The organism is Tenacibaculum sp. MAR_2010_89, from assembly GCF_900105985.1.
Lineage (GTDB): Bacteria > Bacteroidota > Bacteroidia > Flavobacteriales > Flavobacteriaceae > Polaribacter > Polaribacter halocynthiae.
Window position 1 is genome coordinate 1 of record NZ_FNUB01000005.1, and the last position, 57,671, is coordinate 57,671.

General features: G+C 29.6%; 62 protein-coding genes and 1 pseudogene (1 of these 63 running past the window's edge). 31 read left to right on the plus strand and 32 right to left on the minus strand.

What is annotated here, in order from left to right; all coding sequences use genetic code 11:
* The 4 genes and pseudogenes from BLV71_RS18800 to BLV71_RS03640 all read left to right on the plus strand — a co-directional run.
* A pseudogene (locus BLV71_RS18800) lies at positions 1–140 on the plus strand (porin); the annotation flags it as partial.
* Positions 141–323: 183 nt separating this feature from the next.
* Positions 324–1,835 (plus strand): F0F1 ATP synthase subunit beta, encoded by a 1,512-nt coding sequence (gene atpD, locus BLV71_RS03630; protein ID WP_093869233.1) that lies wholly within the window; start codon positions 324–326, stop codon positions 1,833–1,835.
* Positions 1,836–1,909: 74 nt separating this feature from the next.
* Complete coding sequence (locus BLV71_RS03635) at positions 1,910–2,203, plus strand: F0F1 ATP synthase subunit delta/epsilon (protein ID WP_093869234.1); 294 nt, start codon at positions 1,910–1,912, stop codon at positions 2,201–2,203.
* A 92-nt stretch (positions 2,204–2,295) separates the two neighbouring features.
* On the plus strand, positions 2,296–2,577 hold the full coding sequence (locus tag BLV71_RS03640) for a Sec-independent protein translocase subunit TatA/TatB (RefSeq protein ID WP_093869235.1): 282 nt from the start codon (positions 2,296–2,298) through the stop codon (positions 2,575–2,577).
* 6 nt (positions 2,578–2,583) lie between these two features.
* Here BLV71_RS03640 and BLV71_RS03645 read toward each other — a convergent pair whose 3' ends face one another.
* The 5 genes from BLV71_RS03645 to BLV71_RS03665 form a co-directional block, all read right to left on the minus strand.
* Positions 2,584–3,225, minus strand: a complete 642-nt coding sequence (locus BLV71_RS03645; RefSeq protein WP_093869236.1) for an O-methyltransferase — start codon at positions 3,223–3,225, stop codon at positions 2,584–2,586.
* Positions 3,226–3,338: 113 nt separating this feature from the next.
* Positions 3,339–3,599, minus strand: a complete 261-nt coding sequence (locus tag BLV71_RS03650; protein WP_093869237.1) for a hypothetical protein — start codon at positions 3,597–3,599, stop codon at positions 3,339–3,341.
* A 4-nt stretch (positions 3,600–3,603) separates the two neighbouring features.
* Complete coding sequence (locus tag BLV71_RS03655; RefSeq protein ID WP_093869238.1) at positions 3,604–4,176, minus strand: sigma-70 family RNA polymerase sigma factor; 573 nt, start codon at positions 4,174–4,176, stop codon at positions 3,604–3,606.
* Between the two features lie 15 nt (positions 4,177–4,191).
* Positions 4,192–5,109, minus strand: a complete 918-nt coding sequence (locus BLV71_RS03660; protein ID WP_093869239.1) for a TolB family protein — start codon at positions 5,107–5,109, stop codon at positions 4,192–4,194.
* Positions 5,110–5,111: 2 nt separating this feature from the next.
* The gene (locus tag BLV71_RS03665) at positions 5,112–5,585 is read right to left on the minus strand and encodes a nuclear transport factor 2 family protein (protein WP_093869240.1); all 474 of its coding nucleotides are present in this window, start codon (positions 5,583–5,585) and stop codon (positions 5,112–5,114) included.
* 125 nt (positions 5,586–5,710) lie between these two features.
* Here BLV71_RS03665 and panB point away from each other — a divergent pair, with 125 nt between their 5' ends.
* Genes panB through BLV71_RS03695 form a run of 6 tightly spaced genes read left to right on the plus strand, consistent with a single transcriptional unit; the run spans position 5,711 to position 9,233 of the window.
* Positions 5,711–6,529 (plus strand): 3-methyl-2-oxobutanoate hydroxymethyltransferase, encoded by an 819-nt coding sequence (gene panB / locus BLV71_RS03670; RefSeq protein WP_093869241.1) that lies wholly within the window; start codon positions 5,711–5,713, stop codon positions 6,527–6,529.
* A 12-nt stretch (positions 6,530–6,541) separates the two neighbouring features.
* A complete protein-coding gene (locus BLV71_RS03675) occupies positions 6,542–7,477 on the plus strand; it encodes a 2-hydroxyacid dehydrogenase (RefSeq protein ID WP_093869242.1) in 936 nt (311 codons plus the stop codon).
* Positions 7,478–7,504: 27 nt separating this feature from the next.
* Positions 7,505–7,978 carry a DUF1801 domain-containing protein gene (locus tag BLV71_RS03680; protein ID WP_093869243.1) on the plus strand — a complete coding sequence of 158 codons (474 nt, stop codon included), beginning with the start codon at positions 7,505–7,507 and terminating at the stop codon, positions 7,976–7,978.
* Positions 7,965–8,354, plus strand: coding sequence for a VOC family protein (locus BLV71_RS03685; protein ID WP_093869244.1), 390 nt, complete (start codon positions 7,965–7,967; stop codon positions 8,352–8,354). The genes BLV71_RS03680 and BLV71_RS03685 overlap by 14 nt, the downstream gene beginning before the upstream one ends.
* Before the next feature lie 24 nt (positions 8,355–8,378).
* Positions 8,379–8,678 carry a TM2 domain-containing protein gene (locus tag BLV71_RS03690; protein ID WP_093869245.1) on the plus strand — a complete coding sequence of 100 codons (300 nt, stop codon included), beginning with the start codon at positions 8,379–8,381 and terminating at the stop codon, positions 8,676–8,678.
* A gap of 42 nt (positions 8,679–8,720) precedes the next feature.
* Positions 8,721–9,233: a YtxH domain-containing protein gene (locus tag BLV71_RS03695; RefSeq protein WP_093869246.1), complete on the plus strand. Its 513-nt coding sequence runs from the start codon at positions 8,721–8,723 to the stop codon at positions 9,231–9,233.
* Positions 9,234–9,282: 49 nt separating this feature from the next.
* Here BLV71_RS03695 and BLV71_RS03700 read toward each other — a convergent pair whose 3' ends face one another.
* The 3 genes from BLV71_RS03700 to BLV71_RS03710 form a co-directional block, all read right to left on the minus strand.
* The gene (locus tag BLV71_RS03700) at positions 9,283–10,320 is read right to left on the minus strand and encodes a glycosyltransferase family 9 protein (protein ID WP_255405104.1); all 1,038 of its coding nucleotides are present in this window, start codon (positions 10,318–10,320) and stop codon (positions 9,283–9,285) included.
* 7 nt (positions 10,321–10,327) lie between these two features.
* On the minus strand, positions 10,328–10,936 hold the full coding sequence (locus BLV71_RS03705; RefSeq protein WP_093869248.1) for a DUF4254 domain-containing protein: 609 nt from the start codon (positions 10,934–10,936) through the stop codon (positions 10,328–10,330).
* Between the two features lie 76 nt (positions 10,937–11,012).
* Positions 11,013–12,005 carry a hypothetical protein gene (locus BLV71_RS03710; protein ID WP_093869249.1) on the minus strand — a complete coding sequence of 331 codons (993 nt, stop codon included), beginning with the start codon at positions 12,003–12,005 and terminating at the stop codon, positions 11,013–11,015.
* A 102-nt stretch (positions 12,006–12,107) separates the two neighbouring features.
* Here BLV71_RS03710 and BLV71_RS03715 point away from each other — a divergent pair, with 102 nt between their 5' ends.
* From BLV71_RS03715 to mscL, 3 genes are read left to right on the plus strand one after another with little or no spacing between them, the layout of a single operon-like run.
* Positions 12,108–12,716, plus strand: a complete 609-nt coding sequence (locus BLV71_RS03715) for a thymidine kinase (protein WP_093869250.1) — start codon at positions 12,108–12,110, stop codon at positions 12,714–12,716.
* The gene (gene alr / locus BLV71_RS03720) at positions 12,709–13,812 is read left to right on the plus strand and encodes an alanine racemase (RefSeq protein WP_093869251.1); all 1,104 of its coding nucleotides are present in this window, start codon (positions 12,709–12,711) and stop codon (positions 13,810–13,812) included. Before BLV71_RS03715 ends, alr begins: the two co-directional genes overlap by 8 nt.
* A 54-nt stretch (positions 13,813–13,866) precedes the next feature.
* Positions 13,867–14,268, plus strand: coding sequence for a large-conductance mechanosensitive channel protein MscL (gene mscL / locus BLV71_RS03725; protein WP_199488197.1), 402 nt, complete (start codon positions 13,867–13,869; stop codon positions 14,266–14,268).
* A 37-nt stretch (positions 14,269–14,305) separates the two neighbouring features.
* Here mscL and BLV71_RS03730 read toward each other — a convergent pair whose 3' ends face one another.
* From BLV71_RS03730 to BLV71_RS03740, 3 genes are all read right to left on the minus strand, one after another.
* Entirely contained in the window at positions 14,306–14,494 is a 189-nt protein-coding gene (locus BLV71_RS03730; protein WP_093869253.1) for a hypothetical protein, read from the minus strand.
* 49 nt (positions 14,495–14,543) lie between these two features.
* Entirely contained in the window at positions 14,544–15,305 is a 762-nt protein-coding gene (locus BLV71_RS03735) for a helix-turn-helix domain-containing protein (protein ID WP_093869254.1), read from the minus strand.
* A 217-nt stretch (positions 15,306–15,522) separates the two neighbouring features.
* Positions 15,523–16,113: a carboxymuconolactone decarboxylase family protein gene (locus BLV71_RS03740; RefSeq protein ID WP_093869255.1), complete on the minus strand. Its 591-nt coding sequence runs from the start codon at positions 16,111–16,113 to the stop codon at positions 15,523–15,525.
* Between the two features lie 103 nt (positions 16,114–16,216).
* Between BLV71_RS03740 and BLV71_RS03745 the strand changes: the two genes are divergently transcribed.
* The 3 genes from BLV71_RS03745 to BLV71_RS03755 are packed head-to-tail and all read left to right on the plus strand — an operon-like array spanning position 16,217 to position 18,730.
* Positions 16,217–16,642, plus strand: a complete 426-nt coding sequence (locus tag BLV71_RS03745; protein WP_093869256.1) for an OsmC family protein — start codon at positions 16,217–16,219, stop codon at positions 16,640–16,642.
* A gap of 5 nt (positions 16,643–16,647) precedes the next feature.
* A complete protein-coding gene (gene recJ, locus BLV71_RS03750) occupies positions 16,648–18,333 on the plus strand; it encodes a single-stranded-DNA-specific exonuclease RecJ (protein WP_093869257.1) in 1,686 nt (561 codons plus the stop codon).
* A 52-nt stretch (positions 18,334–18,385) separates the two neighbouring features.
* The gene (locus BLV71_RS03755; RefSeq protein ID WP_093869258.1) at positions 18,386–18,730 is read left to right on the plus strand and encodes a hypothetical protein; all 345 of its coding nucleotides are present in this window, start codon (positions 18,386–18,388) and stop codon (positions 18,728–18,730) included.
* A 20-nt stretch (positions 18,731–18,750) separates the two neighbouring features.
* On the opposite strand, the gene BLV71_RS03760 is transcribed toward BLV71_RS03755, so the two are convergent.
* Positions 18,751–19,803 carry an endonuclease/exonuclease/phosphatase family protein gene (locus BLV71_RS03760; protein WP_093869259.1) on the minus strand — a complete coding sequence of 351 codons (1,053 nt, stop codon included), beginning with the start codon at positions 19,801–19,803 and terminating at the stop codon, positions 18,751–18,753.
* A 126-nt stretch (positions 19,804–19,929) separates the two neighbouring features.
* On the opposite strand from BLV71_RS03760, the gene BLV71_RS03765 reads away from it, so the two are divergent.
* The 6 genes from BLV71_RS03765 (at position 19,930) to BLV71_RS03790 (ending at position 31,294) form a co-directional block, all read left to right on the plus strand.
* Entirely contained in the window at positions 19,930–22,713 is a 2,784-nt protein-coding gene (locus BLV71_RS03765) for a carboxypeptidase-like regulatory domain-containing protein (RefSeq protein WP_255405105.1), read from the plus strand.
* 4 nt (positions 22,714–22,717) lie between these two features.
* A complete protein-coding gene (locus BLV71_RS03770) occupies positions 22,718–24,673 on the plus strand; it encodes a DUF5689 domain-containing protein (protein ID WP_093869261.1) in 1,956 nt (651 codons plus the stop codon).
* Positions 24,674–24,754: 81 nt separating this feature from the next.
* Positions 24,755–25,639 (plus strand): metallophosphoesterase, encoded by an 885-nt coding sequence (locus tag BLV71_RS03775; protein WP_093869262.1) that lies wholly within the window; start codon positions 24,755–24,757, stop codon positions 25,637–25,639.
* Positions 25,640–25,740: 101 nt separating this feature from the next.
* Entirely contained in the window at positions 25,741–26,943 is a 1,203-nt protein-coding gene (locus BLV71_RS03780; RefSeq protein ID WP_093869263.1) for a porin, read from the plus strand.
* Between the two features lie 73 nt (positions 26,944–27,016).
* Positions 27,017–29,269, plus strand: coding sequence for an inorganic phosphate transporter (locus BLV71_RS03785; RefSeq protein ID WP_093869264.1), 2,253 nt, complete (start codon positions 27,017–27,019; stop codon positions 29,267–29,269).
* A gap of 78 nt (positions 29,270–29,347) precedes the next feature.
* A complete protein-coding gene (locus BLV71_RS03790; RefSeq protein WP_093869265.1) occupies positions 29,348–31,294 on the plus strand; it encodes a DUF3857 domain-containing protein in 1,947 nt (648 codons plus the stop codon).
* An 81-nt stretch (positions 31,295–31,375) separates the two neighbouring features.
* Here the strand turns inward: BLV71_RS03790 and BLV71_RS03795 are convergent, their stop codons facing one another.
* From BLV71_RS03795 to rplU, 5 genes are all read right to left on the minus strand, one after another.
* Complete coding sequence (locus BLV71_RS03795) at positions 31,376–31,858, minus strand: acyl-CoA thioesterase (RefSeq protein ID WP_093869266.1); 483 nt, start codon at positions 31,856–31,858, stop codon at positions 31,376–31,378.
* 51 nt (positions 31,859–31,909) lie between these two features.
* Positions 31,910–32,503, minus strand: coding sequence for a TetR/AcrR family transcriptional regulator (locus BLV71_RS03800; protein WP_233487133.1), 594 nt, complete (start codon positions 32,501–32,503; stop codon positions 31,910–31,912).
* Between the two features lie 71 nt (positions 32,504–32,574).
* Positions 32,575–32,946 carry a Fur family transcriptional regulator gene (locus tag BLV71_RS03805; protein ID WP_093869267.1) on the minus strand — a complete coding sequence of 124 codons (372 nt, stop codon included), beginning with the start codon at positions 32,944–32,946 and terminating at the stop codon, positions 32,575–32,577.
* A gap of 368 nt (positions 32,947–33,314) precedes the next feature.
* Positions 33,315–33,575, minus strand: a complete 261-nt coding sequence (gene rpmA / locus BLV71_RS03810; protein ID WP_093869268.1) for a 50S ribosomal protein L27 — start codon at positions 33,573–33,575, stop codon at positions 33,315–33,317.
* Between the two features lie 21 nt (positions 33,576–33,596).
* Positions 33,597–34,082 carry a 50S ribosomal protein L21 gene (gene rplU, locus BLV71_RS03815; RefSeq protein WP_093871948.1) on the minus strand — a complete coding sequence of 162 codons (486 nt, stop codon included), beginning with the start codon at positions 34,080–34,082 and terminating at the stop codon, positions 33,597–33,599.
* Positions 34,083–34,290: 208 nt separating this feature from the next.
* Between rplU and BLV71_RS03820 the strand changes: the two genes are divergently transcribed.
* Both BLV71_RS03820 and BLV71_RS03825 read left to right on the plus strand, forming a co-directional pair.
* Positions 34,291–35,613 carry a M16 family metallopeptidase gene (locus BLV71_RS03820; RefSeq protein ID WP_093869269.1) on the plus strand — a complete coding sequence of 441 codons (1,323 nt, stop codon included), beginning with the start codon at positions 34,291–34,293 and terminating at the stop codon, positions 35,611–35,613.
* A gap of 19 nt (positions 35,614–35,632) precedes the next feature.
* Positions 35,633–37,678 (plus strand): insulinase family protein, encoded by a 2,046-nt coding sequence (locus BLV71_RS03825; RefSeq protein ID WP_093871949.1) that lies wholly within the window; start codon positions 35,633–35,635, stop codon positions 37,676–37,678.
* Positions 37,679–37,734: 56 nt separating this feature from the next.
* Here BLV71_RS03825 and BLV71_RS03830 read toward each other — a convergent pair whose 3' ends face one another.
* Entirely contained in the window at positions 37,735–38,607 is an 873-nt protein-coding gene (locus BLV71_RS03830; RefSeq protein WP_093869270.1) for a DMT family transporter, read from the minus strand.
* 91 nt (positions 38,608–38,698) lie between these two features.
* On the opposite strand from BLV71_RS03830, the gene BLV71_RS03835 reads away from it, so the two are divergent.
* The gene (locus BLV71_RS03835) at positions 38,699–39,151 is read left to right on the plus strand and encodes a cation transporter (RefSeq protein ID WP_093869271.1); all 453 of its coding nucleotides are present in this window, start codon (positions 38,699–38,701) and stop codon (positions 39,149–39,151) included.
* Between the two features lie 89 nt (positions 39,152–39,240).
* On the opposite strand, the gene BLV71_RS03840 is transcribed toward BLV71_RS03835, so the two are convergent.
* Genes BLV71_RS03840 through BLV71_RS03850 form a run of 3 tightly spaced genes read right to left on the minus strand, consistent with a single transcriptional unit; the run spans position 39,241 to position 42,839 of the window.
* A complete protein-coding gene (locus tag BLV71_RS03840; protein ID WP_093869272.1) occupies positions 39,241–41,055 on the minus strand; it encodes a GNAT family N-acyltransferase in 1,815 nt (604 codons plus the stop codon).
* A gap of 55 nt (positions 41,056–41,110) precedes the next feature.
* Entirely contained in the window at positions 41,111–42,358 is a 1,248-nt protein-coding gene (locus BLV71_RS03845) for an aspartate kinase (protein ID WP_093869273.1), read from the minus strand.
* A complete protein-coding gene (locus BLV71_RS03850; protein ID WP_093869274.1) occupies positions 42,345–42,839 on the minus strand; it encodes a GNAT family N-acetyltransferase in 495 nt (164 codons plus the stop codon). Before BLV71_RS03850 ends, BLV71_RS03845 begins: the two co-directional genes overlap by 14 nt.
* 160 nt (positions 42,840–42,999) lie before the next feature.
* Here BLV71_RS03850 and fbp point away from each other — a divergent pair, with 160 nt between their 5' ends.
* Both fbp and BLV71_RS03860 read left to right on the plus strand, forming a co-directional pair.
* On the plus strand, positions 43,000–44,034 hold the full coding sequence (fbp, locus tag BLV71_RS03855) for a class 1 fructose-bisphosphatase (RefSeq protein ID WP_093869275.1): 1,035 nt from the start codon (positions 43,000–43,002) through the stop codon (positions 44,032–44,034).
* Between the two features lie 122 nt (positions 44,035–44,156).
* Positions 44,157–44,765 (plus strand): superoxide dismutase, encoded by a 609-nt coding sequence (locus tag BLV71_RS03860; RefSeq protein ID WP_093869276.1) that lies wholly within the window; start codon positions 44,157–44,159, stop codon positions 44,763–44,765.
* Between the two features lie 75 nt (positions 44,766–44,840).
* Here BLV71_RS03860 and BLV71_RS03865 read toward each other — a convergent pair whose 3' ends face one another.
* The 3 genes from BLV71_RS03865 to BLV71_RS03875 all read right to left on the minus strand — a co-directional run bounded on the left by BLV71_RS03865 (position 44,841) and on the right by BLV71_RS03875 (position 48,273).
* A complete protein-coding gene (locus BLV71_RS03865; RefSeq protein ID WP_093869277.1) occupies positions 44,841–45,701 on the minus strand; it encodes a cupin-like domain-containing protein in 861 nt (286 codons plus the stop codon).
* A 123-nt stretch (positions 45,702–45,824) separates the two neighbouring features.
* Positions 45,825–46,925, minus strand: coding sequence for a biotin synthase BioB (gene bioB / locus BLV71_RS03870; RefSeq protein WP_093869278.1), 1,101 nt, complete (start codon positions 46,923–46,925; stop codon positions 45,825–45,827).
* 193 nt (positions 46,926–47,118) lie between these two features.
* The gene (locus BLV71_RS03875; protein ID WP_093869279.1) at positions 47,119–48,273 is read right to left on the minus strand and encodes a beta-ketoacyl synthase N-terminal-like domain-containing protein; all 1,155 of its coding nucleotides are present in this window, start codon (positions 48,271–48,273) and stop codon (positions 47,119–47,121) included.
* A gap of 118 nt (positions 48,274–48,391) precedes the next feature.
* On the opposite strand from BLV71_RS03875, the gene BLV71_RS03880 reads away from it, so the two are divergent.
* Complete coding sequence (locus BLV71_RS03880) at positions 48,392–48,823, plus strand: cytochrome c oxidase assembly factor Coa1 family protein (protein ID WP_093869280.1); 432 nt, start codon at positions 48,392–48,394, stop codon at positions 48,821–48,823.
* On the opposite strand, the gene bioA is transcribed toward BLV71_RS03880, so the two are convergent.
* Genes bioA through nhaC form a run of 6 tightly spaced genes read right to left on the minus strand, consistent with a single transcriptional unit; the run spans position 48,809 to position 54,204 of the window.
* Positions 48,809–50,074: an adenosylmethionine--8-amino-7-oxononanoate transaminase gene (gene bioA / locus BLV71_RS03885; RefSeq protein ID WP_093869281.1), complete on the minus strand. Its 1,266-nt coding sequence runs from the start codon at positions 50,072–50,074 to the stop codon at positions 48,809–48,811. The two genes, BLV71_RS03880 and bioA, sit on opposite strands and share 15 nt — an antisense overlap.
* Positions 50,071–50,682, minus strand: coding sequence for a dethiobiotin synthase (bioD, locus tag BLV71_RS03890; RefSeq protein WP_093869282.1), 612 nt, complete (start codon positions 50,680–50,682; stop codon positions 50,071–50,073). The genes bioA and bioD overlap by 4 nt, the downstream gene beginning before the upstream one ends.
* Positions 50,682–51,059 carry a putative signal transducing protein gene (locus BLV71_RS03895; RefSeq protein WP_093869283.1) on the minus strand — a complete coding sequence of 126 codons (378 nt, stop codon included), beginning with the start codon at positions 51,057–51,059 and terminating at the stop codon, positions 50,682–50,684. The genes bioD and BLV71_RS03895 overlap by 1 nt, the downstream gene beginning before the upstream one ends.
* 10 nt (positions 51,060–51,069) lie before the next feature.
* A complete protein-coding gene (locus BLV71_RS03900; protein ID WP_093869284.1) occupies positions 51,070–52,224 on the minus strand; it encodes an aminotransferase class I/II-fold pyridoxal phosphate-dependent enzyme in 1,155 nt (384 codons plus the stop codon).
* 23 nt (positions 52,225–52,247) lie between these two features.
* Positions 52,248–52,703: a GNAT family N-acetyltransferase gene (locus tag BLV71_RS03905; protein WP_093869285.1), complete on the minus strand. Its 456-nt coding sequence runs from the start codon at positions 52,701–52,703 to the stop codon at positions 52,248–52,250.
* 34 nt (positions 52,704–52,737) lie between these two features.
* Positions 52,738–54,204, minus strand: a complete 1,467-nt coding sequence (gene nhaC / locus BLV71_RS03910) for a Na+/H+ antiporter NhaC (protein ID WP_093869286.1) — start codon at positions 54,202–54,204, stop codon at positions 52,738–52,740.
* A gap of 82 nt (positions 54,205–54,286) precedes the next feature.
* Between nhaC and BLV71_RS03915 the strand changes: the two genes are divergently transcribed.
* Together BLV71_RS03915 and BLV71_RS03920 are read left to right on the plus strand one after the other, a co-directional pair.
* Positions 54,287–55,309 (plus strand): metal-dependent hydrolase, encoded by a 1,023-nt coding sequence (locus BLV71_RS03915; RefSeq protein WP_093869287.1) that lies wholly within the window; start codon positions 54,287–54,289, stop codon positions 55,307–55,309.
* 67 nt (positions 55,310–55,376) lie between these two features.
* Positions 55,377–55,601, plus strand: coding sequence for a hypothetical protein (locus BLV71_RS03920; RefSeq protein ID WP_093869288.1), 225 nt, complete (start codon positions 55,377–55,379; stop codon positions 55,599–55,601).
* Positions 55,602–55,645: 44 nt separating this feature from the next.
* Here BLV71_RS03920 and BLV71_RS03925 read toward each other — a convergent pair whose 3' ends face one another.
* Both BLV71_RS03925 and trpS read right to left on the minus strand, forming a co-directional pair.
* Positions 55,646–55,951, minus strand: a complete 306-nt coding sequence (locus BLV71_RS03925; RefSeq protein ID WP_093869289.1) for a DUF6370 family protein — start codon at positions 55,949–55,951, stop codon at positions 55,646–55,648.
* Positions 55,952–55,967: 16 nt separating this feature from the next.
* Positions 55,968–56,936 carry a tryptophan--tRNA ligase gene (gene trpS / locus BLV71_RS03930; protein WP_093869290.1) on the minus strand — a complete coding sequence of 323 codons (969 nt, stop codon included), beginning with the start codon at positions 56,934–56,936 and terminating at the stop codon, positions 55,968–55,970.
* A gap of 55 nt (positions 56,937–56,991) precedes the next feature.
* Here trpS and BLV71_RS03935 point away from each other — a divergent pair, with 55 nt between their 5' ends.
* Positions 56,992–57,671: the 5' portion of a lysophospholipid acyltransferase family protein gene (locus tag BLV71_RS03935; protein ID WP_255405109.1), read on the plus strand. 148 nt of this gene lie beyond the right edge of the window; the window shows 680 of its 828 coding nt (coding positions 1–680); its start codon is at positions 56,992–56,994; its stop codon lies off the right edge, out of view.

Genomic DNA, 57,671 nt, shown 5'->3' on the forward strand with positions numbered 1-57,671 from the left:
ATTACTTAATCAACAAAGCTGGAATCCCTGCTAACAGATTAACTTCTGCTGGTTTTGGAGAAGATTACCCAATTGCTGATAACAAAACAAGAGCTGGTAGAGCTCAAAACAGACGTGTAGAAATTAAATTAGTAAAATAATTTAAACTCTTACATAATATAAAAAGGCCTCACTATAAGTGAGGCCTTTTTTTTATGTAGAAAAAATGCGTAAAAATATCTTCAAACATTTTTAAATTCGCTATTAAAAATTTACCTTTGCACCTTGAAAAAATGAGTTAATTCTCACTTAACAAAATAAATAACTTTAATTACATATAAGTAATGTCTACAATAACAGGTAAAGTTTCTCAAATAATTGGTCCAGTTATCGATGTTGAGTTTAATACAGAAAATGCTGAATTACCAAAAATTTATGATTCATTAGAAATTAAAAAAGCTGATGGTTCAACTTTGGTTTTAGAAGTTCAACAACATATTGGTGAAGATACAGTTCGTACTATTTCTATGGATGCAACTGATGGTTTAAGTAGAGGTGCAGAAGTTGTAGCTACTGGTAACCCTATTCAAATGCCAATAGGTAATGACATTTATGGTCGTTTATTTAATGTAACAGGTGATGCTATTGATGGTTTAGGTAACTTACCTAAAACAGGTGAAACTGGTTTACCAATACACCGTTTAGCTCCTAAATTTGATGAACTATCTACTTCTACTGAAGTATTATTTACAGGTATTAAAGTAATTGATTTAATTGAGCCTTACGCTAAAGGAGGGAAAATTGGATTATTTGGTGGTGCTGGAGTTGGTAAAACTGTATTAATTCAAGAGTTAATTAACAATATAGCAAAAGGACACGGAGGTTTATCTGTATTTGCTGGTGTTGGTGAAAGAACTCGTGAAGGAAATGATTTATTAAGAGAGATGTTAGAATCTGGAATTATCAAATATGGTGATGATTTTATGCACTCTATGGAAGAAGGTGGATGGGATTTGTCTAAAGTTGACAAACCTGGAATGAGAGACTCTAAAGCAACGTTTGTTTTTGGACAAATGAATGAACCACCTGGTGCACGTGCACGTGTTGCATTATCAGGATTAACAATCGCTGAGTATTTCCGTGATGGAGCTGGTGAAGCTCAAGGTAAAGATGTATTATTTTTCGTAGATAACATATTCCGTTTTACTCAAGCAGGATCTGAAGTATCAGCCTTACTAGGACGTATGCCTTCTGCCGTAGGTTACCAACCAACCTTAGCTACAGAAATGGGAGCTATGCAAGAACGTATTACTTCTACTAAAAAAGGATCTATTACATCTGTACAAGCAGTTTATGTACCTGCAGATGATTTAACAGATCCAGCACCAGCTACAACATTTGCTCACTTAGATGCTACTACTGTATTATCTCGTAAAATTGCTGAATTAGGTATTTATCCTGCGGTTGACCCGTTAGATTCTACTTCAAGAATTTTAACAGCTGATATATTAGGAGATGAACATTATAATACTGCTCAAAGAGTAAAAGAAATTTTACAACGATATAAAGAATTACAAGATATTATTGCCATCTTAGGTATGGAAGAATTATCTGAAGAAGATAAATTAGTAGTTCACAGAGCACGTCGTGTACAACGTTTCTTATCTCAACCATTTCACGTAGCTGAGCAATTTACAGGTATACCTGGTTGTTTAGTTGATATTAAAGACACTATTAAAGGATTTAATATGATTATGGATGGTGAATTAGACAAGTATCCAGAAGCAGCTTTTAACTTAAGAGGTTCTATTCAAGAAGCAATTGATGCTGGAGAAAAAATGTTAGCAGAAGCGTAAACCAGTTTTAAGTTTTAAGTTTTGAGTTATGTGATAACTAAAGACTAAAACTAAAAGCTAAAAACTTTAAAATTATGTTTTTAGAAATCGTAACTCCAGAAGCTATTTTATTTTCATCGAAAGTAGATTCTGTTACAGTACCTGGTATAGATGGTGAATTTCAAATGCTAAATAACCATGCTCCTATAGTATCTATTTTAGATAAAGGGAGTGTTAAGATCCATGTTCATACGCAAAGTAATTTATCTTTTGATGATTTACATGGTAGCATTGAGAGATTACCTGCCGATAATAAAGTTTTAACTTTAAATATCAAGTCTGGTACGTTAGAAATGAAAGATAATAAAGTAATTATCCTTGCAGATTAATTATTTTTAAATAATAAAAAAAGCCAAACTCAAATTGAGTTTGGCTTTTTTTATTTATAGTAATTACCTCGATTTTATTTATCTTTGTAACCATGAATACAACTTTCTTATTTATTGGTGGTCCTGAAATATTTATTATACTTTTAATAGTTGTAATGCTTTTTGGAGCAGATAAAATTCCTGAAATAGCTAGAGGGTTAGGAAAAGGTATGCGTCAAATAAAAGATGCTACTAATGATATTAAAAAAGAAATTAATGATAGCGCTAAAAATCAAGGTATAGACACTGATTTTGTTCGTGATATAAACAAAGAAGTTAATGATGTTAAAGATAACATCGATGATTTCACTGGACCAATAAAACGTAAGCTATAACAACTTCTACTTAACTCGAGTTATTGTTAACCCATCTCTTATTGGTAAAAGAACCGTTTCTAAACGTGTATCTTCTTTTAATAACTTATTATACTCTAAAAGTATTTTTGTATCAATATCTTTCGGGTTTAAAGGTTCTACAACCTTACCACTCCACAATACATTATCTGATAATATAACTCCACCTTTATTCATCTTATCAACTATCAATTCAAAATAATTTAAATAATTTGACTTATCTGCATCAATAAATACTAAATCAAATGTTGAATTTATAGATGGAATAATTTCTATAGCATTTCCTATATATTGCTTAATTTGGTTTTGAAAACCAGATTTTTGAAAATATTTAAACTGTAATTCTTCTAACTCCTCATTCTTATCAATAGTATGTAGAACTCCATCTTCACTTAACCCTTCAGCTAAACATAAAGCTGAATACCCAGTATAAGTTCCTATTTCTAAAATTGACTTTGGTTTGATTAATTTTGAAATCATTGACAAAACTCTACCTTGAAAAGCACCACTTAACATTCTAGGATTCAAAACCTTTTGCCATGTTTCTCTATTTAATTCTTTTAACAATTCAGGTTCATTTTGAGAATGCTTAACAGCATAATCGTCAATTAAATCAGGTAAAAAATTCATATTTATTGTACTTAGAATGACAAAATTAAAAAAACGGAATTTATCTTTACAACAAATTCCGTTTCAATCTAACAAAAAATCAAAAATTGGTTTTTATAAAAAACCAAAAAAAATTAACTTATCTCTTTTATCTTTTGTTTTAAAGCAACCTTTGCTTCATCAGATAAAGAGAATTTTTTCGCTTTACATTCAGCAGCATTTCTCTTATATACTCTTGTCAAAATATTATTTTGTTTAGAGTAAAGCTTACAAATTTTACATATCAAAACATGTAGGTTAAGCTGAATCTTTTCAAATAAAGAAGCTTCTCCGTATTGTGCCTTATCACAAATAGCAGTAGCCTCATCACAAGTTATTTTAAACTTTTTAAACATAAAATTAATTATTAAACCAGTTCTTTTCCATACAATTTCTTAGTTGGGTTCGTGCTCTATGAATAATAACCCATAGATTCGACGGCGTAATATCTAGTTCCTTACAAATTTCTTCAGTTTCAAATTCTTGAATTGTTTTCATTCTAAAAACCATCGCATATTTTTCAGGCAAACTATCAATACATTTATCTATTTGAGTTTTAAGCTCATTATTTTCAATTGTATGATCTGCTTCATTTCTCCATGACTGGGGAACACGTTCTTCAATCCAACTACCTTCATTTTCTCCTCCCTCATAAAAATTCATTCTTACCTCAGCCTTCCCTTTTTTTGAGTTGATTTTTCGATAATAATCAATGACTTTTCGTTTCAAAATAGAAACAAGCCAAGTTCTTTCTGTAGATTTACCTTCAAAATTCTTTGCTGATTTTAAACCAGCAAAAAAAGTTTCTTGAACTAAATCTTTTGCTATTGCTTCATTGTTGACACGAACTACTGCAAAATTATATAAATAATCTGCATACGCATCAACCCATTTATCAGGGGATAATGTATTGTTGTTTTCCTTCGGGTTCATTAGGTCAAATATACATTATTTTTTATTTAAAGAAGTACTATAAATTCTACTTAAACCATTAGGTAAACTATTAATATTATCTATAATTTCTTTCAAACTTTTTTTACTCTTCATTTTCTTAGGAACACTACTCCTACTTGATGTAAAGTATAAAATATTAGTATCAACATCTATGAATGGGCAATAATCTAAGTCTTTTGAATTTATTCTGCCTCCAAGATTTTTAGCAGGCAACCAATTACCTTTTCCATCTTTATAGCTTAAATACAAATCACCTCTACCCAAATCGTCTTTTCTTCCGTAAGAAGTAAAAACAATAAACTTTTCATCAGGAGAAACATAAGCATTAAACTCATATTTTTCAGTATTAATTGCTGAACTCAACGCTACAGGCTTAGTATATTTATTATTTATGAATCTACTTACATAAATATCTTCTTTTCCTTTTGAGTCTGAATATTCTGCTGTAAAAAACAAATCTCCGTTATTAGTTACAGATGGATAAAATTCATTTTTATTAGTATTAATTGTTAACCCTACATTAATTGGGTCAGACCATTCGTCATTTAATGTACTTCTTTTCACGTACCATATATCAATATCATTTTTAACATCAGTTGAAGTAACATTTCTATTAGAAGCAAAAAACAACTTGAGTCCGTCAGGAGATAGAAAAGGCTCTAGATCTTTAAACACACCAGAAAAACTAACTACTTTCGGCTTGCTCCATGTATTACCTAACCTTTTAATATAAGCAATAAAAGAATATTCCTTTCGATAACTTTCAATGCTAAAATAAATCTCATTTTTATCTCTACTCATTGAAAAATCACGGACATTTGGCAAGCTTTTAAAAATTTCTGGAGAGAAAAGATTAACTTCTTGTGAAAAACAATTATGAGTTAACAGAAAAAATAAGATCAATTTTTTCATTCTTATTTTTTTAAAGCTTTACAATTACTTCTCCTTCTCATATCAACTAAATAAATAATTTCCCATTTTCCATTGTTATTAAAAAGCTGAAAAGAATTTGCTCCACAATGACTAAACTTACCGCTGTAATAAAACTCATAAGGTGTCCAAACAGATGCTAAGTTACCATCCACTTTAATAGTATATGATAATAATTTTTCAAAATAAATATCAGAAACTTTTTTACTGGCTATAGCTCTTAAGAGTTGATTTTTAGTTTCTGTTTTTAGTATTTTTTTTCCTTCTTTATTAACTGAAGTTGTTTGAATTTTTATGGAAGTATGTAATGTTGATTTTATAACTGTGCTATCACCGTTGTGTAAACCTTTAAAAAAGGTGTTAATAGTTTCTTTTATTTCTTTTTCTTCCAATGAAGTTTGACCATATACTACCGTAGTAACTACAAAAAAAACAAGAATAGTAATTATTTTATGCATATAAAACCTGTTTGAAAGTTTAAAACTATTAAAAATTAAGCATAGAAAAATATAATTAACAGAAGATTAACGAGATAGTAATCTATTGAAAAATGCCTATTTTTACCAGACTAAACATAAAAACAATGTCTACAGCAAAAAAACAATATAAAAGAGTTACCGTAAAATCGTTGATTGAAATGAAAGCAAACAACGAAAAAATATCCATGTTAACTGCTTACGACTATACAATGGCTAAAATTGTAGATGGTGCTGGAATTGATGTCATTTTAGTTGGTGATTCTGCATCCAATGTTATGGCTGGTCATGAAACTACTTTACCTATTACACTTGATCAAATGATTTATCATGCAAGTTCTGTAATACGAGCAATTGAAAGATGTTTAGTCATCGTAGATTTACCTTTTGGAACGTACCAAGGAAATTCAAAAAATGCTTTAGATTCTGCAATTAGAATTATGAAAGAATCAGGTGGGCATGCAGTGAAACTTGAAGGAGGAAGTGAAATTTCTGAATCTATATCACGAATTTTAACTGCTGGAATACCAGTTATGGGGCACTTAGGTTTAACCCCTCAATCAATATATAAATTTGGTACTTACACTGTAAGAGCTAAAGAAGAAGAAGAAGCTAGAAAATTAAAAGAAGATGCTAAACTTCTAGAACAACTAGGTTGTTTTGCTTTAGTTTTAGAAAAAGTACCTGCTAAATTAGCAGAAGAAGTTGCAAAAAGCTTAACAATTCCTGTAATAGGAATAGGAGCTGGAGGTGGTGTAGACGGTCAAGTATTAGTTACACATGATATGATTGGAATGACTCACGAGTTTAGCCCAAGATTTCTACGTAGATACCTAGATTTATATGCTGAAATGACAGATGCATTTCAACAATATATTACTGATGTAAAATCACAGGATTTTCCTAGTGACAAAGAACAATATTAGTTTAAATAATTCATGAAAATATTACATTTAGACACTAATCACCCACTTTTAATAAATCAATTAAATAACTTTGGTTTTATTAATGATGAAGATTATGATTCTTCGAAGCATGAAATAGAGTCTAAAATCTCAACATATGATGGGATTATTATTCGAAGTAGATTTAGTATAGATAAACAATTTTTAGACAAGGCTTCTAACTTAAAGTTTATTGGGCGAGTTGGTGCTGGATTAGAAAATATTGAGTGTGAATATGCTTTAACTAAAGGAGTTCATTTAATATCAGCTCCTGAAGGTAATAGAAATGCTGTTGGTGAACATTCTTTAGGAATGCTTCTTTCCTTATTCAATAAACTAAATAAAGCTGATAAAGAAGTTAGGAAAGGAAAATGGCTTCGTGAAGATAATAGAGGAATTGAATTAGATGGCAAAACAGTAGGTCTTATTGGTTATGGAAACATGGGAAAAGCTTTTGCAAAAAAACTTCGCGGATTTGATGTAAAGGTTCTGTGTTATGACATTAAAGATAATGTTGGTGATGGAAACTGCAAACAAGTATCTTTACAAAAACTACAAGAAGAAGTTGATGTATTAAGTTTGCACACTCCACAAACTGACCTTACTATTAATATGATTAATACAGAATTTATTAACCAGTTTAAAAAAAACTTTTGGTTGATAAATACTGCCAGAGGGAAATCTGTAGTTACCTCCGACTTGGTTGATTCATTGAAATCTGGAAAAATTCTAGGTGCAGGTTTAGACGTTTTAGAATATGAAAAAAAATCATTTGAAAATTTATTTACCGATTCTCTTATGCCTGATGCTTTTCAGTATTTAATAAAATCAAATCAGGTTATTTTATCACCCCATGTCGCTGGATGGACTATTGAGAGTAAAGAGAAATTAGCACAAACCATCGTAAATAAAATCAAAGAAAAATTTTAGTAACTTGTAGCTTCAAATTCATAAAATATGAAATACGAAGCTACATCTCCTAACGACTATATATCTCAAACTCCTGAAGATAGGCAAGAAGCTTTAAAAAAACTACGAAATATAATCTCCAGAAATCTTCCAAAAGGATTTGAAGAAGGTATGCAATATGGTATGATAGGTTATTTTGTGCCACTATCAACATACCCTAATGGATACCACTGTTCTCCTAGTGAACCATTACCCTTTATGAGTTTTGCTTCTCAAAAGAACTCAATAAATCTTTATCATAGCGGTATATATGCTATTCCTGAACTACACAAATGGTTTATTAACGAGTATCCTAAACATTGTAAACGTAAACTAGACATGGGGAAAAGTTGTATTAGATTTAAAAAAATTGAAGAAATACCCTATGATTTAATTACCGAATTAGTTCAAAAAATTTCAGTGGACAAATGGATTGCTGTTTACGAACAAAATATAAAAAACGTAAAAAATGAAAAAAGGTAAAGTAACAGGTATTGGAGGCGTTTTTTTTAAAACAGAAAACCCTAAAGAAACCAAAGATTGGTATAAAAAACATTTAAGTTTTAATACTGATGATTGGGGTTGTACTTTTTGGTGGAAAGATAAAGATGGAAATAAGGCTTCAACACAATGGAGTCCTTTTGATAAGAAAACTGATTATTTTTCTCCATCAAAAAAAGATTTTATGTTTAACTATCGTGTTGAAAATTTAGTAGAATTATTAGAAGAATTAAAACAGGATGGTGTTACAGTTATTGACAAAGTTGAGGAATATGACTATGGTAAGTTCGGTTGGATTATTGATTTAGATGGAAACAAAATTGAACTCTGGGAGCCAATAGACGAAGCTTTTTTATAAATTTAATAAAACATTAATTACAAAATGGAAATAGTTGATCAAAACGGAAATCCTATACCTCAACATCAAAAAGAAAACAAAAGAGTTTTAGCTGGTATACTTGCCATTATACTAGGTGGATTTGGAGTACATAAATTTATATTAGGTTATACTAAAGAAGGAATAACTACCTTATTTCTTACTATAGTTTTAACAATAATATCCTGTGGTATTTTTTCAGGTGTAATGTGGTTAATTACATTTATAGAAGGAATTATTTATTTAACCAAATCAGATGAAGAGTTCTTTGAAATATATCAGCAAAACCGAAAAGAGTGGTTTTAATGTTATTATTTAACCTATGCTAATAAAATAAATCAATACAAAATGTCAGAAGAAAACAAAAAGCCAAGTGAAAATTTAAATGAAAAAAATGACTCTTTTAAAGAAACTATAAATGATGCTTCAGAGAAAGCAAATGAATTTGTTAAAAAAGCAGAGGAAAAAGTTTCTGAATTCCTAGAAAGTGAAAGTGTTAAAAATGTAAAAGATAAAGCTAGTGAATTTGCAGAAGAAGCAAAAGAAACATTCGAAAATGTATCAGGAAAAGCTTCAGAAATTGCAGGTGAAGCAAGTGAAAAAATAGTTGATTTTGCTGAAGAGGCTAAAGAGAAAATCACTGAAATATTAGAAAGTGAACAAGCTCAAAAAGTAAAAGAAAAAGCTAGTGAATTTGCTGAAGATGCTAAACAAGCATTTGAAGATGTATCTGAAAAGGCTTCAGAAATAGTTGGTGAAGCAAGTGAACACATAGCGGATTTTGCTGAAGAGGCTGAAGAAGAAATTAAGGAAGCCACTAAAAAAACGAAAAGTTTTTTTCAACGTTTATTTGGAAAGTAAGCACTTACAAAACATAAAACCTTCATCTTAATATGAAGGTTTTATGTTTTTATTTAGTGTAAGTATTCACAACCTTTATAATATCTGAAATTAAAATTGTTTCAAAACAATTTAAATATTCTTTAGGGTACTCTTTCCCATAAGTTGAAGTAGGTATTAAAGGATATTCTTTCAAATCAGGAAGTATTTGATTCTCTATAGATTGATTAAATGGTGTAAACCCTAAACAAGGATGGGTAACTCCCCAAATTGTAATTACAGGTACATTATACATAGCAGCAATATGCCCATTCCCAGAATCCATGGAAATCATTACATCTAAATTTGATATAATATTTAATTCTTCTTCAAAAGTTCCTTTTTTCACCATTGAAAAAACATTCGTATAATCTTTAGCAAGATCTTCTAAAAGTTTTTTTTCAACATCGCCTCCGCCAAATAACAAAACTTTACAATAATTTTTATCACTAAGTTCTTTAACTAACGATTTAATCTTTTTAATCGGAAATGCTTTTCCTTTATAAGCTGCAAAAGGAGCAATCCCTATAAGTTTTGAATCATTAAATTCTTTTTGAAAATGATAAGGAATTTCTTTTTTAACTAGATTGTAAATACTACTCAAATTCATTGAAAAACCTAACCTTTTAAAAACATCTGCATACCTTTCATGCATTGTTTTTAATGAGAACAAAATTTTGTTTTCATTTAACTCTGTTAGCTTTTTTTTATCTTTTCTCCCTTTTTTTAATTGCACACATTTTATACCTCTTAACCTAAAAAAAGAAACTAAGATATTTGATCTAATCACATTATGTAAATCGGCAACTACGTCAATATTTAACTTTATTAACTCTTTAAAAAGCTTAAACAACCCTATAATACCTTTATGCTTCCCTTTTAATTCAGGAGTATAAACGGTTACATTATCAAACTCTGTAAAAAAAGGAGTAAAAAAAGCACGAGTTAGAATCGTTATTTTTACTCCTTTATTCTGTTTAATCAAATTTCGTATAACTGGTACAGTCATAGCAACATCTCCCATAGCAGAGAGACGTATAATTAAAATATGCTTATTTTTTAAACTCAATTAAATTTTACTTTTGCGAACGTAAAACAGGGTTTAACTCATCATCATTATACATTTTCATTTGCTTGTATACTTTCATATACTTGTCTCCTTCTTTAATATCATTAAGTAAAGTATCGATAGCCAATGATAAATCAACTCGTTGTTCTAATAAAACATCTAACTTTTTCTGACAATTTTTTTGATGGTTCTCAGAAGCATTCTCTCTTGTAGCTTCCTCATTCATATGGTAAACTTTCAATGCTAAAATTGACAATCTATCAATACCCCAAGCTGGGCTTTCAGTATTTATTGTTGCATTTTTTTTAGATGTAACATTCTTAAATTCTTCTAAAAAATAAGCATCAATATACTCAACCATATCTGTTCTATCCTGGTTTGATGCATCAATTTTTCTTTTTAGCACCAAAGCGTCTACAGGATTAATATTTGGATCTCTAATAATGTCTTCATAATGCCACTGAACAGTATCAATCCAACATTTTCTATAAAGTAAATGAGCAATTAAATCTTCTTCTTTATCATATTTATTTACAAAATCTTGGTAAACATCATCTTTAATATGATAATCATTTATTACTTCTTGAAAAATTTTATTTGCTTTAGCTGTAAACATATTTATTGTAACTTTTTAAAAGATCAAAGGTACTATATAATTATAAATAGAAACTATATTAAAAGCCTTGTTTCTTTTAAGCAAAACGTCTTTCAATAATTTCTAATAACCTGGTTTCATATTCTTCTTTATCAGACCAATTATAGTCAGGCTTCACTAATTTATTTATAAACTTCTTAGCTTCTTTTTCTGTTTTACAAGTATTTAATTGAGAAATAACTCTATTAAAATCATTTTGATTCCCTTCAAAAAGATGTTTAACAAAAGCAATTCTATCATTCAATCCTATTTGAATCGTATTTTGTAAATGATCATTCAACGATTTTTTGGGATCTACTTTTTCAAATAAATTAGCCATTACATCTACAGGTAATGTATCTTGTAATTCTTCCTCTAAAGTTGGGGTTTTTCGTTCTCCAACATCTTTAACATCTTTTTTAGTAGTATCTATATCATTAAACAATAGGTTTTCTATCTCATCAAAAGGTTGTTCAATAATTTCTTCAACAACTTCTTTTTCTTTAGTTTCAACTTTTACAATTGTTTCTTCTGTATTCTTTACCGCTTCTATTTTATTTTCTTCTGCCTCTTTAATATCAGGAACTAATTGATTTTCTTTAACTTCAACACTTACAATATTTTCCTTGTTTTGAGTTACATCCTCAATAATTTCTGGAGTTTTAACCTCATCATTAGCTACAATTACCTTTTTTTCCTCATCTATTAAGTTTACAACAGCATCTTCTTTCTTATCATTTGAAGACTCCAGGTTATCTTCTATAATTTCATTTTCAACTTCTAGTTTTTCTTCCTCTATAAAACTAGCTTTCTTATTACTACTTAATTCTTTTCTTTTATTTTCAACTCCTTCAATTTTTGCTAATAAATCATCTTTTGTTTCTTCTGCATTTGGAGTTGTATTAATATATTCATCTACATATGCTAAAACTGAAAGTTTTTCATAAACTTCGTATGCTTTTTCCTTTAACAGTAACACATCTTCTTTATTTTTCATTTGTAAAATGCTGTGTGCTAAACTGGTTAAATCTGATGCTAATTTTTTGTGCATAAGTTGTTATGGGTTTTTAAGTTTTGCTCTTAAATTTTAATAAATTTGTTCCTTTGTTCGAAAGTAACACAAATATTAATAAACAGGGCTTAAAATTACAAAATGTTTCTTGAAAATACAGTAAATCATACAGAACAATTTGGGTGGATCGAGGTTATTTGCGGATCGATGTTTTCAGGAAAAACAGAAGAATTGATAAGACGTTTAAAACGAGCTCAATTTGCCAAACAACGTGTAGAGATATTTAAACCATCAGTAGATACACGTTATGATGATGAGGAAGTAGTTTCTCACAATGAAAACAGAATTAGATCTACGCCAGTACCGGCGTCATCTAACATACGACTTTTAGCAAATAATGTTGATGTAGTTGGCATTGATGAAGCTCAATTTTTTGATGATGAAATAGTAGCCGTATGCAATGATTTAGCTAATAGAGGTGTTAGAGTTATTGTTGCAGGATTAGATATGGATTTTAAAGGAAATCCTTTTGGTCCGATGCCAGCGCTTATGGCAACTGCAGAGTATGTTACAAAGGTGCATGCTGTTTGTACGCGTACTGGTAACTTAGCCCATTACAGCTATAGAAAAACTCAAAATGAAGATTTAGTTTTACTTGGTGAAACCCAAGAATATGAACCTTTAAGTAGAGCTGCATATTATAGAGCTATAGAAAACTCTAATAAAGAAAAAGAAATTACAGATGAATAATACTCATGTAACCATTTTAGAAATAGATGCAAATGCAGTTTTGCATAACCTAACTTATTTTAAACAAAAGCTTAAGCCAGAAACAAAAGTTTTAGTAGTTGTTAAAGCTTTTGGTTACGGAAGTGAGTCTGTTGAAATTGCAAAAATTGTAGAGGATAAGGTAGATTATTTTGCTGTAGCATACACAAATGAAGGAATAACTTTAAGAGAAAGCGGAATTAAAAAACCTATTTTAGTATTACATCCTCAAATACAAAACTTAGAGTTAGTAGTTAAATATAACCTAGAACCAAGTCTTTATAACTTTAAAATTTTCGATGCTTTTCTAAGTTTAGCTGACAAGAAGCCTCTTATGAATTATCCGGTACACATTAAGTTTAATACTGGATTGAACAGATTAGGGTTTTGGCATACAGATGTTCCTACTATAATTAGTGAGTTAAAAAAATCTAACAATATTAAAATTCAATCATTTTTTTCTCACTTAGCTGCAAGTGAAGACATTAACGAGCAAGAGTTTACTGTAGGACAAATAAATAATTTTGCATACATCGTAAAGCAACTTTATGATCATTTAGGATATGAACCTATGATTCATATTTTAAATACCTCTGGGATTATCAATTACCCTAAAGCTCAATTCGACATGGTACGCTTAGGAATTGGTTTATATGGTTTTGGAAATAATCCTGAAGAAACAAAACAATTAAAAAACACACATACATTAAAATCAATTATATCTCAAATACATATAATTCAACCAGGAGAAACTGTAGGATATAATAGAGCGTTTGTAGCAAATCAACCTACAAGAAGCGCAACAATACCAATAGGACATGCTGATGGTATATCTAGAAAACTTGGTAATAAAAACGGGTTTGTAATTATTAATAATCAGCCCGCACCGATGATTGGGAATGTTTCTATGGATATGATTATGGTTGATGTTACTAAAATTGACTGTAAAGAAGGTGATGAAGTAATTCTATTTAACCATCAACAACACATAGATTACATGGCTCACAAATGTGAAACTATACCTTATGAAATATTAACTGCTATATCTCAAAGGGTTAAAAGATTAGTTAAAAAGTAATTTTTATTCTATTTTAGAGGTCAATTTAACTATTAAAATCAAAAAACAATGGGAATGATCAAAGAGTTCAAGGACTTTGCAATGAAAGGCAATTTAGTCGATATTGCAGTAGGTTTTGTTATGGGTGCTGCTTTTAAACAAGTAGTAACTTCTTTTACAGGAGGTATAGTATCTCCTTTAATCGGTTTAATTTTTAACGCAGATTTTAAAGACTTAAAATATGTTCTTAAAGAAGGAGTTGCCGATGCTACAGGTAAAGTTACAGGTGAAACTGCCATTATGTATGGTGAGTTTCTAACCCATGTAATTGACTTTATTATTGTGGCCTTTGTAATGTTTATGGTAGTAAAAGCTATCAATGCAATGAAGAAAAAAGAAGAGCCTGCACCAGAAGCTCCTAAAGGACCTACCCAAGAAGAATTATTAGTAGAGATTAGAGATTTACTAAAAAAATAATTAAAAAATCCCTTGAGAGTTTCTCAAGGGATTTTTTTTACATAAAAGACATTAACATTCTTGATTCTATTTCAGCTTTTAGCTGATCTATTTTTTCATACATCGTTGTCACAAAAACTCTCCTATCAACTTCTTCTGAATCACCTGAAATTTTCTTTGCAAACTGCATTTGTTTTTTTAGATGTATATCTATTTCATTACAAATACTTTCATTTTCAATTTTCATATGTGAAAGTGAGCTATAAGGTACCAATACACTCTTTCTACCTTCTGTTTTAAAAAAAAATAGTATGATTTAAATTCAAAAGTTTGCTATAATATAAATTAAACTTTTTTTCTTTATTGGAATTTAAAAAACCTTGTGCGGCGGCTTTCTCTATTCCTTTTATCATAAGAGTTATTTCATCACACAAAAGTAACGCCTCGTCTTTTTCTATTAGTTTTATTTTAAAAAAATAAAATATTTGATACAAAGAACTATTAATTGTTGTGTCCTCCCATATATCTGTTATGTTTGCTTTTTCAAAATTGCTTCTAAACTTATTAACTTCTTCTATAATTAAAGAACTTGGCTTAAAATTTTTAAACTCTGTTTTATTATTAGCATCGCTATATAAAAAATTCAAATGAACGTAAATTCTAAATTTCCAATATAAATTATTAGTTTTAAAATGATATAAAGGAATATCTTTCGCAGAATAAATTATAGTAGTATCATGATTTTTAGTAAAATACTGAGTGTAACAAGAATATTCTTTATAAAATTTAATTAAACTTTCAAAAGTATTATCATAACTTCTTTTATCTATAAACAAAGAATTATCAGATTGTAAATTATAAAGTTCATTCAAAGATATTTTATAATGTTTTGCTAACGCAACAGTTTCTTCAAGAGTTAAAGATGTTCTCCCCTTAATTCTTCTATAAGACGCATCGTAACTTATATCTAAAACATCTGCAATTTCCTCAGTAAACAATACATTTTGAGGTAATTTCTTTCTTATAATACTAAAAAGTTTGTTTTTTTCTATACTCATAATGTTCACCAAATAAGACGCATTCAACTCAAAAAGTGCAAAAAACAAAATGACATTTTGTATTTTCCACAACTATACTTTCCTTAAAACTTACTTTCTTTGTTTTGGGACTATAAGTTAGATGAACCGTGGGGGGACATCTATTTTCTACATTAAAACAAAGTCTTCTCTATTTTTCATAGGGAAGACTTTTATTTATTACAATATATAAAAAAAATTATAAATGCTTGCCTTTATTCCAGCCATGCTTACCTAAATACTGTTCTCCACTTTCAACAGCCCCATCTTCAATACTTGTTCCCATAGAGTCATTCCACCTATTTAAGTATCCAAATAAAGAGATAACTCCTAGCATTTCTACAATTTCTCCTTCATTCCAATATTTATATAGATTCTCTTTTATTTTCTCATCAACCATATTTGGCACTAAACTAGCTGCTAATGAAAAATCTAAAGCTGCTCTTTCTCCTTCATTAAATGCAGGGTGCGTTTTGTATTCCCAAATATTATCTAATTGCTCTTGTTCAGCTCCATAACGCTCAGCTGCTCTTATTGCATGTGCTTGACAATATCTACAACCAGTTGCATTACTTGAAACCCAAGCTATCATTCTTTTAAGTGCTGATGTAACTCTTCCTTCGTTAGCCATTACTGCTTTATTTAAATTAATAAAAGCTTTTGAAATAGCTGGTCTATGTTGCATTGTTAAAACTGAATTAGGGCAAAAACCTAATGTTTCATTAAAAAATTCAGCTAGTTTTTTTGTGTCTGCATCATGATTTGCAGATAAAGGTGTTACTAATGGCATTGTTGATTGTTTTAATTTTTATTAATCTTTTTTTGGTGTAAGTTTGTTTTAGGAATCAAAAAATTGATCACAGACTTACTTAAGTAACAAAAATAGATAAATTATGGCACAACACACAGTAACCACCATTTGGAAAGAAAACATGCAGTTTGAAACCGACAACCCTAGTGGACATAAGGTTTTAATTGATACATCTAAAGATAACGGAGGTAACAATTCTGGTTTAGCTCCTAAAGCAATGATGCTATCTTCACTTGCTGGATGTTCAGGTTTAGATGTGGTTTCTTTATTAAAAAAGATGAGAATAATTGTTGATGATTTTAAAATGGATGCTACTGGAGAACTTACTGAGGAACACCCAAAATATTACCATACTGTTACATTAAACTATCATTTTACTGGTACTAACTTAGATGAAGATAAAATTACTAAAGCGGTTAATTTATCTGTTGAAAAATATTGCGGGGTAATGGAAATGTTTAGAAAATTCGCTAAAATTAATATATCTATTCATTTTCATAAAAAATAAAACAAATGCGTTGGACTTTAAAATCAAAACCAAATATTGAAGTTATTCATAAACTATCCTTAGACCTAGGTATTGATAAAGTTTTATCTAAATTATTAGTTCAACGAGGTGTTACTACTTTTGATGAAGCTAAGTGTTTTTTTAGGCCTTCGTTAGATAATTTACACAATCCATATCTTATGAAGGATATGGATTTAGCAGTTGCAAGGATAAAGAAAGCTATTGAAAATAACGAGAATATTTTGGTTTATGGAGATTATGATGTTGATGGTACAACAGCAGTTTCACTCATGTCATCATATTTAAAAGAAGAATATGAAAATGTAGCAACCTATATTCCGGATAGATACAAAGAAGGTTATGGTGTTTCATTTCAAGGAATTGATTTTGCACACGATAACGGGTTTTCTTTAATTATTGCATTAGATTGTGGTATCAAGGCCATAGATAAAGTAGCTTATGCTTCAACAAAAGAAATTGATTTTATTATCTGTGACCATCACAAACCGGGAAAAGAAATTCCTAAGGCTACTGCAATTCTTAACCCAAAAAGAGAAGACTGTAAATATCCTTATAAAGAACTATGTGGATGTGGAGTTGGCTTCAAGTTAATTCAAGCGCTTGGAGAAAAAAACAACAAAACTATAGAAGATTTTATTCCTTATTTAGATTTGGTAGCTACTGCCATAGCCGCCGACATAGTTCCTATTACTGGTGAGAATAGAATACTTACTTATTTTGGATTAGAAGTAATTAATACGAGTCCAAGAAATGGAATTAAAGCTATTATTCATCAAACGAATAAAAAGGAACTCACCATAACAGATGTTGTTTTTACAATAGCGCCAAGAATTAATGCCGCTGGCAGAATGAAACATGGTAATTTTGCTGTAGATTTATTAACCCAATTTGATTTTGATTCTGCAATTAAAGTAGCTTCTACTATTGAAAAATTTAATGCTGACAGAAAAGAATTAGATGCTAAAATAACTCAAGAAGCTCTTTTACAAATTGAAGAAAATAACGAACAAGATAAATTCACATCAGTTGTTTATAACGAAACATGGCATAAAGGTGTTATAGGTATTGTTGCTTCAAGGCTAATTGAAACTTATTATAGACCAACTTTGGTTTTTACAAAAAGTGGAGATAAACTAGCCGCCTCTGCAAGATCTGTAAAAGGTTTTGACGTTTATAATGCTTTAGAAGAATGTTCAGAATTTATTGAACAGTTTGGGGGACATAAGTATGCTGCCGGATTAACTTTACTTCCTGAACAATATGAGAATTTTAAAAATAAATTTGAAGATGTAGTTTCTAGAACGATACAAAAAGAATTATTAACTCCTGAAATTAGTATTGATGCTGAATTGGAATTATCAGAAATTACAACGAAGTTTTATCGCGTTTTAAAACAAATGGGACCTTTCGGGCCACAAAACATGAAACCTGTATTCTTATCACCTAGTGTTAGAGACAATGGTTATGGTAAACAAGTTGGAGCGGATAAAAGTCATTTAAAACTTAATATCATATACGGAGCAGACAAGAAAACATATGGGGCTATTGGTTTTGGTCTTGGCAATAAGATAGAAAAAGTGAAAAATAACTTCGATATCGTCTATAATTTAGATGAAAATACTTGGAATGGTAATACTTCAATTCAATTAGTTTTAAAAGATTTAAAATAATTTATTTAGAATAGTTCTAAATTACATATATTTGCTTCATATAAATTTGATTATGGAAAGCATTTATAGAATATATGATAATAAAATAGGTATCTCTTTTAGATGGAAGAATGTAAAATCAAATCTTACTCAAATAATTTTCAGAGATACCGGTTTTCATTTAACTACGAAAGAAATTGAGTTTTTTTTAGATAAATTATGTGAAGCAAAAATGCAAGGTACTTGCGAAAATTGCGAAATGGCAGGTGGATGCAAATCTCTTTTACTACAAACACCATCAAACAAAGTAAGCATGGCTGTATCATTATTAGAACTTGCCGAAATTGAAGATTTATTAAGAGGCACTTTATTTCAAATACAAATGGATAATTATTTGAAAAATCTTTGTAAAAACTAAAACAACTTCAATAAAACAGGTTATTTGTTTTCTTTAATTAAATATAGATAAACAGGATAATGGTCACTATATCCTCCTGTATATTTTCCATAAGAAAAACTTCTAAAAGGATACCCTTTATACCTTCCTTTTTTCTCTGTTAAAAAACGTTTATTAAAGATTGCTGATTTAAACATTTTGTATGAAGAATAGTCATTACTATCCTTATTTAATAAGGGAAATGTTATCATAATTTGGTCAAATAAATTAATATTATCTCTATAACCTAGCGTACTAAAGCCTCTTCGAAACATTTCTTCAAAAGGATTATAAATTTCCCCTTCAGAAACATTTGACTTTCTTGACTTCGTTTTTAAAACATTCTTAAAACTAGAATTTATAGGATCATCATTAAAATCTCCCATTATCAAAATTTTAGGGTTTTTCTCAGTTTCTTTAATTTTATTAATAATTTGTGATACTTTATACGCTGCTTTTTCCCTCTTAACACTACTTTTCGCTTCACCTCCTCTTCTTGAAGGCCAATGATTAACTATTAGATGAATTAATTCATCATCTAAATAACCAGAAACTAATAAAATATCTCTAGTATAAACCTTCCTATTATTTACATATATATTAGGGTTGAAAACCTCAAAATGAATTGGTTTAAAAAAACGTTGTTGGTATAACAATGCCACATCAATCCCTCTTTTATCTGGTGAATCAAAATGTATAATACTATATTTCCTCTTTTTAAGCGACTTCCCATTAACTAAATCTTCTAAAACTTTTCTGTTTTCAACCTCGGAAACACCTAGAATTACAGGACTTGTATTTGTTTTTTCTTTTCCTATTTGACTAATAACTTTTCCTAACTTATCTATTTTATCCCAATACACTTTTTCACGATTACCTCTAAGTTCCATAATAGGACTAGCCTCATCATTTTTTTCTACATCATTTATTGTATCGAACAGGTTTTCTAAATTATAAAACCCCACTGTTCGTATTTTAAACTCTCTATGTCTTTTCTGTGAAAAACAATGTACTAAAGTGAATATTAGCACAAAAGCTAAAGCTTTTTTTTTCATCTTTTTTTTCAACAAATCTAGCAAAACAATTCAAAAACAACACCTTACAAACCCAAGTAATATTTTTTTTGTACTTTCACTTCACTTTTTATTGCTGAAAAGAATTAATTAAATTGTTAAAATTGTATGAAAAAGAATAAAGCCACCATTTATATGGTGATGTTGCTTTGCATTAATATGGGTGCACAAAATATTTTAAAAGGTACTATTATTAATGGAGACACAGAAAAACCACTTCAAAACGTTTTTATTAGTATAAAGCAGATAGGTGTAAATACACTTACTGATATAAACGGAAATTTTAAAATTCACAACATAGCCAATGGAAAACACTTCCTTGCAATTTCTTTAAAAGGATATGAATCTCAAAATTTCCCTATTCAACTATCAGGTAAAACAATAAACCTAGGCATAATTATGATGTATGAAGATATAACAGAAAACATAGGTTTTAGTACTATTACAATTACAGATGATGAATTAAATGATGATACCAATTATGCTGATAATATTTCAGGATTATTACAATTTTCAAAAGATTCTTATTTACGAACTGCTGCTTTTGAATGGTCTTCTTCATTTTTTAAAATACGTGGTTTAGGGTCTGAAAATAACAAGGTTTTAATTAATGGTTTTGAAATGAATAAACTTTTTAATGGAAGGCCACAATGGAGTAATTGGGGAGGGTTAAATGATGTTTTACGCAACCAAGAATTTAGCATAGGGCTTACCCCTTCTAATTACATCTTTGGAGGAGTACTTGGCTCTACCAATATTAACACAAGAGCTTCAGAATATAAAAAAGGAACAAGTATTTCATACGCCTCTTCAAATAGAAGTTATTCACATAGAATAATGGCTACCTACTCCATTCCTTTATCTAAAAAAGGCTGGGCTATTACAGTTTCTGCTAGTAAAAGATATTCAAACGAAGGATATATTAATGGAACATCCTACAATGCGTATTCAGTATTTACTTCAATTGAAAAATTAATTAACGAAAAACATAGCTTGAATTTATCAGCTATTTATGCACAAAATAGCAGAGGGAAATCAGCAGCAAACACAGAACAAGTATACAACATCAAAGGCTTAAAATACAATCCATACTGGGGGTATCAAAATGGGAAAATCAGAAATTCTAGAATAAAAAGAATTAATGAACCAATTATAATGTTAAATCACTATTGGACTCTAACTAATCGCTCAACCTTAAATACTGGAATTGCATATCAATTTGGTGAAATTGGTAATAGTCGAATTGATTTTAACGGAGGTAATGACCCAGACCCTACATATTATAGAAAATTACCAAATTGGTTTTTAAGCAATCCTATCTGGATAGATTACAAAAATGCATACAAAGCCCTCACTAACTTCCAAAATGACGGTCAACTAAACTGGACACACCTTTACGTAGCAAATGAAAAGAGTGGCGATAATGGTAGGTTTGCTTTATATGAAGACCGAAACGATAATAAACAGTTTACTTTTAATACAATTTTAAATACTGAATTAACAGAAAATATAATTTTAACTGGAAAGCTAGAATACAAGAAATTAAAATCTGAAAATTTTGCATACATTAAAGATTTATTTGGAGCTACAGGATATTTAGATATTAATAAGTTTGGAGATCCTTCAAAGGATGAATATCAAAACAATTTATTAACTCCAAATAGAATTGTAAAAGTAGGTGATCGATTTAAATATAATTATCTGCTAAACTCTGAGACCTTTGATGGTTTTGCTCAACTACAACTCAATTATAAAAAGAGTAATTACCATATTGCAGCTTCTTTTAACAATACAACTTATCAAAGAGAAGGATTATACAAAAACGGAATCTATCCTGGAAATTTACCTGACCCAAACATCCCTAATTCTTTAGGAAAATCTAAAAAACTATCGTTCTTTAACTACGGAATCAAAGGAGGCATAACTTATAAAATAACTGGACGCCATTTATTAAACTTAAATGCTGGATACATTACCAAGACACCTACTATTCAAAACTCTTTAGTCAATTCAAGATCTAACAACTTAACTGTATCTGACATTAGCACTTTAAATAATAAAAAGATAATGTCTTTGGATATAAATTATACAGCAAGAGTTCCTTTTATAACCTCAAAAATATCAGGATACTACACTGGCATAAAAGACGACAGTAATATTGCCTTTTATTATGCTGGAAGCACGAATCTTTTTATTCAAGAAATCACAACTGGAATCAATAAAAAACATCTAGGAGCAGAATTAGCTATTGACGTTGAATTATCCTCTTCTTTTAAATTAAAAACTGCAGCTAATATTGGACATTACACCTATAACAACAATCCAAATATTGTACTAACATCAGAAATAAGTTCTGATTCTAAACAGGCAGGATTTGACAAGAGAGGGTTTAAAAATTATGGAAAAACTACTCTCAAAAACTATAGAATTCCGTCAGGCCCACAAAGTGCATATTCCTTTGGGTTTGAATATAGAGATCCAGAGTATTGGTTTATTAGTGTAACTGGAAATTATTTGGATAATTCATTTATTAATATTTCAAACATAAAAAGAACCGAATCCTTTGCATTTGACAATGGAAAACTTTTTCCACAATTTGACCCCACTGAAGCAGAAAAATTACTTAAACAACAAAAATTAGATGCCTATTTCACACTGAACGCTATAGGAGGAAAAACATGGAGGATTAGTAAAAAAAAATACATTGGATTTTTTGCTAGTATCAGTAATATACTAAACCAAGTATATAAAACTGGTGGATACGAACAAGGTAGAACTTCTAGTTACCAATTAGTAAAAAATGATCAAGTTAATAGTACTCCTAACTTTGGTAATAAATATTGGTACGGTAGAGGAACTACTTATTTCTTAAATATAAATTATAGATTTTAAAAAAATGAAAAAGATATTAACCCAAACAATATTACTTTTTAGTAGTATTTTCTTTTCCTGTGAACAGAATGAAGATTTTTCAACCCCCATAACAGGAGTTGATAAAGAGTATTCAAACCTAAAATCTTTGAATGAAATTTCAAAATTATTTAAGGGAGTTGCTATAAAGTTTGACAACGATATTACAACATATGGCTATGTAATTTCGAATGATAGAGAAGGTAATTTCTTTAAAAAAATTATTATACAAGATGAACCCGAAAACCCAACGATTGGAGTTGAAATTAGAATTGATGATACCAACCTAAACACAAAATACAACTTAGGTAGAAAAGTTTACATTAAACTCAATGGATTAACTTTGGGAAAACACCTAACTACTTTTCAAATTGGTATTAAAGGTAGAAATAGCATAAATAGAATAGGTCTACATGAATACTCTAATTTTATTGATAGATCATCGGAAATAGCAGAACTAACACCTACAATAGTAACTATTGATAACCTAACTGATAATCATATAAACACTCTTATAAAAATTAACAAGTTACAACCAGAAATAAAAGACCAAACCTATGGCAACCCTACTAGTACTGATACCGAAAACAGATACTTTAATAACTGTGAAACCTTTGAAACTATTATTATGAAAACTAGTGGTTTTGCAAACTTTAAAACAGTATCAATTCCTAATAAAAATGGCTCAATTACAGCTGTTCTAAACAAACTTGAAAACGATTATACATTATCTATAAGAGATACAAAAGATGTTCATTTAACTGAAGAGTATGGTTGCAATAGTACTCTTATAAAAAAAAATCTAATTGATATTAGATCCTTATTTACAGGGAACGAAACAAGAATTTCTGAAAACTCAAAAATAAAAGTAGTTATTACTTCTGATTTTATTCATAAGAACATCACTAATAAAAAAGCTTTTGCTCAAGATTTAACAGCTGGTATAGCATTAAACTTCAATACTACTTATGATTTAAATTTAGGAGATGAAATTGAGATTGCAGTTGGAGGATTAAAGCTTAATAAGCATGAAGGTTTGTTGCAATTAAACCTAAAATCTTCAAATATAATTAGTATCAAAAAAGGAGTAATCCCTACACCAGAAAAAATCACTATTGAACAGGCATTAACTGGTAATTACGAAAGTAAACTTGTAGAAATTCATAAAATCCAGTTTAAAAACATCACAAAAACATATGTAGGATTAAACACTCTAACTTCTAATTGTATTAATAGTTTACCATCATACGTTAACACCGAAGCTACATTTGCCACTAATTATGTAAGTACTAAAAAGGGGAAAATCATTGGTATAATGTCAAATTTCAATGGCCCTCGGATTCACCTAAGAAAAGTTACTGATATAAATTTCACTGAAAACTATGATTGTGGAACGAGTAGTACTGATAACGATTTATTTTTTTCCGAATATGTAGAAGGATCAAGTAATAATAAATATATAGAAATATACAATGGTACTGGTAATACCATCAATTTGTCAAATTACCAAATTTGGGGTTCTTCTAATGGTGGAGGATGGAAAACTGCCAGGCAACTTCAATTGTCAGGAAATTTAATGACTGGTAAAGTTTATGTTATTTCAACAAATAAATCTACTTCTGAAATCACTGATAATTCAGATTTATCGCTACCCTATGAAAGTCCTGTTCATCATAATGGAAATGATGCTATTGCTTTAGCTAAAAGAAACGACAAGGGTATATTTAAAATTATCGACCTTATTGGTGATCCAGATAATAATCCTGGCATTGCTTGGAGTGTTGCAGGAGTTACTAAAGGTACAAAAGACCATACTTTAATTAGAAAAACAACAATAACAAAAGGAAATACTAATTGGGATTCAAGCGCTGGAACTAACACTTTAAATTCTGAATGGGAGGTAAAGGATAAGGATGACTTTACATCGATAGGAAAGAGATAACTATTCATTTTATATATTACACGACCTTAAGTTTTAAAACTTGAAGTTTTTTATAGATATTTATCATGTAAAAAATAGTTTATGTTTTCTAATACTAGAATAACTAAGGCATTTAAAAATGCCAAGAAATTAAAATTATCTGAGCAATCTAAATACATATTATTTTCTGATTGTCATAGAGGTGATAATAGTTTTGCAGATGATTTTTCTCATAACAGAAAAATTTATCATTACGCATTATCTCATTACTTAAAAGAAAACTTTACTTACATTGAGTTGGGTGATGGAGATGAGTTATGGGAAAATAAATTTGATGCTATTTTTAATGCTAATAAAGATGTTTACTTATTATTAAAGCGTTTTCATGAAGATAAAAGACTACATTTTATCTGGGGGAACCATGATATGGAATACAGAAATCCTAAAAATATAGTAAAGAATTTACATTATTACTATGATACAACTGATGATAAAGAAAAAGAACTCATGATTGGAGCTTCATTCTCTGAAGCAATTAGGCTTGAAACAGAAAATAACCGATCTATATTTCTTCTTCATGGGCATCAAGCTGATTGGTTTAACTATAGTTTTTGGAAATTAAGTCGTTTTTTAGTCCGTTTTTTATGGAGGCCTCTACAAGTCATTGGAGTAAAAGACCCTACTAGTCCAGCCCAAAATCACAGAGAACTTATAAAAGTAGAAAAAAGGTTAGAAAAATGGATTAAAAAAAATGACAATCAAATGATTGTTACTGGTCATACCCACCGTCCAAGATTCCCTTCTATTAATGAATTGCCTCACTTTAACGATGGTAGCTGTGTTCATCCTAGATGTATTACTGGTTTAGAAATTGAAAACAACTTAATTACTCTTATAAAATGGCATGTTCAAACTAATAACGATGGTATAATGCAAATAAATAAAACTGTTTTAGAAGGTCCAGAAATGTTAAGTAAACATTTGTAAAAACTTTTTAAAGAAAAATCATTTAACACAGATTTAACATTATATTTACATTAGTATTGATTACTTATAACGACCAATGTTGCTAAACAATATAAAAGTTAATGAACGTTAAATTATTATTTACCTTTTTTAGTGCTCTTACATTATTAAGTATAGAAGCTCAAGAAAAAAACTCCCCAAAATTCGGAAATGGTCTTTTTAACCTTGTTGGACAAGATAGTACTTGGAGTATGAAAGTTGGAGCTCGAATGCAATTCTTAACCATTGCTAAATGGAATTCTTCATCAAACGGATTATCTAAACCATCTTCTTCTTTTTTAGTAAGACGAGCTCGTTTAAAATTTAATGGCTTTGCTTTTTCTCCTAAATTAAAATATAAAATGGAACTAGGACTTACTAATAATGATATTGGTGGTGCCTCTGAACATACAAATAACGCTCCTAGATATATTCTTGACGCCGTCGTAAAATGGAATTTCTATAAAAATTTCGAATTATGGATTGGTCAAACAAAACTTCCAGGAAACATAGAGCGTGTAATTTCATCAGCAAATTTACAGTTAGTAGACAGGTCTTTATTGAATGTAAGGTTTAATATTGATAGGGATATGGGGTTTCAATTAAGACATCATTTTAAATTATCTGACAGCTTTATTATAAAAGAAGTTTTATCAATTTCTCAGGGAGAAGGTAGAAACATTACAACAGGTAATTTAGGCGGTTATCAATATACTAGTAGAATAGAACTACTCCCTTTTGGTTCATTTACTAGTTTAGAAGATGATAAAGGAAGAGATTTAATAAAAGAGAAAACTCCTAAATTAGTTTTAGGTGCTACCTATGATTTTAATAATGATGCTGTAAAAACTCAAAGTAATTTGGGTGCTTATATGAAAAATGATATCGGGTTTTATAAAACAAATATTTCTACAATTTTTATAGATGCTATGTTTAAATATAAAGGAATTTCTTTTATGGGAGAATATGCTTTTAGAGATGCAAAAAATCCTCTCGCAAAAAATTCTGACGGAACATTAACAGGTGATAAAGTACAAATAGGTAGTGGACTGAATTTACATGGAAGTTATTTATTTTCTAAAAACTGGGAAATTTCTGGACGGTTTACAACCATAAATTTAGATGAAAAGATAACACAAATAACCCAAGAAAACCAGTATACACTTGGACTTTCTAAATATATTGCAGGTCATAAATTAAAAGTACAAACTGATATTAGCTATTTAGATGTTATTGGAAAAACAAATGAATTAATGTATAGATTACAATTAGATATTCACTTTTAAAAAAATAACATAAACCTAACACAAACACCTCTTAGTGTTTGTAGATTTGCAAATCTTAAATAAAAATGAAAAAATGGGGGATCCATATATTTTAATGTTGGTCGCTTTAGCGGTTTTAGCTGTTGTAGATTTAATAGTTGGAGTTAGTAACGATGCTGTTAACTTCTTAAACTCTGCAATTGGTTCAAAGGCAATTAAAGTTAGAAATATAATGATAATTGCTAGTATAGGTGTCTTTTTTGGAGCCATAACTTCTAGTGGTATGATGGAAGTAGCACGTAAAGGGATATTCAATCCTAGTATGTTCATGTTTCAAGATATCATGATTATTTTTATGGCTGTGATGATTACAGATATACTTTTATTAGATATCTTTAATTCGCTTGGAATGCCAACCTCTACTACAGTTTCTATTGTATTTGAATTATTAGGTGCTGCAGTTTGTATTTCTTTAATTAAAATATCTGCAAATGACTCACAATCAATTTCAGACATTTGGAATTATATTAATCATAAAAAAGCGATTGAAATTATTAAAGGGATATTACTATCCGTCGTCGTAGCTTTTTCAGTCGGAGCAATTGTCCAGTTTTTCTCTAGACTAATTTATTCCTTCAACTTTGAAAAAAGAGCAAACTATATAAATGCTTTATTTGGAGGTTTTGCTATTACTGCTATTACTTATTTTATTATTATAAAAGGAATGAAAGGAACTCCTTTTTATAAAGACATTAAACATCTAATTGAAGGAAACACTTTTTTAATTATTACAGGAAGTTTTTTAGTTTGGAGTTTAATTTCTCAAGCTTTAATTAGCTTCTTTAAAATAAATGTTTTAAAATTAATTATTGGAGTAGGTACCTTTTCTTTAGCAATGGCTTTTTCAGGAAATGATTTAGTAAACTTTGTTGGAGTACCAATTGCCGCATGGAATTCTTATCAAGAATGGCAAATTTCAGGACTTGCTCCTGATGCCTTTTCAATGGGAGTTTTAGCTAAAAAAGTGCCTTCTAATGTCTGGTTATTATTATTAGCCGGAGGAATTATGGTAGTTACTTTATGGACTTCAAGTAAAGCTCAAAATGTAATTAAAACAGGAATTGACTTGTCAAGACAAGGTGAAGGTCATGAAAAATTCCAACCTAATCCAATGTCTAGAATAGTTGTAAGAATTGCTATGGGAATCAATGCTGGTATTAGCGCTGTTGTTCCTAAAAAAACGTTGACTTATGTAGATACTAAATTTCAAAAACCTGTAATAGAACTTCCAAAAGATAAAACGTATGAAATGCCTGCTTTTGATTTAGTAAGAGCATCAGTTAACTTAATAGTAGCTGGAATTTTAATATCAATTGCTACTTCTATGAAATTACCTTTATCAACAACATATGTAACTTTTATGGTAGCTATGGGTACTTCTTTAGCAGATAGAGCTTGGGGACGTGAAAGTGCTGTATATAGAGTTGCTGGTGTAATTAATGTTGTTGGAGGTTGGTTTTTAACTGCCATAACTGCATTTGTTGCCGCTGCATTAGTTGCTTATTTAATTAGTTGGGATTTAGTTATGATTCCTGTTTTATTATTAGTCGTAGCACTTTTAATAGGAAGAAATACTATGTCTCACAGAAAGAAAGCAAAAGAAGAGAAAAAACAAGTACATATGGAACGTGCTGAATTAATTACTATTAATGGAGTAATTGAAGAAAGTTCTGACCACATTGCTGGAGTTGCTAATAGAATTAATAAACTATATTCAAGTGTTGTTAACGACCTTGCTAATCATGATTTAATTAAATTACGTAAAACAGATAAACATGTTACGAAATTAAATGATGAAATTGATAGTTTAAAAGATGGAGTGTTTTATTTCATTAAATCATTAGATGACACCTCTGTACAAGCTAGTAAGTTTTATATTTTAATTTTAGGATATTTACAGGATGTTGCTCAATCTATTAGCTATATATCTAGAGCTACTTATAAACACGTAAATAACAATCATAAAAACCTTAAGAAAGGTCAATTAAAAGATTTAAAAACAATAGATAATACATTATCTGGATTATTGGAGGATATTAGTTCAACATTTCAGAATAGGAGCTTTGATAATTTAGAGCATATAATTAATGAAAAAAGAGAGTTATTAAAAGAAGTATCGGCTTCAATTGAAAAACAAGTAGATCGCATTAGAACAGATGAAACAAGTCCTAAGAATACAACTTTATACTTTAGTATTCTAATTGAGACGCAAGATTTAGTTTCTGGACTTATGAGCTTATTACAAACTTATGAAGAGTTTTATGTAAGTACAAAGAGCGTTAATTAAATATAAAATATTTACATTTACCAATATAAAAACCTTGAGGCTAAAATCTCAAGGTTTTTTTGTAAAAAAGAAAACATTATGAAAAAGAAAGTCTTAATTATTATTTCACTATTTAGTTTTTTAATTTGTTTTTCACAAAAAAAGAAATCATCAAAAATAGGAAACGCTTCTATTGAAGAACTTAAAATGGTACGTTATGAGAATGATTCAACAGCTAATGCAATTGTTTTATATGAACATGCTAACCATTACCTAGATGAAAAAAGAGATTATAATAGAACTACTGATTATTATTTTAGAATTAAAATATTAAAAAAAGCTGGTTTTAATAAAGCAACCATAAGAATTCCAAGTTATGGTAAAGAAAAAGTACATCATATTAAAGGAATAACTTACAATTTAAATCAAGGTGATAGAATTAAGAAAACACATTTAATTAGTAAAAATATTTTCACAAAAAAACTCAACGAAAAGTGGAAGGAAATAACCTTTACAATGCCTGCTTTAAAAGTAGGAAGTATTATTGAATATGTGTACTCCGTAACCACTCCATACTCACAAATGGATGATTGGTTATTTCAATCAGATATTCCTAAAGTAAAAAGTGATTTTACAGCTTCTATTTTAGGTAACTGGAAATATAATATTAGAGTAATCGGTTTTTTACCATTAACTACAAATCAATTTAATGTTGATAAAAACTGCGTATACATTCCTGCTATGGGTAAAGGAGCTTGTGCCTTATTAGCATATGGAATAGAAAATATTCCTGCCTTTAAAGAAGAAAAACATATGCTAAGTGCAAAAAATTTTAAATCTAGATTAGTTTTTGATTTAGAATCATACAGGCATCCAAGTCAAGGAATAGAAAAATACACCAAAACATGGAGAGATGCAGACAAAAGATTAAAAAATAATTTTTTAGACAAACAAACTTCGAAGAAAAATTATTTTAAAAAACAATTACCATCTACTATTTTTAATAGTACTTCAGAGTTAAATAAGGCAAAAGCTATTTTTAGTTTTATTAAAAATCATTACACATGGAATGGTGATTATTGGCCTTCAGCTAAAGTGAGAATCAAAAAAGCTTTTACGAATAAATTTGGTAATATTTTTGACATTAACTTGTCTTTATATAATTCTTTAAAAGCCGCTGAAATAGAAACTTATTTAATTCTAACTTCTACAAGGGATAGAGCAATGCCAACGAAATTGCATCCTGTTATAAATGAGTTTAATTATTTATTGGTGAAAATTGTAATTGATAACAAGGAGTATTATTTAGATGCTTCAAAAAAACAATTGCCTTTTGGTTTAGTTCAGTTTCAAGCTTTAAACGGTGACGGAAGGCTTTTAAACTTCAAAAAAGGGAGTGTTTGGGAACCAATAAAGCTTAATAACAAAGCTTTTAAAACAATTAAAGTAAAACTAAACCTTAGTGAAGAAGAGACTACTGCAAGCATAAAAATAAGTACTAAAAGTTATTATGCTGTAAATAAGAGAGCGCGTATACAATCAAAAAGTGAAGATGAATATATTGAATCATTTGAGTCAAACTATCCATTTTTAGAAGTAGACACGTTTAAAGTTGAAAATTTAAATCAAGTTGCTAAAAACTTAAATGAAACGTACACTGTTACTTTAGAAGACGTATATAGAGATGGTGTTTTTTACATTAATCCTTTTTTAATAACTCAACATACTAGAAATCCATTTAAATTAAAAAAACGTGATTATCCAGTAGATTTTGGTTACCCAAGTGAAAATACTTATATTTTTTCAATGCAAATTCCAGAAGGATATAAGTTGAAAAAAGAATTAAATAATAAAACAGTAATACTCCCCAATAATGGTGGTAAATACTTAATTACAACTAAGGTTTATAACACAACTATGACTTTATTTTGTAAAATTAGCATAAACAAAAGTGTATATACTAGCCAAGAATACCATGCTTTGAAAGAGTTCTTCAATCATATTATAAAATCGCAAGACGTTATTTTAGAAATGGTTAAAGAATAGCATTTTTTAGAATAAAATATCGCCTAAAAATTATTTTTAGGCGACTTTTTAATCATTCCTGTTTATAATATGGAGTTTTTGCTACACTTTTTGAAATCGAAAACTTTGTACTCTTTCTTCAAAGTTAAATTGATCAACAGGTAAAACAACATTTTCAAAAAGCGCTAATAAATCATCTGAATGTTTTTCAGATGAAAGTTTTAACAAATTAAAGTACACAAACGAACTCCATAGTATTGCTTTTAACTCAGTTTTGGTTTCATTCCACATTCTTATCTCAACCAATAAATTTTTATTCCCATATTTAATTAATTGTGAATCAATTGTAACAGTTTCCATTAAAGTAGCTGGTTTTAAATAAGCTATTTGATGAGATCCAACAACCCAACTTTTACCAGTTTCTTTTCCATGTTTATAAATATCTAAATTATAGTTAGCTATTAATTGATCTTCTCTAGCATTAATAAGATAATTAAAATAAGCACCATTATTTAAATGATTGAATGGATCACAATCTTGAAATCTAATTTTCGTTTTACTTTCTAATACTTTAGTTAAATTCATAATGTTTATTTTTAAATATACCAATCGGTATATTTTTGGTTAAAAAAATAGTTATAGCTTTAAATCTTGGTTTATAATTAATTTCATAGTTTCTGACACATCAATAAGGTAACTCTCATCTTTCATTATATGCGACATATATACTGCACCTTCAATCATATAAAAAAAACGTTTTGCTAATACTAAACTATTAATAGATTTTTTTATCTCATTTGCGTGCTTTGCTGTATCTATTAAAAGAGAAAATTGATTTAAAATTTTATGATTATAAAAACGCACTAAATCAGCAATACCAGTATTTTGGTTATTAGAGTCTACTCCTATATTTAAAATTGGACATCCACCAAATTCTTTATTATATTGATAATATGTTTCGTAAAAAGATGCAATCCGTAATAGTTTATCTATAGGTCTTTTACCTAAAGAAACCTCTTTGTTTAAATCTTTCAAAACTCTCCTTACAGAATAACGAAAGGCATCAATTGCCAGCTCTTCTTTATTTTGAAAATGCCCATAAATAGCTCCCTTAGTTAATCCTGTAGCTTCAGTTATTTTAGATAAACTCATTGCTGAATATCCATTTTTATTGAAAATAGGAGCTACAGTTTCTATAATAAATGCTTTGGTTTTTTCTGATTTAGACACTCAATTGAAAATTTATGAAGTAAAGATAGTAAAAATAAACCAATCGGTATATTTTTATATTTCAAGTATATTTATTGACAATTTTTACAAACGCCTATTAAAAGAATTTTAGTTTCTTCTATTATAAAATCATTAGAAGTCGGTGCTCTCATTTCTATTTCAACGCATGACAATTCTCCACATTTTTTGCATTGCCTGTGTACATGATTATCATTATGACTTTCTTTAGAACAAGTAGAGTGACATGTTGCATAATAAGTATTCGCATCTTTTCCTATAACAGAATGTACTTCACCTTGTTCTTCTAGCCTAGCTAATACTCTATAAATTGTAGTTTTATTAAACCTATTTTTAAAATACTCTACCAATTCCACAGCACTTACTGCTCCATTTTTATCAATAACATAAGATTTAATTGCTTGTAAGGAAACGGTATTTCTCATTTGAATAAATTAATTTGTTAAAACTACCAATAATAATCAAACAAAAATAACAAATCTATCGCTCTTTTAAAAAACTCAATTGTAGAATGAATTTAAAACTTGTTTAATAGAAAAAGGTGTCAAAAATTGACACCTACTTTCTAAACAATAAAAAATTTGATTAACCCCAAACCCGAGGCTAGTTAATCTATAGGTAATCAGCCTATTTTTAATAATTCTTTATTTAAATCAATTGCATAAACAACAAATAAATGCAACATAGTTGCAAATATAAGACAGAAGAATGGTTTTAGTGTTAAAAAAATGTTAAAGCATAAAAAAAACTGCCTTTTCAGACAGTTTTTAAAAATCATATAAAATCTATATGTCTATGCCTCAAAAGGCTCTATAGAAACATAAGATCTATTATCTCTTTTCTTTTGAAATTTCACAACTCCATCTACTCTAGCATGTAATGTATGGTCTTTTCCCATATATACATTTTCACCTGGATTGTGTTGAGTTCCTCTTTGACGAACAATAATATTACCTGCTATAGCAGCTTGTCCTCCAAAAATCTTTACTCCTAATCGTTTCGATTCTGATTCACGACCATTCTTCGAACTACCGACACCTTTTTTATGAGCCATCTTTGTAAGTTTTTAAAGTTATTATTTACTTAATGCTTCAATTAATTCAGCTTTCTTTAAAGAAGTATATCCTGTGATACCTTTATCTTTAGCTAAAGCTTTTAATTCTGCTACAGTTTTAGAACTTAAATCATTTGATTCTTCCTTAACTTCTACCTTAGGAGCTTCTTTTTTAGCAGCTGCCTTCTTAACACCAGAAGCAGAAATTCCTTCAATTTGAATTTCAGTTAAATACTGTCTGTGTCCATTTTTCTTCTTGTAACCTTTTCTTCTTTTTTTCTTGAAAACGATTACTTTATCACCTTTTAAGTGACCTAGAATTTTTGCAGTTACTCCTGCACCTTCTATAGCTGGGGCGCCAATAGTTACATTTCCTTTGTCTTCAACAAGCATTACTTTATCAAAAGTTACTTTTGATCCTTCTGCTTCTTGTAAACGGTGAACGTAAACTTTTTGGTCTTTTGCTACTTTAAATTGTTGCCCTGCTATCTCTACGATTGCGTACATACTTTTTGTTTTGCGTTTATACATTATAGCACTTTCTTAACGAAAATGCGGGTGCAAATATACAGTTTTTATAACAACAAACAATCTACAACTCAGAAAATTAATTCTAATTTAATTAAAAATGTATTATTTTTCAACTTTTAATGTAACAAAACAAATACTTTCACGTCACATAGGGCAAATCAATTAAAAATTAAACAATTTATCAATGAGGAAAAATATTATAACTCTTGTAACTGTTTTGTTTGTTGGCTTATCAGCTAATGCACAAAAGGTTGAATTTGAAGAGTACGATTTAAGCAACGGATTACATGTTATTTTACATCAAGACAATTCAGCTCCAGTAATAGCTTTAGAAGTTTTGTATAACGTTGGTTCAAAGGATGAAGTTGATGGAAAAACAGGAATGGCACATTTCTATGAGCACTTATTATTTACAGGAACTCAAAATATTCCTCGAGGAAAATGGAGTGAAATTCAATCTTCAAGAGGAGGTAGTGGAAATGCAACAACCAACTGGGATAGAACAAACTATTATGAAACGTTTCCTTCTAACGAGTTAAAACTAGCTTTATGGATGGAATCAGAAAGGTTATTACATCCTATTGTAGATCAAAAAGCTGTTGACACACAAAATGAAGTTGTAAAAGAAGAAAAAAGACAACGAATGGACAATGCTCCGTATGGTAAAATTCAATACGGAATGGTGTATAAGCATTTGTTTGACAAACATAACTATGGTAGACCTTTAATTGGTTTTATTAAAGATCTAGACAATGCTAAATTAGAAGAGTTTAAAGCTTTTTATGACAAATGGTATATGCCAAACAATGCTGTTTTAGTTTTAGCTGGAGATTTTCAAAAGAAAGAAGCTAAATCTTTAATAAAAAGTTATTTCGGAACAATTCCTTCAAGAACTCTACCTAAAAGAGTTAAAATAATTGAACCAGAAAGAACTAAAGAAAAAAGAGTTACTGAATACGATTCTAACATTCAATTACCTGCTGTTGTTTTAATGCATAAAACTCCTTCTATGAGAGATAGGGAAGCTAAAGTTTTAGATGTTATTTCAACAATTTTAAGTGATGGTAAAAGCTCAAGGCTTCAGAAAAAATTGGTAGAAAACAAAAAGAAAGCTTTAGCCGTTTTCTCTTTTGGTAGAGCAATGGTTGATTATAGTGTTTATACAATTGGTGCAATTCCTTTAGGTAAAAATTCTTTAGATGATTTAATTAAGGAAATGGATGAAGAAATTTTAAAATTACAAACTGAACTAATTTCTGATGAAGATTTACAAAAAGTAAGAAACAAATTTGAAAACCGTTTTGTATCATCTAATTCAAGTGTACAAGGTATTGCTTCTTCTTTAGCTAGCAACTATATGTTAATGGGAGATACGCATAGAATTAATAATGAATTAGAAATCATTAATTCTATTACAAAAGAAGAAATTAGAGCAGTAGCTAAAAAATATTTAGCAAAAAGCAGACGTGTTGTAATTGACTACTTACCTACATCTAAAAAGAAATAATCAAATTAAAATAAGAAAAATGAAGACAAAGATATATTCAATTATCACATTTTTATTCTTATCAATGAGTATTTCTGCTCAAATTGATAGAACAAAAATGCCAGAATCTGGACCAGCTCCAAAGATAAACTTAGGTAAGCCAAAGAAATTCACTTTAAAGAATGGTTTACAGGTTTTAGTTGTTGAGAATCATAAACTACCTAGAGTTTCTGTAACATTAGACATTGACAACCCACCTATGGCTCATGGAAGCAAAGCTGGTGTTGAAGGTTTTGTTGGTGGCATGTTAGGTACTGGTACTACTAATATGTCAAAAGAAAATTTTGATAAAAAAGTAGATTATTTAGGGGCTAGAATTTCTTTTGGTTCGGAGAGTGCTTTTGCAAGTTCTTTATCAAAATATTTTCCTGAAGTTTTAAAATTAATGGCTGATGCTGCTTTTAACCCAGTTTTTACACAAGAGGAGTTTGACAAACAAATGAAACAATCTCTTGATGGTATTAAATCTAATGACAAGAGTGTTACTGCAATAGCAGGTAGAGTTGAAAGATTGCTTACTTATGGTAAAAGTCATCCTTATGGAGAATTTACTTCAGAAGAAACACTTAAAAATATAAAATTACAAGATGTTAAAAGTTTATATTCTAAAGTATTTAAACCAAACAATGCTTATTTAGTTGTAATTGGTGATGTTGATTTTCGTTCAATAAAAAAACAAATTACTTCATTATTTGGTAAATGGAAAAAAGGAGAAATGGCTTTTAAAAGCTTACCTGAAGTTAAAAATGTAGAAACTACAGAAATTAATTTCATCAACATGCCAAACGCTGTACAATCAGAAGTAGCAATAGTTAATACTGTTGATTTAAAAATGGGTGATAAAGATTTTTATGCTGCTTTATTAGCTAACCAAATTCTTGGTGGTGGTGGTACTGGTAGACTATACAAGAACCTTAGAGAAGACAAAGGGTACACTTATGGTGCATACTCTCGTATTGGAGCTAGTAGATATGCTAGCAGATTTAAAGCTTCAGCTTCTGTTAGGAATATGGTTACTGATAGTGCTATTGTTGAAACTATGAAAGAAATCAATAAGATTCGTTATCAAAAAGCTACTCAAAAAGAACTAGATATTGCAAAAGCTAAATACTTAGGTAATTTTGTAAAAGCTGTTGAAAGACCGAGTACAGTTGCTAACTATGCATTAAATATTTTACAAAATAATTTATCTAAAGATTATTATAAAAACTATTTAACCAACATAAATGCAGTAACTCTTGATGATGTTCAAAAAGCTGCTATTAAATATTTTAAAGCAAATAAAGCTAGAATTGTAATTACAGGTAAAGGGATAGATGTTTTAAAGAATCTTGAAAAAGGAGATTACAAAATAAACTATTTTGATAAAAATGGAAACCCAACAACTAAACCTGCAATGAGCTTACCTATACCTAGTGGAGTTAGTACTTCTACAGTAATAGATAATTATTATAAAGCAATTGGAGGTAAAGATAAAATAGCAACGGTAAAAACTTTAAAATTAAGTTCAGATGCTACAGTTCAAGGGATGAAATTAAATTTAGTTCAAAAAACAGCAGCACCTAATAAATCATTAACATTAGTTTCAATGATGGGTAATACTATGCAAAAAATTGTTTTTGATGGTACGAAAGGATACCAGGAAGCTCGTGGACAAAGAAAAGAGTTATCAGGTGAAAGCTTAGACGAAGTTAAAAACACCTCTGCTCCTTTTTCAGATGAAGCATACAGAAACGGGAAATTAGATAGAATTGAACCTATTGACGGGAAAAATGCTTACGTTATTAAATCTGGTAAGAGTGAAATATTTTATGATATGAAAACTGGTTTTAAACTTAAAGAGGTTAAAACTGTAAAAGGACCTCAAGGGGAAATGAAAGTCCCTGTACTTTACTCAGATTATAAAGAGGTAAATGGAATAAAATTCCCTCATAAAATGATTCAAACCATGGGACCTATGAAAATGGAATTCATTACCAAAGAAGTAAAAATAAATGAAGGTGTTTCTGACGCTGATTTTAAATAAAATTACTTAAATAAAAATAACATAAAGAGTCAAAGTAATACAATACTTTGGCTCTTTTATTTTTTCTTATTCACTAAATACACTCCAAATAAAATAACAATACCAGCTAAAAGCTGAATTAAACTTAACTCTTCATTATCAATAATACCCCAAACAACTGCAACTATTGGTATTAAGTAAGTTACAGATGTTGAAAATATAGGAGATGAGATTTGAATAAGTCTATTAAATATTATTTTAGCTACACCTGTTCCAACTATTGCTAAAATAAAAATATACATTAAAGCGGGTTTCGTTTCAGTATTTAGTTCAAACGATGTAAAAAAACCAGAAAAAACGAGCACTAAAAATGCTGGAATAATTATTAAAATAAAATTCCCAGTAGTTATTGCCAAAGCATCTAAATCTTGTAAATACTTTTTTATAATATTTACATTAAAGGCATATCCAAATGAAGATAAAACTGGTAATAAAGCATACCAATAGTTTTGATCCGGATTTAAAGTTGCTCCTTTTACAATTAAAGTAACCGTACCTATAAGACCAATTAGGATACCTAATAATTGATTTTTCCTAAACGAAAAACTAAAAAAAACTGCTCCAACCCATAATGCATTAAATGGTGTTATTGAATTTAAAATCGATGCTATAGAACTGTCAATCCCAAAAATTGCATATGCATACAAAAACGAAGGAAAAAAAGTACCCAATAAAGCACTTAGCAAAACCCATTTCCACTGGTTCTTTTCAATAGTTTTTAATGTATTAAACCCTATTAAAATCAAAAAAAACGCCGTAATTACTATACGTAAAGCACCCAATTGAATGGGTGTTAGCCCTATTAATGCTTTTTTCATTAAAATAAATGAACTTCCCCATATAAGAGAAAGTAACAATAAATACAACCATTTTTGTTTTTGGTTCCCCATTTTGAATCAATTTATACACAAAAATCGACTTTTATACGCATAAAAATGAATTTATTAATAAATTTGCAGTATAATCCTATAATTAAAAACAATGAAAATTCAAAAAATAATATTTGTATTTGCTTTAATTAGTTTTTTAGCTGTTAGCTGTAAAAATGAAGCAAAAAAAGACAATTCTAATAAAAAAGAAGAAATAGCAAAAAAAGTTGAGGAAGCTAGTTTTAATATTTCTGGTATGACATGTGAAATTGGTTGCGCTAAAACAATCGCCTCTAAGTTATCAAAAAAAGAAGGTGTTATTAACGCTGAAGTTATTTTTAATGATAGTACCGCTGTTGTAAAGTATGATGCTGCTAAAACAAATAAAAAAGACTTAATTGCTTTTATTGATGGTATTGCTGATGGTAATACTTATAAAACATCTGAAGCAGGAGTTAAAGAAGCTTGCAAGAAAGATTGTAAAAAAGACTGTACTGAGAAAAACGAGACAGCAAAAAAAGCTTGTATGACTGATTGTAAAAAAGAATGTTGCGATAAAGCATAATTAACCTTTTTCAACTTAAAATAAAACCTCGAAAAATTAATTTTTCGAGGTTTTATTTTATCTAATATTATAAGAGTTGATATCTATAACTAAACTATTTTATTAGCGTTTTCAGTGGCTCTTCTTTCTAACTCAGCTTGAAATTCTTCCATTACTGGCTTTACAGTACTATCTGGAATATCAGCAACTTTAATATACATTAACCCATCTATTGCGTTGTTAAACTTAGGATCAACATTAAACGCTACCAAACGAGCATTTTGCTTCACATATTTCTTTATCAAAACAGGAATTCTAAGTGCACCTGGTTCAATTTCATCTATAATTTTATCAAATTTTTGCATATCTGCTTCAGTTGCATCAAATACAAAATCTTTATCAGCATCTTTTAACTTAACCTTAAATTCTTTTTTGGGGTGAATATATTGAGCCACATAAGGATCGTAGTAATGCGACTTCATAAATTCAATCATTAAAGATTTAGAGAATTCAGAAAATTGATTACTAATACTAACTCCACCCATTAAGTATTTATACTTAGGATAACGTAAAGTTACATGCACAATTCCTTTCCATAATAAAAACAAAGGCATTGGTTTTTGTTGGTATTTTTTTGAAATAAATGCTCTACCTAATTCAATAGTACTTTGCATCATAGAATGAAGCTCTGGTTCAATTCTAAACAATGTTTGAATATAAAAACCATTAATCCCATATTTTTTAAAAATATCTTTACCTAACCCCATTCTGTAGGCACCTACAAGTTCATTTTTTTCACTATCCCATAAGAAAAGGTGATAATAATACCTATCAAACTTATCTAAATCAATCGGTTTGTTCGTTCCTTCTCCTACATCTCTAAAAGTAATTTCTCTTAATCTTCCAACCTCATGTAAAATATTAGGTATTTCTTTAGCATTTGCAAAAAATACTTCATAATTTTTACTCGAAAGTAATCGTTTACCTTCACCTCTTAACTTATCAACTTCTTTTACAAATAAATCAGAAGATCTTTGAGATGTTATTTTTTTTGCTTTTTTAGGTATTTTTAAATTTTGTGTTGACAGTATTTTTTGCGGAGCCTTTTCAAAAGGGTTAGCAAGCATATAGGTTTTTTTCCTTATAAACTCATAAAAGGAAGGTGTATCCTTATATTGTTCTTGGTCTTTTACAGAAATAGGCTTTCCTATACGTACTTTTATAACTCTATTTTTTTGTGAAATCACCTCTGAAGGAAGCTTTGCACTTCGTAAAGTTCCACTAATTTTAGATAGAATGTAAAAGAATCTACTATTTTTGGCATGAAAATAAATAGGAATCACAGGAACTTTTGCCTTTTTTATTAAACGTACAGCTCCATCTTCCCATGGTTTATCAACCATTAATTTACCATCTTTATATGTAGAAACCTCTCCTGCAGGAAAAATCCCTAAAGGTTTCCCTTCTTTTAAATGAAGTAACGCACTTTTTATACCAGCTACACTTGACTTAGCATCCTTATGATTTTCAAAAGGATTTACTGGCATTACATACGGTTTTAATGGCTCAATTCTGTGTAATAAAAAATTAGCTATTATTTTGTAATCAGCTCTCTTTTCAATTAATAGTTTTAATAATAAAACACCATCTATACCTCCTAATGGATGATTAGATATTGTAATAAAAGAACCATCTTTAGGTATCCTTTTTAAATCTTCTTCTGGTATCTCAAACTCTATTTTACAATCGTCTAATACCCCATTTAAAAAGCTTAAATCGGATTTATCCTTATTATTATTATATATTTTGTTGATTGCTGAAATTCGTAAGATCCTGATTAATAACCAACCTATAAAAGTTCCTACAACACCAAGCTTCTCAACTCCTACAATTTTAGCAATTTCTTTAGATGTAACTAATCCCATTAATTTCTATTTGGCATAAATGCAAAGGTACGAAAAAATAGAACACAATTTTCAGCTATCTTATAACCAACTGAGCAGTTTCTGTATTTATTTGACGAATTATTGCTTCTCCTTTTTCTCTAATAGAATTGATTGCTTCATCATTAAAATGCCTAATCGTATATAATGTTACATTCTTATATGGTTTTATTAAATACATTTCTTGAAGCTCGTTGTAGAACTTCTCAAAGTTATTATATTTATCATCTACACATACAGAAAAGCTTAGAGCTGAATTCTGAATTAAGTTTACTTTCAGTTTATGTTCATGTAATTTTTTAAAAATATAGCTAATATTTTCTTCTACCATAAAAGAAAAATCTTTAGCAGAAACTGAAATCAGAATTTGATCCTTTTTAACTATAAAGCAAGAAGTTAAAGGGTTTAGTAAAACTCCTTTACTTACTTTGGTTCCTTTTTTATTTAAATCGTCAAAAGACCGTACATAAAGAGGAATATTTTTTTTCTCTAAAGGTTGAATCGTTTTAGGATGAATAACTGATGCCCCATAAAAAGCCATTTCTATAGCTTCGGTATAAGATATCTCTTCCAACAACCTTGTTTCATTAAATACTCTTGGATCAGCATTCAAAACCCCATCTACATCCTTCCATATAGTTACACTTTTAGCGTTTAAGCAATACGCAAAAATACCCGCAGTATAATCTGATCCTTCTCTTCCTAAAGTTGTAGTTTCATTATTACAACCTCCTAAAAAACCTTGAGTAATATTTAATGTATTAGTGTCTATATTTTTTTGAATTATGTCTTCTGTATTTTCCCAATTAACTTTAGCATCTCTATAATTAGAATCTGTTTTAATAAGGCTTCTAACATCAATCCATTTATTAAGAACCCCTATGCTTTTTAAATATTCGCTTACAATAGTTGTTGATAATAATTCACCATAGCCAACCATTTGATCGTAAACATAATTATAGTTTACTGAGTTATTTTGTGCCATGAAACCGCTCAATTCACCAAACAAATTGATTACTTTACTATAGACACTTGCTTGTTTATTAGTAAACAATCCTTGCAACATATTATAATGAAAGTCTCTTACAAAAGTAAAAGCTTCATTTAAATCATCTTGTTTATAATAGTAAGCATTAATTAGGGCTTCAAAAGCATTAGTCATTTTGCCCATTGCTGATATTACTACCAATGTATTTTTTGTACCTTCATGTTGTAAAACTCTTGCTACATTTTTTACAGCATCTGCATCTTTAACTGATGCTCCTCCAAATTTAAATACTCTCATTACTATTATATATAAACTCTCTTAATTTGTTTTCTTTCATCTGTACAACTTGCCAACCATCTAATATTTTGGCCCCAGTGCTTTCGTAAAAGTTAATTGCATTCTTATTCCAGTCTAACACTTCCCATGCAACTCTTTTATATCCAAAATCATGTGCAAATCTTAAAACTTCAGTATACAAAGCTTTTCCTGCACCAACTCCTCTTTTTCTTTGAGTTACCATTAAATCTTCTAAATGTATTGTTTTCCCTTTCCATGTTGAATAGCGTTCATAAAAAAGTGCCATTCCTATAATACTACCATCTTTTTCTTCAGCCACAAATGTTTTAAACTTAGGATTACTTGAAAAACCATCATTTAATAACTCTTCTTCAGTTACCTCAACTTCATTTGGTAATTTCTCAAAAACAGCTAATTCAATAATCAACTCAAGAATTGCCTTAACATCTTTTGCTTCTCCTTTTCTAATAATAAAACTCATAATTAGTATTTTTTGTAAAGATACTTTGAAAAGTTATGCTTTAAAATAAACCTAAAAATTAAAACATATCAATTTTTTTTGTTGAAAATTTTAAAATACGAAATCGTTGTAAAAACGTAAAAAAGTGGCATCTTTGTAAAACACAATTACAACATTTAACATGAATAACAATCACATGACTCTCGGTGAGTTTATTATCAGTAACCAAAATCACTTTAAATATTCATCAGGAGAATTGTCTCGTTTAATTAATTCTATTCGCTTAGCTGCCAAAGTAGTTAATCATGAAATTAGAAAAGCTGGTTTAGTTGATATAACTGGTGCATCTGGTGATATAAATGTTCAAGGTGAAACTCAACAAAAATTAGATGTTTTAGCGAATGATTTATTTAAACAAACATTAATAAATCGTGAGATAGTTTGTGGAATAGCAAGTGAAGAAGAAGATGATTTTGTTGTTGTTGAAGGAAATAATAAAGAAAACAACAATAAGTATGTGTTATTAATGGATCCTTTAGATGGTTCATCAAACATTGATGTAAATGTTTCAGTTGGAACCATTTTTTCTATTTACAGAAGAGTTTCTCCAGATGGAACTCCTGTTACTAAAGAAGATTTTTTACAAAAAGGAAGCGAACAAGTTGCTGCTGGTTATGTAGCTTATGGTACTTCTACAATGTTAGTTTTCACAACAGGTAATGGCGTTAATGGATTTACATTAAACCCAGCAATCGGTACATTTTATTTATCTCATCCAAATATGCAATATTCTGAAATGGGAAGAATTTACTCAGTTAGCGAAGGGTATTTCACTCATTTTCAAGAAGGGATGAAACGTTTTTTAATTTACTGTAAAGAATTAAACAAAGAAGATAACAGACCTTATACAGCTCGCTACATTGGATCATTAGTTTCTGACTTTCATAGAAACATGATTAAAGGTGGTATTTATATTTATCCAGCTACTGCTATTGATCCAAATGGAAAACTACGTTTATTGTACGAATGTAATCCTATGGCTTTTATTTGTGAACAAGCAGGCGGTAAAGCTTCAGATGGATTTACAAGAATTTTAGACATTAATCCTTCAGAATTACACCAACGTGTTCCTTTTTACTGTGGTAGCAAAAAAATGGTAGAAAAAGCGGAAGAATTCATGACTGAGTTTTCTAAAAATGACAAACCAACTTATTAAATAATAGTTATTATTTATACTAAAATAAATTTTGAATAGGGCAAACCATTGTTTGCCTTATTTTTTTGCGTTAAATTTACCGTCGGAAAAATATATAATTAACCTTTTAAAAATAAATAACTATGGCTTTTGAATTACCAGAATTAGGATATGCTTACGATGCTTTAGAACCAAATATAGATGCTAGAACTATGGAAATACACCATAGCAAACATCATAATGGATATACTACTAAATTAAATGCAGCTATTGCAGGAACTGATTTAGAAGGAAAATCTATTAAAGATATTTTAGTAAATTTAGACATGAATAACATGGGAGTTCGTAATAACGGAGGTGGATTTTACAACCACTCATTATTCTGGACAGTAATGAACCCTGAAGATCGTGGGTATTTATCAGGAGAATTAAAAGATGCTATTGAAGCTGAATTTGGTTCAAAAGAAGCTTTTATTGATGCTTTTTCTAAAGCTGCTGCTACTCAATTTGGATCTGGATGGGCATGGTTATGTGTACATAAAGGTGGTAAAATTGAAGTATGCTCTACTCCAAACCAAGACAACCCATTAATGCCAGGTGTTACTTGTGGAGGAACTCCTATTTTAGGATTAGATGTATGGGAACACGCATACTACTTAAACTACCAAAACCGTCGTCCTGATTATATCGATGCTTTCTTTAAAGTAATCAACTGGAATGAAGTTGAAAGAAGATATGCTGAAGCTAAATAGTTTTACTTCTTTAATAAAATAAAAAAGCACCTGAATATTCAGGTGCTTTTTTATTTTATTAAAACAACGAATTAATTAACGTACGTTGTTGGTTTTTACAATTGCTCTTTCGTTTTTCCAATCAATCCATTTTTGACCACGTAACCTCCTCATTATATTATCTACTGTACGCATTATAAATACATTATACACAGCTTTTCCTAAATTTTTAGGATTACGAGCTATCGCTCTTAAACTCATGGAGAATCCAGGTGTTATATATCGCATATAATGCCAATAGCCTTCAGGCATATATAAAACATTACCGTGCTCAAGTTCAGCCACATGCCCTTTAGCTTTCTTTAAAGCAGGCCATTTTTCAAAATCTGGATCATTAAAATCTATATCTTCTCTTGTAATTAAAGAGTTCGGTATTTTATATAAATACTTATTTTGCTTTTGATCAAACAAAATACATTTCTTTTTACCTTCAAAATGAAAATGAAAAATATTAGCTAAATCAATATCGTAATGCATAAAAGTATAAGAATCTCTTCCTCCAAAAAAAAGCATTGGCAATCCCTTCATTAACTTAAGACCAAAATCAGGAAATCTAAAATCTTTTTGTAATTGAGGTACTTCTTTTAAAACATTCCATAGAAATATCCTAAACTTAGTAGGCTCTTTTTTTAACAAATCAACATACTCCCTCATCTTCATTGTAGCATGAGGCTCGTTAAACCCATCTTTATAATTTACAGGCCTATCATCATATAAAGGTACTGTTTTATCACCAGCTATTTCTTTCATATACTCTAACGACCACTTAGAATATGCTGGCCAATCTTCAATAAAACGTTCAATTACCACAGGTTTTTGTGGTTTAAAATAATTTTTAATAAAGTCTTCTTTTGTTATAGTCTCAACTCTATCTATTTGCTGCAACTGTAATCCCATGCATCCACTTTTTTTGCAAAGCAAAGTTAATAAATAGTTATTAACTTTTTTCTAAATGATTTTGTTAAAAAAAAGCACTCATCTATAAGACAAGTGCTTGTATATTTTTGAGTTAATTAATTGTTACTGCTTACGTAACTCTAAAGCCTCTTTCTTTTTTGACTCGTTTCTCTCAATTTTATGCTCTGGTCTTGTCCATTTTGGCTTCTCTCCTAATCCTTTATATTCAGAATTATCAGCTTCTACCGTTTGAGGCTGTACTTTTTTAGTAAATGGTTTTTGAGGATTTAAACCTAACATTTCAAACATTTTCATGTCTTCACTTACATCAGGGTTAGGAGTCGTTAACAACTTATCTCCTGCAAAAATTGAATTTGCTCCTGCAAAAAAGCACATTGCCTGACCTTCTCTACTCATTTGAGTTCTACCAGCACTTAAACGCACTTGGGTTTCTGGTAATACAATACGAGTTGCTGCAACCATACGAATCATCTCCCATATTTCAACTGGTTTTTCATCTTCTAATGGTGTACCTTCTACAGCTACCAAAGCATTAATTGGTGTTGATTCTGGCTGAGGATCTAATGTAGATAGTGCTACTAACATACCAGCTCTATCTTCAACAGATTCTCCCATACCAATAATTCCTCCTGAACAAACTGTTACATTTGTTTTACGAACGTTATCTATCGTTTCTAAACGATCTTCATAACCACGTGTTGAAATTACCTCTTTATAATATTCTTCTGAAGAATCTAAATTATGATTATAAGCATATAACCCCGCTTCAGCCAATCTTTTCGCCTGATTTTCAGTTACCATACCTAAAGTACAGCAAACTTCCATATCTAACTTATTAATTGTACGAACCATCTCTAATACTTGATCAAACTCAGGGCCATCTTTTACATTTCTCCATGCAGCTCCCATACAAACTCTTGAACTACCTCCAGATTTTGCTCTAAGTGCTTGCGCCTTTACTTGATTTACTGTCATTAAATCATTTCCATCAACATTTGTATGGTACCTAGCAGCTTGAGGGCAATACCCACAATCTTCTGAACACCCTCCTGTTTTTATTGATAGTAATGTAGATACTTGTACTACATTTGGATCATGATGTACTCTATGAATAGTTGCTGCTTCATACAACAGCTCCATTAATGGTTTATTATATATAGCTAAGATTTCTTCTTTCGTCCAATTATGTCTTACTTCGCTCATAAACTTAGGTTTATTGATAGTTGTTTGAATGACCAAAAATAACTTATTTTATTTTTATAAACTCATTGAAAAGCTTATAAAATTTTTGTGATTCTTCAAGATATGGGTTACGCCCACTTTTTTCAAACACTACAAATGTTACTTCTAGCTTAAAAAGATTTATAGTTTTCTACATATTCAAGTGTAGAAACATTTATTTTGTTATTAATATAGAAACGGCATTTCCTCCAAATCCTACAGAATTAACTAGTATTTTATTAATTTTTGCAGGACACTTTTGTTTCTCAATAAAAGGAACAGAAATACCTTCTTGATGTTGCAGCATTAAAATACCTAATTCTAAGCTTAACAATCCAGAAGTTGCAAACGTATGTCCTAATTTCCATTTGTTAGAAGTTAAAAAAGGCTTATGTTCTCCAAATATTTTTTCAATTGCTTTTAGCTCTGATAAATCTCCTTTTATAGTACCTGGCGCATGCATTACTATTGCGTCAATATCTTTTGGTGAAACATCTCCTAATGCCATTTTCATAGATTTCTGAAAACATTGAGCGTCTGAAGATATTGAAATATTATGTTTTAATATTTCAGTTGCATATCCAACACCCTCAACATATGCAATTGCATTCTCTTTAATTCCTTCCTCCAAGCATATTACTGAAGCACCTTCACCAATAACCATGGTGTTGTTATTTTTTTCTAAATCTAATGTTTTACATGGATACTCATCCTCATTTTTAGCATACACTTTAAGTGCTTGCATTTGAGCAATAGTAAAATCAGTTAACGAAGCCTCACTTGCCCCAATTAAAAATTTACTTGCCATTCCAGATTGTATCCAAGCCACCCCATTTAATAATGAATGTAAGCCTGTTGAACAAGTTATTGAATGTGAAATTTCTGGTCCGCTTGTTTGTAAATCATGGGCTATCCAAGATGATATATTACCTAGTGTTGTTGTTGGCGAACTCAAAGTAGAAGACTTACCCGTTTGTAGAAATTCTTTATGGTACTTTTCAAATAAAATAGTCGCTCCTCTAGAAGAGCCAATATTTATTCCAAAATCATCATTAGCACTCCATCCTGCTTCTTTTATAGCTTTTCTAGAAACATATAAAGCATACAAAACAGATTCGTCTAAATCTTTGTATTTAGCATCTGATTTTCTTAACTTTTCTATTTGCAGCTTATCTTTCTCTTGAAGTTTAGCTACCCATGCATTAAAGTTATCAAACTCTTTAATACTTAAATGATGCTTATCATTTTTATAATTAGTCCAAATATCCTCTAACAAACTTCCTAATGCCGATACCGATGCTATAGAGGTAATTGATATACTATTTCTCAAACCTTAAAAATTTCAACAAAAATAAAACTTCTTATAGCTTTAAGCCCTATATACTATTAGAGTTTTTAGTTTTTGTAACAAATTAAACATATTTTAGTCTTATTATTAAAAATTAAGCATGGCACATCAAGAACAGAAAAGTTGGTTTAGTAGAAACTGGTTATGGTTTATACCTGTGAGCGGTTGTTTAGGCATCATTTTATTATTCATAGTTGGTATTGGCGCTGCTTTTTTTGGGGTATCTAATCTACTTAATAACGTTGCTCCTATAGAATATGGAATTGAAAAAGCTACAGAAAATAAAAAAGTGATTAACTTATTAGGTGAACCCATTGAAAAAACAGGGATTCCTAACGGAAATATTTCTTTAACTAATGATGATGGTACCGTTGACTTTTCTGTTCCAATAAAAGGATCAAAAGAGGAAGGCTTTTTAATTATAAAAGGTATTAAAACAAATGGTGAATGGACTTATGAAGAATTATACGTTCGTATAAAAAGCACACAAGAAAAGATTAACTTATTAGAAAAAGCTTTAGAGGGTATCTAAAACTTTTTCTATTGTATTATATACCTTTTCAAGTAATATCATATCAATAACATAAGGAACTTGAATATAAATTGTATTTCCAAGTGGTCTTAAAAATACTCCTTCTTTCATAAACGATTTTAATAAAATATCTCTTAAAGCTCCATAACGCTCCATATTTGTATCAATATCTATAGCTAAAATAACGCCTATTTGTCGTGTTGAATTTACTTTAGAATGTTTTTTTATTCTTTCACTAAATAATTCGTGTGCATCACTAATTTTTTTAATGTTTTGCTGAATTTCCTTCGACTCTAACAACTCAATACTAGCAATGGAAGCTGCACATGCTATTGGATTAGCGGCATAAGTATGACAATGAAAAAAACCTTTAGAAATATCACTACTTAAAAAAGCTTCATAAATGTCTTGTGTGCATGAAGTAATCCCCATTGGAACCATTCCTCCTGTCAACGCCTTACTTAAGCATATAATATCTGGTTTTGTAACCATATAGTCTGAAGCAAAATTTCTTCCTGTTTTTCCAAACCCTGTCATTACCTCATCTGCAATAGTGATAATTGATTTTGATTTACAAAAACTTAAAATTTCATTCAACCCTTCAATACTATGGATTTTCATTCCTGCTGCTCCTTGAACTAAAGGCTCATATATAAATGCTGCTACTTTATTTTCTGCAGTAATTTTTTCTAATTGCTGTAAAATGTCAGTATGATTAACTCCATTTGGAGTAGGAATACGTTTTACATCCATTAAAAACTCTTCAAAAGGTCCATTGTAAACCGAAAGTCCTGATGTTGACATAGCTCCGAAAGTATCTCCATGAAAACCGTTTTCAAAAGCAACAAATACAGTTCGTTTATCTCCCCTATTAAAATAGTATTGTAAAACCATTTTTATTGCAGCTTCAACACTGGTTGACCCATTATCATTAAAAAAAATCTTTGCTTGATTTTCAGGTAAAATGTTTATCAACTTCTCTGATAACTCAACAGCAGGAGGATGTGTAAAATCACTAAACATTATTTGATCTAACTGCTGCATTTGATGATGCACTTTGTTTATAATATAATCATTACAATGACCAAACATACAAGTATACCATGATGAAATAGCATCAATATATTCATTTCCATTTTCATCAGTTAATATACATCCTTTGGCTTTTACAATACCTAAACTATCTGGATGAGTTTGATGCTGTTTTAAGGGATGCCAAATATATTTTTTATCTCTTTCTGTTAAGCTCATAATTTATTTTTAAATTTTGCAGCGTATTCTTTAATTACATTTTCATCAAAATATGGCTCTTCATCAACTCTTCCTATTATAGGTACTCCCGTCATTTTTTTAATAATACTCTCCGTAGTTTTATGCTCAGAACCTGAAAAAACAATTGACACATCAAACCCTTTATCTTTTAACAAACCAACCGTTAATAAGGTATGATTAATACTTCCTAAATAGTGTCGAGAAACAACAACTACTTTATAAGTTGGTTTTATGATATCTAAAATTGTTTCTGAATCATTTAAAGGGACTAAAACACCGCCTGCACCTTCTATTACTAAATTATTTTTTGTTATTGGTTCTTTAATTTCATTAACATCAATAGCAACACCATCAATTTCAGCTGCTGCATGCGGGCTCATAGGCGTATGTAAAGCGTATGAATTTGGATGAAACTTAGAAATTTTATTAGATATCAGTTTTTCTACCTTTAAAGTATCAGAATTATCTAATTCTCCTGCTTGAACAGGTTTCCAGTAATCGGCTTCGAGCGCTTCTGTAATAATTGCAGAAATAACCGTTTTACCTACTTCTGTTGAAATACCTGTGACAAAATATTTATGTTGCATTAAAAAATTGTTTTACATTCATTACATATTAATTTTCTCTTTTCAAAAAAAGGAAACAACATATAAAATATACTTTTTCTTTGAGCTGGTGCTACTAAAATTCTAGAAGAATTACATTTAGTACAATGAATTTCTTTTCCATCTTTATCTTTTTCATAATCTCTAATTTCATTATAAATACTCAACCCTCTTTCTAAATCTTCATTGTGTACTAATAATTTTACACCTCCTATTGCCTGACTTATTAAAGGATCAGAATCAACAGTTTTTTCATCCATTAACATAGTTCTAATACCTTCTGAATCTAATTTAGATTTTATAAGTTGTGCTTCTGTTGAATATTCAAATACAGTTAAAATTGTATAATCATCTCTCATGCTATTTATTTTACATTACAAAGGTACTAAGGTTCTCTAAAACTTGTGTTATTTCTTTTTTAGTGTTGTAACTATGTAAACAAAAACGAAGTCTTTCTTGCCCTTCAGCTACAGTAGGAGATAAAATAGGTTTAACATCAAAGCCATTATCCTGCATTCTTTTAGATATCTGCTTTGTTTGCTCGTTTCCAGAAACAACACAACAGTGTATTGCTGACTTACTTTTTATAAAATTAAGCTGTAATCTTTCTATTTCTGTTTGAAAGTAATGTATATTTTCATGAAGTTGTTGTATGCTTTTAACCCCATTAATACTTTCAAGTAATTGATATACTTGTTTTATAGTTGCAATAGCATGAGGTGGTAATCCTGTGGTGTAAATAAAACTTCTTGAAAAATTCACTAAGTATTCTTTCAGTTTTTGACTTCCTAAAACTACAGCTCCATGGCTCCCAAGCGCTTTTCCAAAAGTTATTATTCTTGCAAAAATTTTATTTTCTAAACCTAATTCTTGTATCAAGCCACGCCCATTCATTCCAAAAACTCCAACAGAATGTGCTTCGTCAACAATAAAAAACACCTGATGACTCTCACATATTTCAACCATTTTTTTTAAATCAGGAATATCACCATCCATTGAAAAAACAGATTCTGTTACAACATATATAGCTGAATCATTATTTTTAAATTCTTTTTTTATTGATATAATTCGATCTTCTAAATGCTTTATATCATTATGGCTAAACTTATATTGTTTAGCATTAGATAATTGAATTCCATCTCTAATTGAGGCATGAATTAATTCATCATATAATATATAGTCACCACGCTGAGGAATTGAAGAGAAAACACCAAGATTTGCATTATAGCCTGAATTAAACAACAATGCTCCTTCTATATTATGAAAAACAGACAGTTCTTTTTCAACTAACGAGTACAAATCATAATTACCTGATAACAAACGGGAACCTGTTGCTCCATTTTGAATACTTTTATTAGTTACCAAAAACTGATGTGCTTTTTTAAATATCTCTTCAGACTTTGAAAACCCTAAATAATCATTAGATGAAAAATCAATTAAATTTCTATTTTCACCAAGAGACCTCAAAGAATTATTATGTATTCTTTTCTGAAGTTTTTTCTGAAGTTTTTCTGGAAAATTCATTCAACAAAAATACATGAGTTTTTTTACCTTCTTGATAATTTTTTTCTCATTATTGGTAAATACCTATTAGGTATTGAGCTTTCTTTTTTTGCGATAATTTCAAAACCCTGTTTTTTATAAAAAGAAACAGCATTCGGGTCTGCCAATAACGTCATTTCATCAACGTCAAATTTTCTTGCTTCATTAAAAGAATGTAATAACAACTGTTTCCCTATCGATTTCCCTATATAATTTGGTAACACAAACAACATTTCTAACTCAATAGATTGTTCAACTGGAGGATTTAGAGCATAAAAACCAACTACATTTGTTTCTTGAATAAATGTATAAATCATCATTTCTTCAATCATTTTAACACTAATAGTTAAATCTTTTCTCCAGCTTTCAACTTGTTCCTTAGAATACCCCCAATAAGCTTTAGAAACCAAAGCTATTTCGGTTAACAATGCTGATTCTTCTATTTTTGCTTCCTGTATCATAAAAAAGAAGCCCCACTAAAAGTGAGGCTATAAATTATTTTTTTACTATTTGTCTTATTTTTATTCTAAAAGCAGCGAATAATAATGTCATAAACGGACTCAACCAGTTAAATATAGCATAAAACGCATATTCTCCTACACCAACTCCTAAAACTCCAGATTGATAAGCACCACAAGTATTCCAAGGAATCAACACTGAAGTTACAGTACCTGAGTCTTCCAGAGTTCTACTTAAGTTTTCAGGAGCTAATCCTTTATCATCAAATGCTTTTTTAAACATTTTTCCTGGAATTACCAGTGCTAAATACTGATCAGAAGCAACAACATTTAACCCTAAACAACTAACCACTGTACTTGCAAATAATCCAAACACAGAAGATGCAATTGATAATAAGGCTTTTGTTATTTTAGCTAAAGCCCCAATAGCATCCATAATACCACCAAAAACCATAGCACAAATAATTAAGTAAATTGTCCATAACATTCCATTCATTCCTCCAGAAGAAAACAATTCAGTTAACTTTTCGTTATCTGTTTTCACTTGCGTATCTGTTAAAACAGAATTTATAATTGATTGAAATTTAGAACTAGACAAACTTGTTAATACCTCAGGCTGAAATACAAAAGCAAAAACCGCAGCTAAAAACACTCCTATTCCCAAAGCCATTAATGGTTTTGTTTTCATTAAAATCATTGCTATTACAACTCCTGGAACTAAAAATAACCATGGAGTTATATGAAAAGTGTTTTCAATAGAAACAAGAAGATTGCTTACATCAGCATTTCCAGTAGTATCAATAGTACCGCTTAAAATAGCAAAAACTATCAATGTTATAGTAATAGTTGGCACTGTTGTGTATGCCATATATTTTATATGTGTAAACAAATCAGTTCCTGCCATTGCAGGCGCTAAATTAGTAGTATCAGAAAGAGGAGACATTTTATCTCCAAAATAGGCTCCAGAAATAACAGCTCCTGCAATCATTCCTGTAGGTATACCTAAAGCGCTACCTATACCTACTAATGCAATACCTACTGTTGCAGAAGTTGTCCAAGAACTCCCAGTAGCAATAGAAATAATTGCTGCAATAATAACCGAAGCTGGTAAAAATATTGCTGGACTTAACACTTGTAATCCGTAATAAACCATAGCTGGGATAATACCACTTACTAACCATGTACCAGCTAAAGCTCCTACCAAAAATAAAATTAAAATAGGCACAAAAACACTTTTCCAGTTTTCCCATACTTCTTCCATCATTTTCTGGATTGATACTTTATTTAAAAAACCTACAATAGCAGTAACACCTCCACCAATTAATAGAATAAATTGATTAGAATAATCACCTAACCAAGCACCATCAGCATAAAAAATATTATATGCTAACAATCCCATTAGAATAACTACAGGAATTAATGCCTCCCATAAACTCAGCTCTTTATTATCTATAATTTTTTGGTCTTCAATTTCTATTTCAGATAAGTTTTTATCATCTTGCATTACGTAGTATTTTTTGGATGTGTAATGTTACGATTTTGTAAAGAATTATACAAGTAGAATCAGTTTAGTACTTTTGCCTCTTATGGATTCATTAACACAAATTGTTTTAGGTGCCGCTTGTGGCGAAATTGCCTTAGGGAAAAAAATTGGAAATAAGGCTATGCTGTTCGGAACTATTGGTGGAACTATTCCTGATTTAGACGTTTTTATTGGTAGGTGGTTATATGGAAATGAAATAGATGCTATGGCTTTTCACCGTGGCTTTATGCATTCAATAGTATTTGCACTTATCGGTTCTTTTGTCTTTGGATGGATTACATACAAATTATACAACAAAGAAAAACGACTCGGAACTACAACTTTAAAAAACTGGATTTGGCTCTATTTCTTATCTATTTTTACTCATCCAATTTTAGATAGCTTTACACCCTATGGAACTCAACTATTTTTACCTTTTTCTGACTATAGAGTTGCTTTTAATAATATTTCAGTTGTAGACCCTTTATACACCCTACCTTTTCTCCTCTGTTTAGTAACAGCTATGTTTTATAACAGAAAAAGAACACGAAGAAATTGGTGGGTAAAAGCTGGAATTTATATTAGTTCTGCCTACATGCTTTTCACAATTGTAAACAAATTATACGTTAATACTGTTTTTAAAAACTCATTTGACAACTCAAGCATTAACTATAGCAGGTATTCTGTTCAACCAACTATTTTTAATAATATTTTATGGTATGGTATTGCTGAAACAGAAACTAGCTATAAAGTTGGTTTTTACTCTTTATTTGATTCTATATCTAAAGTTGACACCATTTTAACCATTCCTAAAAACAGGCATTTACTTAACATCTCTCATCCAGATATTAAAACGTTAACTTGGTTTAGTAATGAATACTACAATTTAGTTCCTATGGATTCTTCTGCTAATGTTCAATACTTAGACTTACGGTATCCTTTATTAAACCCTAAAAATGCTCAAACATCAATGTTTAGGTTTGAATTAAAAAAAGATCGAGATCGTTGGAATATGGTACCTTTTTCAGGAAAACCTCCATCAAGAGAAGATTTAAAAGAGTTTTTAAATCGCTTTTACGGAAAATAAAATCTATTACAAGTTTCTTATCCTATTAATTTATAAACTATTTTTGCAGCAAAATCATTTTTGATAAATGAAAACAATAATTAAAATTTTATTTATTATTTTTTTAGTGTGGATGGCCACAGGGGTATACCTACTAAACACCAATCATGAAAAAGCACACATTGTAATGGGCTTAGGTATTTTTTATATGTCTTTTATTTTAATGCCAATATTTATATACCATCGATACAAAGATGGTAAGTATAAGAAATATGTTATAAACAATAACACTTCAATAAAACAAAAAGACTGAGATTAATCTCAGTCTTTTGTTTTTACATGTATATAATTTTAAGCTTACTTAACTATCTCGAAAGAAGATGCTATAAATTTATCATTCTCAAGTATTCCTGTTGCTTTTACTTTTCTAACTACATTACAAAAACCTATTTTTTCGTCATGAGCATCACCAAAATCATCAATATTTGCTCCTTCAACAAAATAAGCCTTATCATCTATTTTTATAGCTAAATCACAACCATTTTGACTTTTCAATTCAAATTTACATTGCCCACAAGAAGCTTCAGCAATTATTTCTTTTTTTTGTTTTGTTGAACAAGAAAGAAAAAAAAACATACTACTTAAAATAAATAAATATCTCATAATTTTATTGTTTAGGTTAATATCCTATTTTTTCACGAACTCTCTCTAAAACACTTTTAGCAACTGCTTTTGCCTTATCAGCACCCACAGCTAAAGCCTCATCAATTTCATGACGATTTTCCATATAGTGATTATACTTAGCACGTACATCAGCAAACTTTTCAACAACTAACTCATACAAGGCTTGTTTTGCATGCCCATAACCATAATTACCACCTTCATAATTAGCTCGCATTTCATTAATTTGCTCTTCAGATCCTAATAATTTATAAATAGCAAAAACATTATCAGTATCCGGATCTTTAGGCTCCTCTAAAGGAGTACTATCCGTTTGAATACCCATTATTTGTTTACGTAACTTTTTATCTGGTAAAAAAATATTGATAATATTATTCCTAGATTTACTCATTTTTTCTCCATCAGTACCAGGAATCAACTGTGTGTTTTCACTAATCTCTGCCCTTGGCGGTACTAATGTATCTCCAACAATGTTATTAAATCTATTAGCCACATCACGTGTCATTTCTAAATGCTGTAACTGATCTTTACCTACAGGAATAATTTCTGCATCATATAACAAAATATCAGCAGCCATTAGCATAGGATACGTAAACAAACCACTATTTACATCGGCTAACCTATCAGCTTTATCTTTAAAACTATGAGCTAATGTTAAACGCTGATATGGAAAATAACAGCTTAAGTACCAAGACAATTCAGTTACTTCAGGAATATCACTTTGACGGTAAAATACAGTTTTGTTAATATCAATTCCACAAGCAAGCCAAGTTGCAGCAGTACTATAAGTATTTTCACGTAATTGCTCTCCTTCTTTAATTTGAGTTAAAGAGTGCATATCGGCAATAAACAAAAATGATTCATTTTCAGGATTATTTGCCATCTCTATTGCTGGCATAATAGCTCCTAATAAATTACCTAAATGTGGAGTTCCTGTACTTTGTACTCCTGTTAAAATTCTTGACATCTGTAGTTTTGTAAATAATTATGATTGTTTGATAAGCCATCAAAGCTTAACTAATATGAGCAAAAATAAGGTTAAAATTTATCAAACAAAAGAAATTACTACATTAGCAACCATGAAGTATTTTAAATTACCTTTCTTACTAGTTTGGAGAATTTGGTTTTACATTTTAATGTTTAGTACAATAATTATAATGCTGCCATTTTTATTAGTGTTAACTTCTGATGAAAAATACTACCCTACTTTTTGGAAAATGGTCAGAGCTTGGTCTTTTCTTTTAATTTATGGTATGGGCTTTCGCCTAAAAATAAAGAAAGAACAAAAGATAGAAAAAAACAAAAGCTATATGTTTATAGCTAATCATGCATCATTATTAGACCCATGGGTTATGATCGCTTTAAGCAAAAATCCAATTGTTTTTGTAGGAAAAAAAGAACTTGTTAAAATACCTGTTTTTGGTTTCTTTTATAGAAAAGTAGTTATCATGGTTGATAGAGGCTCAGAAAAAAGTAGAAAAAGAGTTTATGAAATGGCTAAAAAAAGACTTAAAAACGGAACTAGTGTTGGTATTTTTCCCGAAGGTTTAGTACCCGAAGAAGATATAATATTAGCACCTTTTAAAAACGGTGCTTTTAGCTTAGCAATTGAATATCAAATACCTATAGTTCCTCAAGTTTACTATGACTGTAAACGTTTTTTCTCTTGGAATATTTTTAAAGGAAGACCCGGTACTTTTAG

Excerpts from the sequence above, each read along its gene's own strand:
- atpD (WP_093869233.1), top strand. The coding sequence starts at position 324 with ATGTCTACAATAACAGGTAAAGTTTCTCAAATAATTGGTCCAGTTATC.
- BLV71_RS03850 (WP_093869274.1), bottom strand. The coding sequence starts at position 42,839 with ATGAGTTTTATTATTAGAAAAGGAGAAGCAAAAGATGTTAAGGCAATT.
- BLV71_RS03775 (WP_093869262.1), top strand. The coding sequence starts at position 24,755 with ATGTTTTCTAATACTAGAATAACTAAGGCATTTAAAAATGCCAAGAAA.
- BLV71_RS03755 (WP_093869258.1), top strand. The coding sequence starts at position 18,386 with ATGGAAAGCATTTATAGAATATATGATAATAAAATAGGTATCTCTTTT.
- BLV71_RS03715 (WP_093869250.1), top strand. The coding sequence starts at position 12,108 with ATGTTTCTTGAAAATACAGTAAATCATACAGAACAATTTGGGTGGATC.
- BLV71_RS03740 (WP_093869255.1), bottom strand. The coding sequence starts at position 16,113 with ATGCCATTAGTAACACCTTTATCTGCAAATCATGATGCAGACACAAAA.
- BLV71_RS03645 (WP_093869236.1), bottom strand. The coding sequence starts at position 3,225 with ATGAATTTTTTACCTGATTTAATTGACGATTATGCTGTTAAGCATTCT.
- BLV71_RS03635 (WP_093869234.1), top strand. The coding sequence starts at position 1,910 with ATGTTTTTAGAAATCGTAACTCCAGAAGCTATTTTATTTTCATCGAAA.
- BLV71_RS03790 (WP_093869265.1), top strand. The coding sequence starts at position 29,348 with ATGAAAAAGAAAGTCTTAATTATTATTTCACTATTTAGTTTTTTAATT.
- BLV71_RS03730 (WP_093869253.1), bottom strand. The coding sequence starts at position 14,494 with ATGAAAATTGAAAATGAAAGTATTTGTAATGAAATAGATATACATCTA.
- BLV71_RS03795 (WP_093869266.1), bottom strand. The coding sequence starts at position 31,858 with ATGAATTTAACTAAAGTATTAGAAAGTAAAACGAAAATTAGATTTCAA.
- BLV71_RS03780 (WP_093869263.1), top strand. The coding sequence starts at position 25,741 with ATGAACGTTAAATTATTATTTACCTTTTTTAGTGCTCTTACATTATTA.
- BLV71_RS03760 (WP_093869259.1), bottom strand. The coding sequence starts at position 19,803 with ATGAAAAAAAAAGCTTTAGCTTTTGTGCTAATATTCACTTTAGTACAT.
- BLV71_RS03685 (WP_093869244.1), top strand. The coding sequence starts at position 7,965 with ATGAAAAAAGGTAAAGTAACAGGTATTGGAGGCGTTTTTTTTAAAACA.
- recJ (WP_093869257.1), top strand. The coding sequence starts at position 16,648 with ATGCGTTGGACTTTAAAATCAAAACCAAATATTGAAGTTATTCATAAA.
- BLV71_RS03745 (WP_093869256.1), top strand. The coding sequence starts at position 16,217 with ATGGCACAACACACAGTAACCACCATTTGGAAAGAAAACATGCAGTTT.
- rplU (WP_093871948.1), bottom strand. The coding sequence starts at position 34,082 with ATGTACGCAATCGTAGAGATAGCAGGGCAACAATTTAAAGTAGCAAAA.
- panB (WP_093869241.1), top strand. The coding sequence starts at position 5,711 with ATGTCTACAGCAAAAAAACAATATAAAAGAGTTACCGTAAAATCGTTG.
- BLV71_RS03835 (WP_093869271.1), top strand. The coding sequence starts at position 38,699 with ATGAAAATTCAAAAAATAATATTTGTATTTGCTTTAATTAGTTTTTTA.
- BLV71_RS03900 (WP_093869284.1), bottom strand. The coding sequence starts at position 52,224 with ATGAATTTTCCAGAAAAACTTCAGAAAAAACTTCAGAAAAGAATACAT.
- BLV71_RS03695 (WP_093869246.1), top strand. The coding sequence starts at position 8,721 with ATGTCAGAAGAAAACAAAAAGCCAAGTGAAAATTTAAATGAAAAAAAT.
- BLV71_RS03650 (WP_093869237.1), bottom strand. The coding sequence starts at position 3,599 with ATGTTTAAAAAGTTTAAAATAACTTGTGATGAGGCTACTGCTATTTGT.
- bioB (WP_093869278.1), bottom strand. The coding sequence starts at position 46,925 with ATGAGCGAAGTAAGACATAATTGGACGAAAGAAGAAATCTTAGCTATA.
- bioD (WP_093869282.1), bottom strand. The coding sequence starts at position 50,682 with ATGCAACATAAATATTTTGTCACAGGTATTTCAACAGAAGTAGGTAAA.
- BLV71_RS03825 (WP_093871949.1), top strand. The coding sequence starts at position 35,633 with ATGAAGACAAAGATATATTCAATTATCACATTTTTATTCTTATCAATG.
- BLV71_RS03735 (WP_093869254.1), bottom strand. The coding sequence starts at position 15,305 with ATGAGTATAGAAAAAAACAAACTTTTTAGTATTATAAGAAAGAAATTA.
- BLV71_RS03860 (WP_093869276.1), top strand. The coding sequence starts at position 44,157 with ATGGCTTTTGAATTACCAGAATTAGGATATGCTTACGATGCTTTAGAA.
- BLV71_RS03845 (WP_093869273.1), bottom strand. The coding sequence starts at position 42,358 with ATGAGAGTATTTAAATTTGGAGGAGCATCAGTTAAAGATGCAGATGCT.
- BLV71_RS03820 (WP_093869269.1), top strand. The coding sequence starts at position 34,291 with ATGAGGAAAAATATTATAACTCTTGTAACTGTTTTGTTTGTTGGCTTA.
- BLV71_RS03830 (WP_093869270.1), bottom strand. The coding sequence starts at position 38,607 with ATGGGGAACCAAAAACAAAAATGGTTGTATTTATTGTTACTTTCTCTT.
- mscL (WP_199488197.1), top strand. The coding sequence starts at position 13,867 with ATGATCAAAGAGTTCAAGGACTTTGCAATGAAAGGCAATTTAGTCGAT.
- BLV71_RS03665 (WP_093869240.1), bottom strand. The coding sequence starts at position 5,585 with ATGCATAAAATAATTACTATTCTTGTTTTTTTTGTAGTTACTACGGTA.
- trpS (WP_093869290.1), bottom strand. The coding sequence starts at position 56,936 with ATGTCAAGAATTTTAACAGGAGTACAAAGTACAGGAACTCCACATTTA.
- BLV71_RS03770 (WP_093869261.1), top strand. The coding sequence starts at position 22,718 with ATGAAAAAGATATTAACCCAAACAATATTACTTTTTAGTAGTATTTTC.
- alr (WP_093869251.1), top strand. The coding sequence starts at position 12,709 with ATGAATAATACTCATGTAACCATTTTAGAAATAGATGCAAATGCAGTT.
- BLV71_RS03880 (WP_093869280.1), top strand. The coding sequence starts at position 48,392 with ATGGCACATCAAGAACAGAAAAGTTGGTTTAGTAGAAACTGGTTATGG.
- BLV71_RS03640 (WP_093869235.1), top strand. The coding sequence starts at position 2,296 with ATGAATACAACTTTCTTATTTATTGGTGGTCCTGAAATATTTATTATA.
- BLV71_RS03905 (WP_093869285.1), bottom strand. The coding sequence starts at position 52,703 with ATGATACAGGAAGCAAAAATAGAAGAATCAGCATTGTTAACCGAAATA.
- BLV71_RS03660 (WP_093869239.1), bottom strand. The coding sequence starts at position 5,109 with ATGAAAAAATTGATCTTATTTTTTCTGTTAACTCATAATTGTTTTTCA.
- BLV71_RS03655 (WP_093869238.1), bottom strand. The coding sequence starts at position 4,176 with ATGAACCCGAAGGAAAACAACAATACATTATCCCCTGATAAATGGGTT.
- BLV71_RS03765 (WP_255405105.1), top strand. The coding sequence starts at position 19,930 with ATGAAAAAGAATAAAGCCACCATTTATATGGTGATGTTGCTTTGCATT.
- rpmA (WP_093869268.1), bottom strand. The coding sequence starts at position 33,575 with ATGGCTCATAAAAAAGGTGTCGGTAGTTCGAAGAATGGTCGTGAATCA.
- BLV71_RS03705 (WP_093869248.1), bottom strand. The coding sequence starts at position 10,936 with ATGTTTACAGCTAAAGCAAATAAAATTTTTCAAGAAGTAATAAATGAT.
- BLV71_RS03915 (WP_093869287.1), top strand. The coding sequence starts at position 54,287 with ATGGATTCATTAACACAAATTGTTTTAGGTGCCGCTTGTGGCGAAATT.
- BLV71_RS03920 (WP_093869288.1), top strand. The coding sequence starts at position 55,377 with ATGAAAACAATAATTAAAATTTTATTTATTATTTTTTTAGTGTGGATG.
- fbp (WP_093869275.1), top strand. The coding sequence starts at position 43,000 with ATGAATAACAATCACATGACTCTCGGTGAGTTTATTATCAGTAACCAA.
- BLV71_RS03690 (WP_093869245.1), top strand. The coding sequence starts at position 8,379 with ATGGAAATAGTTGATCAAAACGGAAATCCTATACCTCAACATCAAAAA.
- nhaC (WP_093869286.1), bottom strand. The coding sequence starts at position 54,204 with ATGCAAGATGATAAAAACTTATCTGAAATAGAAATTGAAGACCAAAAA.
- BLV71_RS03680 (WP_093869243.1), top strand. The coding sequence starts at position 7,505 with ATGAAATACGAAGCTACATCTCCTAACGACTATATATCTCAAACTCCT.
- bioA (WP_093869281.1), bottom strand. The coding sequence starts at position 50,074 with ATGAGCTTAACAGAAAGAGATAAAAAATATATTTGGCATCCCTTAAAA.
- BLV71_RS03805 (WP_093869267.1), bottom strand. The coding sequence starts at position 32,946 with ATGAGAAATACCGTTTCCTTACAAGCAATTAAATCTTATGTTATTGAT.
- BLV71_RS03865 (WP_093869277.1), bottom strand. The coding sequence starts at position 45,701 with ATGGGATTACAGTTGCAGCAAATAGATAGAGTTGAGACTATAACAAAA.
- BLV71_RS03710 (WP_093869249.1), bottom strand. The coding sequence starts at position 12,005 with ATGCACAAAAAATTAGCATCAGATTTAACCAGTTTAGCACACAGCATT.
- BLV71_RS03675 (WP_093869242.1), top strand. The coding sequence starts at position 6,542 with ATGAAAATATTACATTTAGACACTAATCACCCACTTTTAATAAATCAA.
- BLV71_RS03840 (WP_093869272.1), bottom strand. The coding sequence starts at position 41,055 with ATGGGATTAGTTACATCTAAAGAAATTGCTAAAATTGTAGGAGTTGAG.
- BLV71_RS03895 (WP_093869283.1), bottom strand. The coding sequence starts at position 51,059 with ATGAGAGATGATTATACAATTTTAACTGTATTTGAATATTCAACAGAA.
- BLV71_RS03925 (WP_093869289.1), bottom strand. The coding sequence starts at position 55,951 with ATGAGATATTTATTTATTTTAAGTAGTATGTTTTTTTTTCTTTCTTGT.
- BLV71_RS03785 (WP_093869264.1), top strand. The coding sequence starts at position 27,017 with ATGGGGGATCCATATATTTTAATGTTGGTCGCTTTAGCGGTTTTAGCT.